The 56667-nt window shown below is 44.4% G+C and carries 60 protein-coding genes and 3 tRNA genes (2 of these 63 running past the window's edge); 33 read left to right on the top strand and 30 right to left on the bottom strand.

Annotation, left to right across the window (positions count from 1 at the left end):
• The 4 genes in view from moaC to HDC91_RS19815 are tightly spaced (each overlapping or abutting the next) and all read left to right on the top strand, a layout consistent with a single transcriptional unit that may run on beyond the window.
• Positions 1–278 carry the 3' portion of a cyclic pyranopterin monophosphate synthase MoaC gene (gene moaC / locus HDC91_RS03020; protein ID WP_183548328.1) on the top strand. The gene continues 193 nt to the left of window position 1, outside the view, so the window shows 278 of its 471 coding nt (coding positions 194–471); the start codon falls outside the window, past its left edge; its stop codon occupies positions 276–278.
• Complete coding sequence (locus HDC91_RS03015) at positions 259–1440, top strand: NTP transferase domain-containing protein (protein WP_221262092.1); 1182 nt, start codon at positions 259–261, stop codon at positions 1438–1440. The genes moaC and HDC91_RS03015 overlap by 20 nt, the downstream gene beginning before the upstream one ends.
• Positions 1430–2104: a HesA/MoeB/ThiF family protein gene (locus HDC91_RS19820; protein ID WP_221262091.1), complete on the top strand. Its 675-nt coding sequence runs from the start codon at positions 1430–1432 to the stop codon at positions 2102–2104. Before HDC91_RS03015 ends, HDC91_RS19820 begins: the two co-directional genes overlap by 11 nt.
• Positions 2101–2475 carry a rhodanese-like domain-containing protein gene (locus HDC91_RS19815; RefSeq protein WP_221262090.1) on the top strand — a complete coding sequence of 125 codons (375 nt, stop codon included), beginning with the start codon at positions 2101–2103 and terminating at the stop codon, positions 2473–2475. The genes HDC91_RS19820 and HDC91_RS19815 overlap by 4 nt, the downstream gene beginning before the upstream one ends.
• 118 nt (positions 2476–2593) lie before the next feature.
• Here HDC91_RS19815 and HDC91_RS03005 read toward each other — a convergent pair whose 3' ends face one another.
• On the bottom strand, positions 2594–3013 hold the full coding sequence (locus HDC91_RS03005; RefSeq protein WP_183548326.1) for a molybdenum cofactor biosynthesis protein MoaE: 420 nt from the start codon (positions 3011–3013) through the stop codon (positions 2594–2596).
• A gap of 83 nt (positions 3014–3096) precedes the next feature.
• A complete protein-coding gene (locus tag HDC91_RS03000; protein ID WP_183548324.1) occupies positions 3097–3336 on the bottom strand; it encodes a MoaD/ThiS family protein in 240 nt (79 codons plus the stop codon).
• Between the two features lie 97 nt (positions 3337–3433).
• Here HDC91_RS03000 and fdhD point away from each other — a divergent pair, with 97 nt between their 5' ends.
• The 6 genes from fdhD (at position 3434) to HDC91_RS02975 (ending at position 8608) form a co-directional block, all read left to right on the top strand.
• Positions 3434–4309, top strand: a complete 876-nt coding sequence (fdhD, locus tag HDC91_RS02995; RefSeq protein WP_183548322.1) for a formate dehydrogenase accessory sulfurtransferase FdhD — start codon at positions 3434–3436, stop codon at positions 4307–4309.
• On the top strand, positions 4287–4643 hold the full coding sequence (locus HDC91_RS02990; protein ID WP_183548320.1) for a hypothetical protein: 357 nt from the start codon (positions 4287–4289) through the stop codon (positions 4641–4643). The genes fdhD and HDC91_RS02990 overlap by 23 nt, the downstream gene beginning before the upstream one ends.
• Entirely contained in the window at positions 4640–6952 is a 2313-nt protein-coding gene (locus tag HDC91_RS02985; RefSeq protein WP_183548318.1) for an FdhF/YdeP family oxidoreductase, read from the top strand. Before HDC91_RS02990 ends, HDC91_RS02985 begins: the two co-directional genes overlap by 4 nt.
• A 94-nt stretch (positions 6953–7046) precedes the next feature.
• Positions 7047–7514, top strand: a complete 468-nt coding sequence (locus HDC91_RS19920) for a hypothetical protein (protein WP_255476647.1) — start codon at positions 7047–7049, stop codon at positions 7512–7514.
• Positions 7514–7798 carry a DUF481 domain-containing protein gene (locus HDC91_RS19915; RefSeq protein ID WP_255476646.1) on the top strand — a complete coding sequence of 95 codons (285 nt, stop codon included), beginning with the start codon at positions 7514–7516 and terminating at the stop codon, positions 7796–7798. The genes HDC91_RS19920 and HDC91_RS19915 overlap by 1 nt, the downstream gene beginning before the upstream one ends.
• Before the next feature lie 30 nt (positions 7799–7828).
• Complete coding sequence (locus tag HDC91_RS02975) at positions 7829–8608, top strand: phosphatase PAP2 family protein (protein WP_221262089.1); 780 nt, start codon at positions 7829–7831, stop codon at positions 8606–8608.
• Between the two features lie 338 nt (positions 8609–8946).
• On the opposite strand, the gene HDC91_RS02970 is transcribed toward HDC91_RS02975, so the two are convergent.
• The 3 genes from HDC91_RS02970 to hscB all read right to left on the bottom strand — a co-directional run bounded on the left by HDC91_RS02970 (position 8947) and on the right by hscB (position 10128).
• Positions 8947–9026 (bottom strand) — tRNA-Leu (locus HDC91_RS02970).
• Between the two features lie 139 nt (positions 9027–9165).
• Positions 9166–9447, bottom strand: coding sequence for a GIY-YIG nuclease family protein (locus HDC91_RS20130; RefSeq protein ID WP_183548316.1), 282 nt, complete (start codon positions 9445–9447; stop codon positions 9166–9168).
• A 156-nt stretch (positions 9448–9603) separates the two neighbouring features.
• The gene (hscB, locus tag HDC91_RS02960) at positions 9604–10128 is read right to left on the bottom strand and encodes a Fe-S protein assembly co-chaperone HscB (RefSeq protein ID WP_183548314.1); all 525 of its coding nucleotides are present in this window, start codon (positions 10126–10128) and stop codon (positions 9604–9606) included.
• Between the two features lie 72 nt (positions 10129–10200).
• Between hscB and HDC91_RS02955 the strand changes: the two genes are divergently transcribed.
• The 3 genes from HDC91_RS02955 to katG all read left to right on the top strand — a co-directional run bounded on the left by HDC91_RS02955 (position 10201) and on the right by katG (position 13633).
• On the top strand, positions 10201–10989 hold the full coding sequence (locus tag HDC91_RS02955) for a helical backbone metal receptor (RefSeq protein WP_183548312.1): 789 nt from the start codon (positions 10201–10203) through the stop codon (positions 10987–10989).
• A gap of 82 nt (positions 10990–11071) precedes the next feature.
• Positions 11072–11153 (top strand) — tRNA-Leu (locus HDC91_RS02950).
• 203 nt (positions 11154–11356) lie between these two features.
• A complete protein-coding gene (gene katG / locus HDC91_RS02945; protein WP_183548309.1) occupies positions 11357–13633 on the top strand; it encodes a catalase/peroxidase HPI in 2277 nt (758 codons plus the stop codon).
• Between the two features lie 73 nt (positions 13634–13706).
• Here the strand turns inward: katG and HDC91_RS02940 are convergent, their stop codons facing one another.
• The 3 genes from HDC91_RS02940 to HDC91_RS02930 are packed head-to-tail and all read right to left on the bottom strand — an operon-like array spanning position 13707 to position 19287.
• Positions 13707–14621 (bottom strand): DUF4397 domain-containing protein, encoded by a 915-nt coding sequence (locus HDC91_RS02940; protein ID WP_183548308.1) that lies wholly within the window; start codon positions 14619–14621, stop codon positions 13707–13709.
• Positions 14622–14633: 12 nt separating this feature from the next.
• Entirely contained in the window at positions 14634–16208 is a 1575-nt protein-coding gene (locus HDC91_RS02935) for a SusD/RagB family nutrient-binding outer membrane lipoprotein (protein ID WP_183548306.1), read from the bottom strand.
• Between the two features lie 10 nt (positions 16209–16218).
• On the bottom strand, positions 16219–19287 hold the full coding sequence (locus tag HDC91_RS02930) for a SusC/RagA family TonB-linked outer membrane protein (RefSeq protein ID WP_221262088.1): 3069 nt from the start codon (positions 19285–19287) through the stop codon (positions 16219–16221).
• A 359-nt stretch (positions 19288–19646) separates the two neighbouring features.
• Here HDC91_RS02930 and HDC91_RS02925 point away from each other — a divergent pair, with 359 nt between their 5' ends.
• Positions 19647–20378, top strand: coding sequence for an AAA family ATPase (locus HDC91_RS02925; RefSeq protein ID WP_183548302.1), 732 nt, complete (start codon positions 19647–19649; stop codon positions 20376–20378).
• Between the two features lie 145 nt (positions 20379–20523).
• Here the strand turns inward: HDC91_RS02925 and HDC91_RS02920 are convergent, their stop codons facing one another.
• The 5 genes from HDC91_RS02920 to pbpC form a co-directional block, all read right to left on the bottom strand.
• A complete protein-coding gene (locus tag HDC91_RS02920) occupies positions 20524–20886 on the bottom strand; it encodes a VOC family protein (protein ID WP_183548300.1) in 363 nt (120 codons plus the stop codon).
• A gap of 8 nt (positions 20887–20894) precedes the next feature.
• On the bottom strand, positions 20895–21374 hold the full coding sequence (locus HDC91_RS02915; protein ID WP_183548299.1) for a nucleotidyltransferase: 480 nt from the start codon (positions 21372–21374) through the stop codon (positions 20895–20897).
• A 3-nt stretch (positions 21375–21377) separates the two neighbouring features.
• Positions 21378–21548: a hypothetical protein gene (locus HDC91_RS02910; RefSeq protein ID WP_183548298.1), complete on the bottom strand. Its 171-nt coding sequence runs from the start codon at positions 21546–21548 to the stop codon at positions 21378–21380.
• A 91-nt stretch (positions 21549–21639) separates the two neighbouring features.
• Complete coding sequence (locus HDC91_RS02905; RefSeq protein ID WP_183548297.1) at positions 21640–22350, bottom strand: 3'-5' exonuclease; 711 nt, start codon at positions 22348–22350, stop codon at positions 21640–21642.
• Between the two features lie 9 nt (positions 22351–22359).
• Positions 22360–24744 carry a penicillin-binding protein 1C gene (pbpC, locus tag HDC91_RS02900; RefSeq protein ID WP_183548296.1) on the bottom strand — a complete coding sequence of 795 codons (2385 nt, stop codon included), beginning with the start codon at positions 24742–24744 and terminating at the stop codon, positions 22360–22362.
• Between the two features lie 21 nt (positions 24745–24765).
• Between pbpC and HDC91_RS02895 the strand changes: the two genes are divergently transcribed.
• The 4 genes from HDC91_RS02895 to fbp all read left to right on the top strand — a co-directional run bounded on the left by HDC91_RS02895 (position 24766) and on the right by fbp (position 27853).
• A complete protein-coding gene (locus HDC91_RS02895) occupies positions 24766–25491 on the top strand; it encodes a glycosyltransferase family 2 protein (protein WP_255476644.1) in 726 nt (241 codons plus the stop codon).
• Positions 25492–25494: 3 nt separating this feature from the next.
• Entirely contained in the window at positions 25495–26196 is a 702-nt protein-coding gene (locus tag HDC91_RS02890; RefSeq protein ID WP_183548295.1) for a tRNA1(Val) (adenine(37)-N6)-methyltransferase, read from the top strand.
• Positions 26197–26288: 92 nt separating this feature from the next.
• The gene (locus HDC91_RS02885) at positions 26289–26780 is read left to right on the top strand and encodes a metallophosphoesterase (protein ID WP_183548294.1); all 492 of its coding nucleotides are present in this window, start codon (positions 26289–26291) and stop codon (positions 26778–26780) included.
• Positions 26781–26803: 23 nt separating this feature from the next.
• Positions 26804–27853 carry a class 1 fructose-bisphosphatase gene (gene fbp, locus HDC91_RS02880; RefSeq protein ID WP_183548293.1) on the top strand — a complete coding sequence of 350 codons (1050 nt, stop codon included), beginning with the start codon at positions 26804–26806 and terminating at the stop codon, positions 27851–27853.
• Between the two features lie 214 nt (positions 27854–28067).
• Here the strand turns inward: fbp and rnhA are convergent, their stop codons facing one another.
• Both rnhA and HDC91_RS02870 read right to left on the bottom strand, forming a co-directional pair.
• The gene (gene rnhA / locus HDC91_RS02875; protein ID WP_183548292.1) at positions 28068–28538 is read right to left on the bottom strand and encodes a ribonuclease HI; all 471 of its coding nucleotides are present in this window, start codon (positions 28536–28538) and stop codon (positions 28068–28070) included.
• Positions 28539–28629: 91 nt separating this feature from the next.
• Positions 28630–30732, bottom strand: coding sequence for a cation-translocating P-type ATPase (locus tag HDC91_RS02870; protein ID WP_183548290.1), 2103 nt, complete (start codon positions 30730–30732; stop codon positions 28630–28632).
• Between the two features lie 108 nt (positions 30733–30840).
• On the opposite strand from HDC91_RS02870, the gene HDC91_RS02865 reads away from it, so the two are divergent.
• Both HDC91_RS02865 and HDC91_RS02860 read left to right on the top strand, forming a co-directional pair.
• A tRNA-His gene (locus HDC91_RS02865) sits at positions 30841–30914 on the top strand.
• Between the two features lie 150 nt (positions 30915–31064).
• Positions 31065–32291: an MFS transporter gene (locus tag HDC91_RS02860; protein ID WP_183548288.1), complete on the top strand. Its 1227-nt coding sequence runs from the start codon at positions 31065–31067 to the stop codon at positions 32289–32291.
• An 11-nt stretch (positions 32292–32302) separates the two neighbouring features.
• On the opposite strand, the gene HDC91_RS02855 is transcribed toward HDC91_RS02860, so the two are convergent.
• The 5 genes from HDC91_RS02855 to HDC91_RS02835 form a co-directional block, all read right to left on the bottom strand.
• Positions 32303–32674, bottom strand: coding sequence for a DUF2200 domain-containing protein (locus tag HDC91_RS02855; protein WP_183548286.1), 372 nt, complete (start codon positions 32672–32674; stop codon positions 32303–32305).
• A 76-nt stretch (positions 32675–32750) separates the two neighbouring features.
• The gene (locus HDC91_RS02850; RefSeq protein WP_183548284.1) at positions 32751–33137 is read right to left on the bottom strand and encodes a hypothetical protein; all 387 of its coding nucleotides are present in this window, start codon (positions 33135–33137) and stop codon (positions 32751–32753) included.
• Positions 33138–33185: 48 nt separating this feature from the next.
• Complete coding sequence (locus HDC91_RS02845) at positions 33186–33803, bottom strand: hypothetical protein (RefSeq protein WP_183548282.1); 618 nt, start codon at positions 33801–33803, stop codon at positions 33186–33188.
• A gap of 27 nt (positions 33804–33830) precedes the next feature.
• Complete coding sequence (locus tag HDC91_RS02840; RefSeq protein ID WP_183548280.1) at positions 33831–34682, bottom strand: methylated-DNA--[protein]-cysteine S-methyltransferase; 852 nt, start codon at positions 34680–34682, stop codon at positions 33831–33833.
• A gap of 118 nt (positions 34683–34800) precedes the next feature.
• Positions 34801–35193 (bottom strand): VOC family protein, encoded by a 393-nt coding sequence (locus HDC91_RS02835; RefSeq protein WP_183548278.1) that lies wholly within the window; start codon positions 35191–35193, stop codon positions 34801–34803.
• 318 nt (positions 35194–35511) lie between these two features.
• On the opposite strand from HDC91_RS02835, the gene HDC91_RS02830 reads away from it, so the two are divergent.
• Together HDC91_RS02830 and HDC91_RS02825 are read left to right on the top strand one after the other, a co-directional pair.
• Positions 35512–36501 (top strand): SH3 domain-containing protein, encoded by a 990-nt coding sequence (locus HDC91_RS02830; RefSeq protein WP_183548276.1) that lies wholly within the window; start codon positions 35512–35514, stop codon positions 36499–36501.
• Positions 36502–36511: 10 nt separating this feature from the next.
• Entirely contained in the window at positions 36512–37558 is a 1047-nt protein-coding gene (locus HDC91_RS02825) for a DUF2235 domain-containing protein (protein WP_183548274.1), read from the top strand.
• On the opposite strand, the gene HDC91_RS02820 is transcribed toward HDC91_RS02825, so the two are convergent.
• Positions 37555–38028 (bottom strand): DUF4112 domain-containing protein, encoded by a 474-nt coding sequence (locus HDC91_RS02820; protein ID WP_183548272.1) that lies wholly within the window; start codon positions 38026–38028, stop codon positions 37555–37557. The genes HDC91_RS02825 and HDC91_RS02820 overlap by 4 nt on opposite strands.
• A gap of 179 nt (positions 38029–38207) precedes the next feature.
• Between HDC91_RS02820 and HDC91_RS02815 the strand changes: the two genes are divergently transcribed.
• Positions 38208–38384, top strand: a complete 177-nt coding sequence (locus tag HDC91_RS02815; RefSeq protein WP_183548270.1) for a hypothetical protein — start codon at positions 38208–38210, stop codon at positions 38382–38384.
• 50 nt (positions 38385–38434) lie between these two features.
• Here HDC91_RS02815 and HDC91_RS02810 read toward each other — a convergent pair whose 3' ends face one another.
• Positions 38435–39034, bottom strand: coding sequence for a 2'-5' RNA ligase family protein (locus tag HDC91_RS02810; RefSeq protein WP_183548268.1), 600 nt, complete (start codon positions 39032–39034; stop codon positions 38435–38437).
• Between the two features lie 70 nt (positions 39035–39104).
• On the opposite strand from HDC91_RS02810, the gene dinB reads away from it, so the two are divergent.
• Positions 39105–40289: a DNA polymerase IV gene (gene dinB, locus HDC91_RS02805; RefSeq protein ID WP_183548265.1), complete on the top strand. Its 1185-nt coding sequence runs from the start codon at positions 39105–39107 to the stop codon at positions 40287–40289.
• A gap of 78 nt (positions 40290–40367) precedes the next feature.
• Here the strand turns inward: dinB and HDC91_RS02800 are convergent, their stop codons facing one another.
• From HDC91_RS02800 to HDC91_RS02785, 4 genes are read right to left on the bottom strand one after another with little or no spacing between them, the layout of a single operon-like run.
• Complete coding sequence (locus HDC91_RS02800) at positions 40368–40889, bottom strand: GNAT family N-acetyltransferase (RefSeq protein ID WP_183548263.1); 522 nt, start codon at positions 40887–40889, stop codon at positions 40368–40370.
• Between the two features lie 2 nt (positions 40890–40891).
• Positions 40892–41482 (bottom strand): hypothetical protein, encoded by a 591-nt coding sequence (locus HDC91_RS02795; protein ID WP_183548261.1) that lies wholly within the window; start codon positions 41480–41482, stop codon positions 40892–40894.
• Positions 41469–41966: an RNA polymerase sigma factor gene (locus HDC91_RS02790; protein WP_183548259.1), complete on the bottom strand. Its 498-nt coding sequence runs from the start codon at positions 41964–41966 to the stop codon at positions 41469–41471. The genes HDC91_RS02795 and HDC91_RS02790 overlap by 14 nt, the downstream gene beginning before the upstream one ends.
• 41 nt (positions 41967–42007) lie before the next feature.
• Positions 42008–42535 (bottom strand): hypothetical protein, encoded by a 528-nt coding sequence (locus HDC91_RS02785; RefSeq protein ID WP_183548257.1) that lies wholly within the window; start codon positions 42533–42535, stop codon positions 42008–42010.
• 138 nt (positions 42536–42673) lie between these two features.
• Here HDC91_RS02785 and HDC91_RS02780 point away from each other — a divergent pair, with 138 nt between their 5' ends.
• The 4 genes from HDC91_RS02780 (at position 42674) to rpmA (ending at position 45532) form a co-directional block, all read left to right on the top strand.
• Positions 42674–44053: a dicarboxylate/amino acid:cation symporter gene (locus tag HDC91_RS02780; RefSeq protein ID WP_183548256.1), complete on the top strand. Its 1380-nt coding sequence runs from the start codon at positions 42674–42676 to the stop codon at positions 44051–44053.
• A 113-nt stretch (positions 44054–44166) separates the two neighbouring features.
• Positions 44167–44670 carry a hypothetical protein gene (locus HDC91_RS02775; protein ID WP_183548254.1) on the top strand — a complete coding sequence of 168 codons (504 nt, stop codon included), beginning with the start codon at positions 44167–44169 and terminating at the stop codon, positions 44668–44670.
• A gap of 68 nt (positions 44671–44738) precedes the next feature.
• Positions 44739–45047, top strand: coding sequence for a 50S ribosomal protein L21 (gene rplU / locus HDC91_RS02770; RefSeq protein ID WP_183548253.1), 309 nt, complete (start codon positions 44739–44741; stop codon positions 45045–45047).
• Positions 45048–45097: 50 nt separating this feature from the next.
• Positions 45098–45532 carry a 50S ribosomal protein L27 gene (gene rpmA, locus HDC91_RS02765; protein WP_183548252.1) on the top strand — a complete coding sequence of 145 codons (435 nt, stop codon included), beginning with the start codon at positions 45098–45100 and terminating at the stop codon, positions 45530–45532.
• A 245-nt stretch (positions 45533–45777) separates the two neighbouring features.
• Here the strand turns inward: rpmA and HDC91_RS02760 are convergent, their stop codons facing one another.
• A complete protein-coding gene (locus tag HDC91_RS02760; RefSeq protein WP_183548251.1) occupies positions 45778–47376 on the bottom strand; it encodes a M1 family metallopeptidase in 1599 nt (532 codons plus the stop codon).
• A 313-nt stretch (positions 47377–47689) separates the two neighbouring features.
• Here HDC91_RS02760 and HDC91_RS02755 point away from each other — a divergent pair, with 313 nt between their 5' ends.
• Positions 47690–49189 carry a reverse transcriptase domain-containing protein gene (locus HDC91_RS02755; RefSeq protein ID WP_183548250.1) on the top strand — a complete coding sequence of 500 codons (1500 nt, stop codon included), beginning with the start codon at positions 47690–47692 and terminating at the stop codon, positions 49187–49189.
• A gap of 20 nt (positions 49190–49209) precedes the next feature.
• Here the strand turns inward: HDC91_RS02755 and HDC91_RS02750 are convergent, their stop codons facing one another.
• Both HDC91_RS02750 and rnr read right to left on the bottom strand, forming a co-directional pair.
• Positions 49210–50184: a polyprenyl synthetase family protein gene (locus HDC91_RS02750; RefSeq protein ID WP_183548249.1), complete on the bottom strand. Its 975-nt coding sequence runs from the start codon at positions 50182–50184 to the stop codon at positions 49210–49212.
• 80 nt (positions 50185–50264) lie between these two features.
• Positions 50265–52403 (bottom strand): ribonuclease R, encoded by a 2139-nt coding sequence (gene rnr, locus HDC91_RS02745; protein ID WP_183548247.1) that lies wholly within the window; start codon positions 52401–52403, stop codon positions 50265–50267.
• Positions 52404–52829: 426 nt separating this feature from the next.
• On the opposite strand from rnr, the gene HDC91_RS02740 reads away from it, so the two are divergent.
• The 4 genes from HDC91_RS02740 (at position 52830) to HDC91_RS02725 (ending at position 55748) form a co-directional block, all read left to right on the top strand.
• The gene (locus tag HDC91_RS02740) at positions 52830–54137 is read left to right on the top strand and encodes an MFS transporter (protein WP_183548245.1); all 1308 of its coding nucleotides are present in this window, start codon (positions 52830–52832) and stop codon (positions 54135–54137) included.
• 28 nt (positions 54138–54165) lie between these two features.
• Positions 54166–54894 carry a (Fe-S)-binding protein gene (locus HDC91_RS02735; protein ID WP_162432333.1) on the top strand — a complete coding sequence of 243 codons (729 nt, stop codon included), beginning with the start codon at positions 54166–54168 and terminating at the stop codon, positions 54892–54894.
• Between the two features lie 6 nt (positions 54895–54900).
• The gene (locus HDC91_RS02730) at positions 54901–55326 is read left to right on the top strand and encodes a hypothetical protein (protein WP_183548243.1); all 426 of its coding nucleotides are present in this window, start codon (positions 54901–54903) and stop codon (positions 55324–55326) included.
• 110 nt (positions 55327–55436) lie between these two features.
• Positions 55437–55748 carry a hypothetical protein gene (locus tag HDC91_RS02725; protein ID WP_162432334.1) on the top strand — a complete coding sequence of 104 codons (312 nt, stop codon included), beginning with the start codon at positions 55437–55439 and terminating at the stop codon, positions 55746–55748.
• Between the two features lie 7 nt (positions 55749–55755).
• Here the strand turns inward: HDC91_RS02725 and HDC91_RS02720 are convergent, their stop codons facing one another.
• Positions 55756–56667 carry the 3' portion of an MBL fold metallo-hydrolase gene (locus HDC91_RS02720; protein WP_183548241.1) on the bottom strand. It continues 489 nt past the right edge of the window, so the window shows 912 of its 1401 coding nt (coding positions 490–1401); the start codon falls outside the window, past its right edge; the stop codon is at positions 55756–55758.

Here is a 56667-nt window from a genome sequence, read left to right as displayed (position 1 = left end):
CCGCCAAAAAAACCGGCGAACTGATACCGCTTTGTCATCCGTTGGGTATGGATAATTGCAAGATAACGATTGAGTTATCTGAAAACAACGAAGTGTTAATTGAATGCACAGCAACCATTACCGCTAAAACCGGTATTGAGATGGAAGCGCTGGTTGGTGCCTCAATAGCGGCGCTCACGGTATATGATATGTGCAAAGCCATGAGCCATGATATCGCCATTAAAGAAACAAAACTGATAGAAAAAACGGGAGGGAAACGTGACTTTAAACGACCGTAAAAAGCATACTGCCTTAATACGCCCGGTTATGGGTAATTTCGCCCGTAACGAGTGGGCCATATTGGGCGGCCCATGCACGGTAATTAAATTCCTGGCCGATCAGGTAATTAGCGCATTGTCGCCTGATTACCAATGCGCTTATGCCGATACCTCACATAACGATGATATCATCGGTTTGCCCGGCAAACTGGCAAGCGGCGCTGCGCTTGAATATATCGATCAGCTTAACCATAGTCAGTTAAATTATAAGGCTGCCTTAACGCCGTTTACACAGCGCGAGTTGTTTTTGGCTATGGATCTGGTGCTGGTAAACGGTAATCACCAGCAGGCGAGGGCCCAGATAGTGATTATCGATATCAACAAAAGGGCCTCACTGCAAAGGCGTTTAGATCAATTAAGCAATGTAGAGCTGTTCTTATTTGCCGATAACGCAAGCGAGGTGCCCGACTTTATACAGGAAGCCTTACCTAACTGGCAGAAGATACCGACACTAAAATTAAATAATGATACCCCGCAGATCATCAATTTCTTCAAAAATAAATTGCAACAAGCCAGGCCAGTGTTAAACGGCCTTGTTCTGGCCGGCGGCAAAAGCGCCCGCATGGGTTACGATAAAGGCGCGGTTAACTGGTATGGTAAAGAGCAGCGCTACCACATGGCCGATCTGTTGAAAAAATATTGTGATGAGGTTTTTATCTCCTGCCGGGATGCCGAACAGCAACAGCAAATTGATAACAGTTATTTAAGTCTGCCGGATACGTTTACTAATCTCGGGCCGTATGGCGGCATCCTTTCGGCCTTTCGGGAGCATCCCGATAGGGCATGGTTAGTTGTAGCCTGCGACCTGCCTTTGATAGACGAGGATGTATTACAGCATCTGATCGCTAACCGCAATACAGCGACCATAGCCACGGCTTATAAAAGCGACCACAATGATTTCCCCGAACCGTTGATAACTATTTATGAGCCAAAAAGTTATCCAACTTTACTTCAATTTTTAGCACAGGGATATTCCTGCCCGCGTAAAGTACTTATCAATAGTGATATTACGCTGCTGCAACCAGCTCGACCTGATGCCCTGGCCAATGTGAATACACCTGAAGAAATGGATAGAATAAAACGGATCATTGACCAAAAAATAGCCAACACTAATGCATCCTGACCTCTCCCGATATAGTTGCCAGGTGGCATTGCCGGGTTTCGGCGAGGCCGCCCAGCAGTTATTGAAACAGGCAAAAATACTTGTGGTAGGCGCTGGGGGTTTAGGCTGCCCCGCAGCCCAGTACCTGGCTTCAAGCGGTGTGGGTACCTTAGGCATTGCCGATTTTGATGTGGTTTCTATAAGCAACCTGCACAGGCAGGTTTTATATGATCCGGCTGATGTAGGGTTGTTAAAAACTCAAGTAGTATGCGAACGTTTGCAAAAGCAAAACCCACAGGTTAAATTGATACCACATATCGATAAAATAACTTCAAACAACGTAATGCAGGTTATTGACGGTTACGATGTTATAGTAGATGGTACTGATAACTTTGAGACGAGATATTTACTAAATGATGCTTCGGTGATTGCGGGGAAACCGGTAGTTTATGGGGCGATTTACCAGTATGAAGGACAGGTTGCCGTTTGGAATATGTCTAATCCTGACGGCACCCGCTCACCCAATTATCGCGACCTGTTTCCGCAGGTAGATCCCACACAGGTGCCTAATTGTGCCGTCGGCGGGGTTATCCCTACGCTCGCAGGGATAATTGGTTGTATGCAGGCTAACGAGGTGATAAAGTACCTAACCAACACTGGCGAACTGCTTACAGGCAAATATTGATTTTCGATGCCCAAACCATGCAAAGCCGCATCATTAAGATAGGCGCATCAACCAAAACTAATATTACTGCTTTGCAGCAAACCGCGATTATCCCAACAATCACTACAGCCGAAGCCAAAGCGGGTGTTGATAATAACATAGTCGAATTGGTTGATATCCGCACCGACCAGGAGCGGGATGAATACAACATCGGGGGCCTGCATTTTGAACTGGATGAATTAGAAGATAACCTGGATGAATTTAAGCCGGGGAAGACCTATGTATTCTATTGTTCTTCAGGCAAAAGGAGCGGAGAAGCTGTAAAACTACTTCAACAGCAATTGCCGGGTATTAAGGCTTATTCGCTTGAGGGTGGTTTGGGCAGTTGGTAAAAGAGTGTCATTGCGAGCGATAGCGTGGCAATCTTCGACATGCTTGTTGCCGACTTTTCTGTCGAAGATTGCCACGTCTCTACTCTCCTCGCGATGACGCGTGATGTAAAAATCCCGGTCACGGATGCGCTGCTACCCAAACTTCACCATCCTCAAAAAACTCTTTTTTCCAAATAGGTACGGTTTGTTTAAGGGTATCGATGATATAGCGGCAGGCTTCAAATGCAGCGTCGCGGTGCGCGGCAGATACGGCTATAATTACCGGCACCTCCCCAACCTGTAATGTGCCGGTACGGTGATGCACAAGTACTTTTTGTACCGGCCATTTTTCAGATGCCTGTTTAATTATCTTCCTTATTTCATTGATAGCCATATTGTTATAGGCTTCAAATTCAAGTTTTAATACCCTGTTATCTTTTGTGGCATTCCTTACTGTTCCAATAAAAACATCTATCCCGCCAGTATCGGGGGACATCACCCAGTCAATGCACGATTGGATATGTAAGGGCGTAGAAAGTATTTGTATATCGGTTTGCATTTAGTTTTCTTGAATTTGAGTGAACCGCTACGCTTCGAAAAGAGGGTTTAAGTTCTCTTCTTCAAAGAGTATTCCTAGAAGTATTATCCGCCGCTCACCGGCGGTATTATCGCTACTTCATCGCGTTCGGTGATGATCAACCCGTCCTGTGCATACTCATTGTTGACTGCGACCATATAACTGGCAAGCTGTTTTAACTTCGGGTATTCTTTCTCCAGGGATGCTTTGAGGCCGGCAGTTGTACCGTCCTCTGATTTAACCCTCACCGTTGAAGCCCCGAATATATCTTTGGCAATGCCGAATGCAAGCACAGTTATCTCCATAACGCAAATATGCAACAATCTTGTTCATATCATCAATAACCCATTTAGTTGTATCAAAATAAAGAACAATGCTTTACGCTAAATTGTATATTTGAATATGGCTGCCAATGCTGTTTCACAAATACCGGTCACCAGGTTTACCTATGGCGAAAGCGAAACCCTTAATGACGCTGTTGCTATTGAAGAGCCTTTAGAGATTCGCCTGGAATACGGCCCTGTCGCCGACCGCAAAGTGCAGAATATTTCGGTTACCATGCGCACGCCCGGCAATGATGCCGAACTGGCCAAGGGTTTTTTATTTACCGAAGGCATCATCAAAAACGCTTCGGATATAAAGAAGGTGCCGCATTGCTTTATAGCTTGCGCTGAAAATCGCGAAAATGTGATACAAGTTAGCCTTGCCGAAAACATTGTTCCGCACCTGCAAAATACCGAACGCAACTTTTACACTACATCAAGCTGTGGTGTTTGCGGTAAAGGATCTATAAACGCTATCCGCACCGTGAGCAGCTATAATAACGATATAACAGATGCCAACGCAATTGATGCAACCTTGTTGACAATGCTACCTAATACGCTCCGCGAACATCAAAAGGTATTTGCCGATACAGGCGGTTTACACGCCTCGGCGCTGTTTAGTACAGCCGGTGAACTGCTAATCGTTAGGGAGGACGTAGGCAGGCACAACGCGCTTGATAAGCTTATCGGCGCAGCGCTCGATCAAAATACATTGCCGTTAAACAACTCGGTTTTGCTGTTGAGCGGGCGGGCCAGTTTCGAATTGGTGCAAAAGGCTGCAATGGCCGGCATCAATATTATTGCCGCGGTTGGCGCGCCGTCGAGTTTGGCGGTACACCTGGCGCAGGAGTTTAACATTACCCTGGCCGGCTTTTTACGCGGGGAACGATTTAACATTTATACAGCCCCGCAACGCATTTTAAAACCTACTTATGAAGATACGTATAAAAAATAACGGACTACGATACAGGCTTACGCGCAGTGAGGTAGCAGCATTTGCGCGCGAGGGTATTTTTCAAGAGAAAGTACACATAGGTGATGATGCGCTCACCTACGTTCTGCAACGTACTCCCGGAAGCCTGCTATCGGCATCCTTCAAAAATAATATAATTACCGTGCTGGTTCCTGAAACGGTAGCCAACGAGTGGACAGGCACCGATCAGGTGGGTTTCGAACACAAAACCGACGCCTTGCATTTATTGGTTGAAAAAGATTTTACCTGCCTTGATAATGTTGACGAAGACCAAAGTGATAATTATCCTAACCCTTTAGCTGCTGCAAGGTCATGAAAAATGAAAACGAACAACCAGCGGCATTGAATCCCGAAGAACTGCGCCATTTGACGGTTACCGAACCCAAAAAGTGGGCGGCAGGAATGCCGGCTGTAGCTGCGGCGTTAAAAGATATTTTTGAAGAAACAGGCGTTACGCGCGGGGCCGCGGCATTATTTACCATGAACCAAAAAGGCGGATTTGATTGCCCCAGCTGCGCATGGCCCGATCCTGATGACGACCGCTCCCCCTTGGCCGAGTATTGCGAGAATGGTGCAAAAGCCCTGGCCGAAGAGGCCACTACAAAAAAGCTGACGCCCGAATTTTTTGCGCAGAACTCTATAACTGACCTGGCCAGGCTGGATGATATGGAGATAGGCAAAAAGGGCCGTATAGCGCAGCCTATGTACCTGCCAAAAGGTGGTACACATTATCTGCCAATTACCTGGCACGATGCTTTCCGTAAAATTGGAGATAAGCTGAATGCACTTGCCTCGCCGAACGAAGCGGCGTTTTACACATCGGGTCGTACCAGCAACGAGGCTTCGTTTATTTACCAGTTGTTTGTGCGCGAGTATGGCACGAATAATTTGCCTGATTGCTCAAACATGTGCCACGAATCGAGCAGCGTGGCTTTAGGCGAAACCATTGGCATTGGCAAGGGTACAGTAACCCTTAACGATTTTTACTCTGCAGATGTGATCATAATTATGGGGCAAAATCCCGGCACCAATCACCCACGGATGCTAACCGCTTTAGAGAAAGCCAAAAAGAACGGGTCAAAAATAATAGCGATTAACCCGCTGCACGAGGCCGGGTTAATGGCATTTAAAAATCCGCAAACGGTTAAAGGCGTAATGGGATTTAGTACCCAACTGGCCGATTTATACTTACAGGTGCAGATCAATGGCGACATGGCGCTGCTTAAAGCCTTAGAAAAGTTTTTGTATGACGCTGAGCAACAGGAACCGGGCAAAGTTTTCGACCGGGAGTTTATTGATAACACCACAGTTGGATATGACGAGTTTATTGACCGCGTAAAAAACTTTAACCTGGACGCTTTATGTGCCGCGGCCGGCGTACCGGTTGAACAGGTTAGGCAGGCGGCAGAAATGATAAACCATAAAAGCAAGATCATCATTTGTTGGGCTATGGGCATTACCCAGCATAAAAACGGCGTAGAAACCATTAAGGAAATACTAAACCTGGTGCTGCTTAAAGGCAGCATTGGCAAAGCCGGGGCGGGCTTATGCCCCGTGCGCGGGCATAGTAATGTACAGGGTAACCGCACCATGTTAATATGGGATAAGCCCAAAAAGAAACAGTTGGACAGGTTGAAAGAGGTGTTTGGCTTCGCCCCCCCGTACGAGGCCGGTTATGATGTAGTGGAGGCTATAAAGGCCATGCATGAGGGCAAACTGAAGGTGTTTTTTGCTATGGGGGGCAATTTTCTTTCGGCTACACCCGATACTGCATTTACTGCCCAGGCCATGCGCAAACTTGAAATGAACGTGCAGGTTTCTACCAAACTTAACCGCAGCCATTTGGTGCACGGCCTTGAATCGCTCATTTTGCCTACGCTCTCGCGCAGCGACAAAGATATTGTTAATGGCGAAGACCAATTTATCAGCTGCGAAAACTCGATGGGGGTGGTGCAGTCGTCAAAAGGGATATTGGAGCCTATATCAAAAGACCTGCTAAACGAAACACAAATTATCTGTGAGTTGGCAAAAGCCACTTTAAGTAACCGCACCGTTATTGACTGGGACAAATATGCCAATAGTTATGATGCTGTACGCGATGTAATAGCGCAGGTGATACCCGGCTTTGAGAATTACAACCAGCGTATACGCCTTCCCGGCGGGTTTTATCTGCCGAATGGGCCACGCGAGGGAAAATATGAATCCGCGAAGTTCAAGGACAAGGTGCCTTTCAGCATTACGCAACTACCGGTTAAGCAAATAGCCGATAATGAATATATGATGACCACGATACGAAGCCATGACCAGTTTAACACTACTATTTATGGGCTGCATGACCGTTACCGCGGCATCCATAACGAGCGAAGGGTTATATTTATGAATACCCAAGATATAACAGAAGCGGGTTTTGCTGCAGGAGATCAAGTTGACCTGTTTAACCACTATGATGGTATTGAACGTGTTGCCCGCCTGTTTATCATCGTGCCGTACGATATTCCGAAACGTAACACCGCTACCTATTATCCCGAAGGGAATGTTTTAGTGCCTATAAACAGCGTAGACGATAAAAGCAACTGCCCAACCAGTAAACTTGTGTTTATCAAAATAAGAAAGCATCAGGGATAAAATACGTAAGCAATGAATTTCCGCTTATATCATCACTTGCACTCTTTAGTAAATATTAACCAGTTGAGCCCGGGCTTGTTGCCATTTTAACATCATGACCAAAATTGCAATCTGCATTAAACTTTTAATATTAACGGCCGCAATCACCTGTGTTTTTGAAAGTACCTACGCGCAATTTAACGACAGCACGCATTATCATACTGCTTTCCAGTCGTCCGGCTCTATCAATAAAACTAACGATGGTACGGCATATCTGCTTAACAACACGTTTAGATTTAACATTAAAAAGAAGGATATATCATTAAATTTCAGCAACAACTGGATATATGGCAAGCAAAACGGAAACCTTAGCAACAATGATTTTTCAACCGCGTTGGATTTCAATCTTTATAAAGGCATCCCTCATTTTTTTTACTGGGGCCTGGTTAATTACAACACCAGCTATTCTTTAAAAATAAATAATCAGTTACTTGCAGGGGCCGGTATAGCCTATAGTTTGTTCGATAGCGCCAATACTTATCTCAATATAAGCGATGGTGTATTATTGATTCCAGCGACCTGATGCTGGCAAATAATAAGCGCGACGTGTATCAAACCTACCGCAACTCGTTGCGTTTGCAGTTTAGGTTTAATATTAGCGATAGGGTGGTAATAGACGGCTCTAACTTTTTGCAAAACTCAATGCAGCAGCAAAGCGATTATATTATACGATCTACTACAAGTCTTTCGTTTAAATTGCAAAAATGGCTCAGCCTTACCACATCACTTAACTATAATCGCTTAAATCGTACAAACAGCGAAAACCTGCTGTTCACGTATGGCGTTACCGCCGAAAAATGGTTTTAAATTTATAACTGATATTATATCAAACACTCATTGAAAAAAATAATCGTCCTGTTGTTAAGCATTACCTGGTTTAATGTCAACGGCCAAACATCCGATACCACAAAGATAGACTCAGCCAAATTATTAGCTTTACCTGACACTGTAAGGCACCTGGAGAGCAAGGCGGCTTCATATATCGCGCCAGCCGTGTTTGTCACTTACGGTGCGCTATCGTTATTTGTAAAGCCGATAAGAGATGTGGATATACATGTTTATAACGATATGCAGGAAGATCACCCGAACTTTCATAACCATATCGAGAATTATCTCCAATATGCACCCGCAGCAATGGTTTACGGTTTAAACCTGGCAGGTATACAAGGTAAAAATACTTTCGTAGACAGAACGATATTGTACGGCATGTCGGTAGGTATAATGTCATTTACTACTTTTACTTTGAAGAAGGTGACTCACCGGCTTCGTCCTGATGGGTCTAATAGTTATTCGTTCCCCTCCGGCCATACCGCTAACGCGTTTGCGGCAGCCGAGTTTATGGCACAGGAATATTCCGAAAAGTCGCCATGGTATGGCATAGCGGGTTATTCATTTGCTACCGCAACAGCCATATTGCGTGTTTACAACCGCGACCATTGGTTCAGCGATATTGTTGCAGGGGCGGGAGTCGGTATACTCTCTACTAAGGCTGCATATCTGATCTATCCTTTATTCAGAAATAAATTATTCCACGATAAAAATTCAAATAAAAACAGCCTTATCATGCCAACATATACAAATGGGGTTGCAGGGTTTGCTTTTGTAAAGCAGCTATAAGCCTCGATAACCCGTGTACGGGCAACCATGTCAAATCACCCTTACCATTCATCGTTCTTTTTGCAGCCTGTTGCTTTCGTGGATAGCAAAACCCACACGGCACACTCCGGTTAGTTTACTTTTACCTAACCTGGATCAGTAATCATAAAGGTATACCAATTTTGCCGGTGTGGCCTCACGCGTTACTTATCTTAATAACGCCATCGCATCGGCTTATGCCGCCTTAAAGTGGTATGACGAGCCGGTGAGGAAGTGGTTGAGGAAGAAGCTGGGGTAGAAGAAGGAAAAACGCTTTCCGTCATAAACAACAAAGCCCTGATATTTCTATCAAGGCTTTGTACCCAGCGCCGGAGTCGAACCGGCACGGTTTCCCACAGGTGTTTGAGACCAGCGCGTCTACCAATTCCGCCAGCTGGGCATACTTATTTAAGCAAGTCTTTTGCTTAGAAGCGGGCTGCAAATGTATCTAAACTCTCTTTAATTCGCAATAGATATTTTTGCTTTTGATAATTATTTTTATTGTATAAACTATGCTTTTGTAGTGCTTAAATATATAGTTATAAGTATTTAAGATTTAACCGTTCAATTACCTCAGGATAGTTTTTAAGGTTTTCTATATAATTTTTACTTTTCATTCGTTTATACGATTCTATTAAACGTGCTTGCTGATATTCAAGGTTGTCAATTGAAAGAGAAAACACCCAATCATTACACTTTGCCGTAAAGCTGTTTACGAAATCTTTGTTGGTGTGTTGCTTCATTCGATCGGGGAGATCCTTACAGCTACCGATATAATAACGGTTTAATTCTTTGGAAAAAAGGATATATACGGAGGCCATAACCAAAAATAAAAAAAGCCTTGATATTTCTATCAAGGCTTTGTACCCAGCGCCGGTCCCGATAGCTATCGGGACGAACCGGCACGGTTTCCCACAGGTGTTTGAGACCAGCGCGTCTACCACCCCGATAGCTATCGGGGCCGCCAGTGGGTATTGTTACAACCGTGTGCTTATTGTATCTAAACTCTCTTTAATTCGCAACAGATATTTTTGCCTGTAGTAAACATTTGCAATATCATTTAGCCTGTCTTCCCTGGCGGTATCGTTCAGGGTTTCGTAGTCGTTTGTAAGCGCGCTGAGTTCCTCGGTTATATCGCCCTCAATGGCAGCGACTTCCGCGCTGATGTCGCCAAATTGCTGGGCGTTCTCAATTTCCATCAGGCGTTCGTTGATATCCATCATCTCCATTAAAAAATCTGCCGGTAGCTGTGGTTTAGCGCCCTCGCTTACCAGGTCGTGCAGCCTCAATATATATTCTAACACCTTGTTCGGGTCGCTAAGTGTTTGGTAGGCCTTATTGTTCAGGGTTGATAGCTCCAGTATTTCCTGCTGTTTGTTATCGTCCTCGTTCGCGAAAAAGTCGGGGTGGTACTGCTTGCTTAAAGCATAAAACTGCTTTTTAAGCTGTGCTGCATCGGGCTTAAATGTTTCGGGCAGGCCGTAAAATTCGAAATAATTCATCAATGCAAAACTACAAATTTTTGGTGGCTGAAATTTAAATTACCTTAGCGTATATAACATAGCTAATCTATTATGCCTGTTTTTTACGACCAGATGAACAACGCCATTGATTTGCCGGCAGCGCCGCGGCGAATCATTTCCATCGTGCCATCGCAAACGGAACTGCTGTTCTATCTGGGTTTAGGCGAACGGGTTGTTGGCGTAACCAAATTCTGTATCCATCCGGCAGATAAAGTTAAACAGGTGGCCAAAATTGGGGGCACCAAGCAATTAAATATCGAAGCGATACATCAACTGCAGCCCGACCTGATCGTTGCTAATAAAGAAGAAAATGAGCAAAGCCAGGTAGAAAAACTGATGAAGCACTATCCGGTTTGGATAAGCGATATAACTGACCTGGACGGTGCGCTTGACATGATAACCAAAGTAGGAGAGGTGACCGGGAAACTAACTGAAGCGTTAAGCCTATCCAATAAAATTTCGCTCCAATTTCACACTTTAAAGACTGGTGGTGTAAAAACGCGGGTTGCCTACTTGATATGGCGTAAACCTTATATGGTTGCGGGTAGCGGAACGTTTATAAACAGCATGCTGCAATTATGCGGATTTGAAAACGCGGTTAACGCAACAAGGTATCCCGAACTTACCATTGAGGGTATAAAAGAGGTGAACCCACAGGTTATACTGTTGTCATCGGAGCCTTATCCATTCGCTAAAAAACATATTGATGAATTTAAAAAGCTGTTACCCGATGCAAAGGTGATGCTGGTTGATGGCGAAATGTTTTCGTGGTATGGTAGCCGTTTGTTACATGCGCCGGCATACTTTAAAGGCCTTATTGACAAATTAACACCAATGTAATGAGGCAGATAACGAAAAAAGTAAAATTCCGTTTTAAAGTATAGCTTTTTAAGCTATCTTTGCCAACTCTAAAAAACCAAACGCGGAAGTGGCGTAATTGGTAGCCGCACCAGACTTAGGATCTGGCGCCGCGAGGCGTGGGGGTTCGAGTCCCTTCTTCCGCACATTTTTTTGAAGCCGTTAACTGAGCAAGTTAGCGGCTTTTTTTATGCCTCAAACACTTTAAAGCACTTAGCGAGCCGATTATAAGTTTTAACTATCCTTTCATAGAGATTATTGATTATGATTATAAATATCAATCTCCTATTTTTATAAAGCGTCCCGATACAACGATTATAAACAAGATACCAATACCAAACTCTAAGAAATGGAAAACGATTCAAACGACATCAGTAAATGCCCTTTTCACAATGGCAGTATGAAACATAATGTTGGCGGCGGCGGTACCCGCAACCGCGACTGGTGGCCCAACCAGTTAAAACTAAATATCCTCCGCCAAAATTCATCCTTATCGAATCCGATGGGTGAGGGCTTCAATTATGCGGAGGAATTTAAAAGCCTCGACCTGCAAGCTGTTAAAACCGATCTGTATGCTCTCATGACAGACTCTCAGGATTGGTGGCCGGCAGATTTTGGACACTACGGCGGGTTATTTATACGTATGGCATGGCATAGCGCGGGTACTTACCGGGTAACCGATGGCCGCGGTGGTGGTGGTGCAGGGTTACAGCGGTTTGCGCCGCTTAACAGCTGGCCCGACAATGTTAGCCTGGATAAAGCACGCAGATTACTATGGCCCATAAAACAAAAATATGGCCGCAAGCTTTCCTGGGCCGATTTGATGATACTTGCCGGTAATATTGCGCTGGAATCGATGGGTTTTAAAACGTTTGGATTTGCGGGCGGCAGACAGGATGTTTGGGAAGCTGACGAATCGGTATACTGGGGCTCTGAAACCACGTGGCTGGGTAACGATAAGCGTTATCCTGACGGTTCGCCGGGTGTAAAGGGGCATGGTGTTTTAGTATCTGATGAAGATGCGGATGGAGATACGCACTCGCGCAACCTTGAAAAACCGCTTGCGGCCGCCCACATGGGCTTAATTTACGTTAACCCCGAAGGTCCGGATGGCAACCCTGATCCCATTGCGGCTGCAAAGGATATTCGCGAAACGTTCGGTCGTATGGCCATGAATGACGAGGAAACCGTTGCGCTTATTGCGGGGGGGCATAGCTTTGGAAAAACCCACGGCGCTGCCTCGTCAGACCATGTGGGCAAAGAGCCTGAAGCTGCCGATCTGGAATTACAAGGCTTCGGCTGGGCTAACCAATACGGCTCTGGCAAAGGCCCTGACACCATAACCAGCGGGCTTGAAGTAACCTGGTCTAAAACGCCTACCCAATGGAGCAACAGCTTTTTCGAGAACCTGTTCGGTTTTGAATGGGAACTTACCAAAAGCCCGGGTGGCGCGCATCAATGGGTAGCTAAAAATGCAGACGACATTATACCCGATGCTTACGATGCCACCAGGAAACATAAGCCTACCATGCTTACCACCGATCTGTCCTTACGGTTCGACCCAGTGTACGAAAAAATATCGAGGCGTTTCCTGGAAAACCCTGACGCGTTTGCAGATGCTTTTGCGCGGGCATGGTTTAAATTAACACACCGTGATATGGGCCCCCGCGACAGATACCTGGGACCGGACGTGCCCCAGGAAGTATTACTCTGGCAAGACCCCATACCAGCGGTTGATCACCAATTAATTGATGAAACTGATATTGCCGTGTTAAAGGTAAAGATATTGGCGTCAGGTCTGTCGGTTTCAGAGTTGGTTACAGTAGCCTGGGCATCGGCATCTACCTTTCGCGGGTCTGACAAACGCGGGGGTGCCAACGGTGCGCGTATCCGTTTAGCGCCGCAAAAATACTGGCAGGTAAATAACCTGCCGCAGCTGCAAAAAGTGTTGACGGTATTAGAAAATATTCAAAATGAATATAACAGTACGCAGCAAGGCGGCAAAAAAGTTTCCCTTGCCGACCTGATCGTACTGGCTGGCTGCGCGGGTGTTGAAAAAGCTGCACGGGATGCAGGAGAGAACATCAGTGTTCCGTTCATACCGGGCCGTATGGATGCATCTCAGGAGCAAACTGATATTGAATCGTTTGGTTACCTTGAACCCGCCGCCGATGGTTTCCGCAATTATCGCAAATCAAAAATGCCGGTATCTACCGAGGAATTACTGATTGATAAAGCACAACTACTTACACTTACTATACCGGAACTTACAGTGCTGATAGGCGGTATGCGGGTATTAGAAACAAACTTTGACGGATCAAAACATGGCGTATTTACTTCAACTCCAGGCCGGTTAACAAACGACTTTTTTGTAAACCTGCTTGATATGAGCACTGCGTGGAAAGCGGTATCAGAAAGCAAAGAAGTTTATGAAGGACGTGACCGTACTACCGGGGCTGTTAAATGGACGGCGACACGTGCGGACCTGGTATTTGGTTCTAATTCCGAGTTGAGAGCTGTTGCTGAGGTTTATGCAAGCGCAGATGCCCACGATAAATTTGTAAGAGAGTTTGTAGCCGCCTGGAGTAAAGTAATGAACCTGGACAGGTTTGATATTCATAGGTAGTAAGATTTGTACAAATTTGTAATATAAAAACGCCACCCAATGGGTGGCGTTTTTAATTAACCCTGAATCGATGTTATTTATTAGTATAGTAAGTAATACCGGGCGCATTAAAGTAGATCTCAGGCGCACGGGTTATAGGGTCGGTGGTTGGCAGTTTTGGCCTGGCAGATGCCCTTAGAAGAATAGAAGTGCCCGGCACCGCGTAATCGCTTGCAAGGCCTCTGCCTATTATGGTATAGTATCTGCCCGGTGCCAGCGGTATATCGGCGGTTATAGTACCAAAGTTGGTGGCAGCGCTGCTCAAAGCCATCTGGAACTTATAGTTTGTTGTACTTGTAGGATTAACATCTACCGGTACAAAATCGGTTACCGTGCCATAGCTTGTATTGGGTATTACGGTTTGCGTAGTTACAGTTCCGCCGGCCAGGGTATAGGTGGCGTTCAGGTCTAAAACCTCGCCGTTGGGTACCATATGAGCAAAGCGCACAAACGCTTTATTAGCTATCGGGGCCGGGAATTTATCCTCAACCACCTTAACCTTTAAACCATTGGCCGATCCGCCCGGCAAGCCCATTAAGAATGCCGAGTAGGCAGACCCATCTTTAGTGGCCTGGGTAACCTCGCCGATAACGGTTTGGGGTGCAACAGTTTGCGGGCTCTTTAACACCGGATCTGAAGTTGCAGCTGTGAATTTAATAACAGTACTGCCGGGCGACACGGATAGGTAATTTAAACCGGGGAAAACCGATAAATAACTAAAGCCTGTGGTTATGGATGTTACTATTTCCTGATCAGTTACGGGATAAATGGTTGTCGCCGATACCTTTTTATCATTAACGAAGCCGTCTACTGCAGGTACACCCGACGCCGCGTGTATCAACTTTATTTGCGCGCCGGTAGCCATTTCGCCCTGTTGGGTTATTTTTGTTTTGGTACAACCTGCCATAACTAAAAGCAGGCTGCACGCTATGTATATTGTTTTGTTCATGTCTGTTATTGTTTATGGTAATACAAACCACGGTTTTTTAGTGTGGTAATCAGGATCGAGCGCACCTATGAGCTTAAGCGCAGGAATATTCCATATGTATTCAGAATTGTACCGTGGCCTTAAAAGGTACACCTGTTTACCTGCGTTGGCAGGGTAAATGGTAGTAGGCTTTACATACCCCTGGAAAATGTTCTGATCATATTCGTACCTGCGCATATCAGCCCATGCTTCGGGTGCGCCCCACACAAACAGCGAAATATACTTTTGCTGTATTATATCGCTCAATTGTAACGAGGCTGGGTCCTGGCGTACGCTCGCGCTGGTTAAATAGGCGGTTTTGGCAGGCTCGGAAATATAATTTTGAGTACCTGTTAAAGAACTGCCGATAGGAGGGTTGCTTACAAAGTCAAGTGCGCCCTTAATACCATTTATGTAGGCCGCATAAGCACCGGGCTTATCACCCTTTTTAAATAACGCTTCGGCCGCGAAAAACTGCACCTCGGCGTAAGTCATCAAAACACCCCGGGAATTATCATTAAATATATACTTTGCTGACGGTGTACCCGAGTTGGCTGTAGTAGCCCCGGCCATTGCCGGTATGGCGGTATTTGCATCAGCGGTATTAGGGTCGCCGAGGGGAGCTACAACACCGCGATAAACACCATCCTTACTTGCCGCAAGCAATAGGGGCAAACGAGGGTCCATGGTTTTATCTTGTGCTGGCAATCCCGCCAATATGCGGCCGTCAAGTAACCTGACGATATAATCCGACTGCCGAAAGCTCGGAATGTTTCCGCGGGTGGGGCCCCAGAAATTTGAATCGCCCGATTGCGAGCCGGTGCACTGTACGCTTGCATTATCGGCGTTGCTTACAAATGAGCTGTCGGCATACTTCTTTACAAGATCGGCATTAAAGGTGGCCTTATTGCTTTGGTGAAGCATATTTTGGGCGAGTATCGCATACACAAATTTCACCCATTTTGTCCTGTCGCCGTAATACATGTAATCGCCCTTTGCCAGGTCGGCAGATGTGTTACCATCTGTTTTTATAGCAAGGTTAAGATAATCAAGGGCTTTTTGGCAATCTTTAACTACCTCAGCGTACACATAATCGGGGCTATCATAATTAAAGGTAAGCTTTGTAGGGTCAAAGGCTTCTTTTACAATCATGTTATTATATTCATCGCCGCCGTTTTGCCATCCCCAGGCGCGCAATGCCCAACCAACGCCAATGTAATCGTATTTCTTTTTGGCCATGGCATCTTCCCACATCAGGTTTACATTTTGCCCAAGGCTAAAATAAACCGTACGCCACATCTCGCCGCCCGAATCGCTGCCGGGCACATAACCTTCCTGATCCCAAACATTATTTGCGCTTGGCGAGCCCCATATTTGTGCATACTGGCCTATGTAGCGGCTATCGTACCAGTTACCCCGGGCCATACCTGCCAGCATTGGCGGTAATAATGTACTTGCGTCAACATTGGTTGGTGCATTGGGATTATTATTAATATCGGTGAATTTTTTACAACTGCTTGCAATGCTTATCGCAAGTAAAGCAGTAAACGTGTATATAATTTTTTTCATGGTTATCTGCTTATAATTTTACTCTTAAACCTAACGAAATAGTGCGCGGGGTTGCCACTGTTCCGTAATCAAAACCGGCCGAACCCGAGCCCCTTGTTGACGAATTGTTACCATTAACATCTGGGTCTGCACCCGAGTAATTGGTGAGCATGAACACATCTGTAGCCGTAACAAATATGCTCGCGCTTTTAAACACTTTTGATGGTGCAAGCACGCTTTGTGGTATGGCGTAATTCAGCGTTATGTCTCTCAAACGCAGCCAGTTGATGTCGTGTTCCACAAAATCTGATTCCATGGCGGCCGAGTAATAGGTGTTTTGGTAATACGGTGTAACCTGTATCGTGTTCACGGTCGGGTTGGCCGAATTTTCGTTGCCATCCTTTAATACACCGGGAATAATGCGCGGCTGCATCCTGTCGAGCGTACGGGCGCTCAAACCATAACGGGTAAGGAACAGTTCGTTGGCGTTAAAAACATCGCCGCCCTTGCGTATATCAAACAGGAAAGAAAGATTCAACGATTTGTAAGTAAACGAGTTGCCAAACCCAACAGTGAAATCGGGCTGCCTGTCGCCTACGGTTACAAAGGTGTTGTTTGATATAGGCAACCCGCTCGATGGATCGACCAATATCTGGCCTTTATCATTACGGGCATAAGTATAGGCCGCAATATTGGTTAAGCTGCTGCCGGGGAATATACTGGCACGTGCGTTGGCATATACCCAGGTATCTGAGTTATAGTACTCGGGCAAATCGCCAAGGTTTATCACCTTGCCTCGGTTAAGGGTAAAGTTTACAAACGTATTCCATGTAAAGTTTGGAGTTTTAACAGGGATGCCTGTAAGCTGGGCCTCTATACCACGATTCTTTATTTCGCCGCCGTTCACAAATTCAAGGATATAACCCGATCCGTAGCTTATGCGCGGGTCAAATATCTGGTCGGTCGCCCGATATTGGTAAAAGCTGATATCTGCGCCTAAACGGCCTTCAAAAAACTGCAGTTCTGCGCCAAAGTCAAGCTGGTAATCCTTTTCGGGCCGCAGGTTTGGGTTGTTACCTGTAACGTCGTAAGCAAAACCGCCACCGGTGGTAGCCTGCTGTACAACACTTGATTTGATTTTGTAAGGCGCAAAAGGATCCTTACCCACACCGGCATATGAAAACCTCAATTTACCATAGGATAACACCTTGTTGTCTTTTAAGGCAGGGAGCTCGGTAAAGATAAAGCCTGCACCAAACGACGGGTAAAAATAGCTGGATTTTTGTGTACCTGCTAAACGCGACGAGTAATCCTGCCGGCCTGTAGCATTAATAGTTAGCATCTCCTTATACACAATACCTAACCGTGCGATTTCCCCTATGCGGCGCGTCTCAAAAAAGTTGCTCGAGTTGCGCTGTGTAGTAGGCGTGGTGTTATTGATGGTATTAAAATCGGGCTGCAAAAACTTCTCGCCATAAAAGCCATTGATCTGGTCGCGGTTATCGTATACCTCAGCACCTACGGCAAGCGTGGTTCTGAAATCGCCAAAGGTCTTTTTAAACGTGGCAAATAACGACCCATTGGTGAGCAGGTTGTTGTCATTATAATTATCGATAATACCACCAGTGGATATACCGTTAGTAGCCGCGAAACTATTTAACGGCGAGTTTTGGTACGATGAACTGTACTGACTTAACAGGTTATTGCCGTTTGTAGTATAAAAATCGATACCTACCAGTGCCCGTAAGTTTAACCAGCTTGCCGCATCAAAAGACAGGTCCACGTTGCCAAGCATACGGTTTGTTTTGTCGCGGCTGATGTTTTTATGGGCATCCCACAAAGGGTTATCGAAATCAACCGAAGCATCGGTTGTTACGTTTTTTATACTGGGCGGCAATAAGGTACGCCTGCTGCCATCAGGGTTTAGATAGTTGCGTACATCATCGTTTGTAGGCCAGGCCAGCGCATTAATGTATGTACCGGAGTTACCCTTATTTAACTTACGGTTATCTATATTGAAATAGTTGAAGCTTGCACTACTGGATAATTTTGAGCTTAATTTAGCTGAACCAGCAAGGCGCAGCGATATCTTATCATTATAAGCTACTGGCAACACACCGCCGGTATGCCTGTATTCGGTAGATATGCGGTAGGTAGCTGTTTCGTTACCACCCTCAAGCGCCAGGTCGTGCTGTTGGGTAAAACCCGTTTGGAAGATATTCCTGACGTTATCATAAGTTTGTGTGCCCGGCGCGTAGGCAGGGCCAAAGGCTGTCCTTACCAACGGGTCGAGGTTACCTGATGAACCCGGGCCAAAGGTATTTTGGACCTCCGGGAAACGGTAAGCCTTAGCAAAGCTAAAGTTGTTGTCGTAAGTAAGCGCGCCATTGCCGCTCCGGCCTTTTTTAGTGGTGATGATAATGGCGCCGCCAGCCGCGTCAGAGCCATAAACGGCGGCCGCATCGGCACCTTTAAGTACGGTAATGTTCTCGATATCGTCGGAGTTGATATCGGCTATACGGTTGGTGAAATCCTGTCGGCGGTTGTCGCCGTTTGATGCCAGCGAGCTTTGGCTCAGTGCGTCGTTATTAACGCGAATACCATCAACTACAAACAAAGGCTGGTTGCTGGCGCCTATAGAAGTTATCCCCCGCAGCACAATTGAAGCCGAAGCGCCCGGTTGCCCGCTGGTACTGGTGATATTAGCCCCCGCCACACGCCCCTGTAACGCCGTTACAAAGTTTTCGCGCTGAGTAGCCTGCACCGCCGAGCCTTTTATTACCTGTACAGAGGATGTAAGGTCACGCTTTTCCTGCCTTACACCAAAGCCGGTGGTGATGGTAACTTCCTGCAGACTTTTTAAATCGGGCTGTAATACTACGTTAATAACACTTTCGGCACCCACGGTACGTTCGGCCGGACTGTTGCCTATAAAAGAATAAACCAGTACCTGACCAGGTGCAGCGTTAATAGAATAACGGCCGTTAACATCGGTGCTTACCGCTGTGGTGGTGCCTTTGATCTTTACTGTTACACCCGGCATTGAGAGGTTGTCTGCGCTTGAGGTGACTGTTCCGGTTATTGTTTTGCTTTGTGCCATTACCTGCAAAGCACAACAATTAACCAACAGAAGAAAGAGGAGTAGATGTTTCTTCATAAAGGAGTTTTTAAAGGGTAAGTAGATAAAAAAATGAATGTCAGGAAATATTTATTAATTATCAAATAAAAATCGGGCGATTATATTTAACCATGCAAGATTAAGCCTCCCTTTAAATTAAATGTATTTACTTTGTTACTTTATAGTAAAAAGATAGACTTTATGGGGAAATTGAATAGTAAAGGTCTTTTCGGGTTAACTGAATGGGGCCGACCTTTGTAAGCAAAGCGACATAATTATATACAGTCCCGTATGCAAAACCGATAAGAGTAGTAAGTTTGCTATGGTTAAATAATACAGCAATGCCTTTTTTATCACGCGTATCACTTCCCCCGCTTAATGAGGGTTTTTTGCAGCACATTGCGAGTCTTAATAATGGTTTGCAACTTGAACTAAAAAACAACGTAACATTTTTTGTAGGCGAGAATGGTTCGGGCAAGTCTACATTACTTGAAGGGATAGCAGAGCAATGCGGATTTAGCCTTAGAGGGGGTAACCGGAACCATAACTTGAACACCGGACACCGGTTTGAAGGTTATGAATCGGCATTAGCTTCCAGTCTGCAATTGTCATGGACACCACGCCGGATAACAGAGGGCTTTTTTATGAGGGCCGAAAGCTTTTTTAATTTTGCTTCATACATCGATGAGTTGGCCCGAAGCGACCGCAGGATATTGAATGCTTACGGCGGCCGGTCGTTGCATGAACAGTCGCACGGCGAATCATTTTTAGCCTTATTTAATAACCAGTTCGAATCAGGTATCTATATCCTTGATGAGCCCGAAGCGGCACTTTCACCCGCCAGGATACTTGCCTTTATATCTGTTATAAACCAGCTTGATAAAAGCGGCAGGGCCCAATTTCTGATAGCAACCCATTCGCCGATGCTTATTTGCTATCCTGGGGCCACCATTTACCAGTTCGACGAAAGCGGCGTGCGCGAAACTACTTACCAGGACACCGAACATTTTTACCTTACCAAATCATTTTTAGATAACCCGGCAACATACCTTCGCCATTTGACGGGTGAGTAGGTGTACTTTTTAAACGATCGTCTTATGCAGTTGCTCGGTTTATGCCGAGTGACGTTTATTATAAGCTCTCCGGCCGCATGGTTTTAAATTACGGCGGCAAGATGCCGCTCCTGCAGATCTTCTTTTTGTTGCCATCGGAGAGGTATTATTTCTTAAACTCCCCGAAGTGCCAAAGAACACCTGAGGGGTCGTGCACAAAGCATTCTTTGCCCCAGGGCTCGGTTCTCACGGGGGTAAGGCGTACGTTGTATTTCTGTGTAAGATCAAGCGCTACCAGTTCCTGCCAAAACCGGTTCACATCATCCACCTCCATAAAAAGCATAGTGTTATCTATCCAGTCTTTAACGTACGCATCCTGCAGGTAAAAGCTTAAGGCGCCGCTTTTAAATACGCACATATCGGGCGATAATACGGTTTCTTCAAAGCCAAGGTCGCGGTAAAATCTACGCGATACGTCGTAGTCTTTAGCGCCTATAAACGGGCGGAGGGATATGCCTTTGTCTTCCATGTTATTTTTCACTCACCGTGTCGCAGTCTTTTAATTTTTTCAAGCTCTAAAACATCAACCTGGTCTTTAGGGCGATTCACAGCTTTTTTATTGATTATTAATTGATTTATATGAAGGAAAGGGACAATTATGCCATCCAGGTCGGCAACGGATGCTAAATTGAGGCATTCATTAAAGCTAAAGTTTTCCAGTCCCTTCATGTCAGTCATAATGTCCAATTCTATCGTTTGCCCTATATAAAAGCTTGTCCATCCGGCTACAAATCGCATTGTTTCAACTGTTGGGAAATCACCGTAACCTAATTCAACAAAACTTTTGCGCAAATTTTTCCGGTTGGTGGCTGTATCCTCAAGCCACAGATCTATATCATCGGTATTGCGGTTAAAGCCATGAAAACGGGTTGCAAAGCCACCTACCATTATATATCTTACATCGTTATAGTTAAGAGTGCGCCAAAAATTCAGCAACTCATCATCCAAAATATCCATAAATTACTTATGACGGATAACAGCTTTTTTTAATATCAAATTTGTACGGAGCATTTTAGTGAAAAGCTGTAATTTTTCCATATCGGGTCGGTTCATATCTCTCCTTAACCTTTCAGTTTCATTAACAGATATCAGATCATCAGGTTCCTGTAAACCTTTTTTTTCGTTTTTCATGAATACTAATATACATATATAAAGTGCCATAGTTCAATAATTACCATGAATGCGGGTAGCGGTTTGGTGCATTGATCTGCTTTTGTGCATCTTACACTATTGTCACACATTCATCCTCTATTAAAGCCTCGCCCCGATAACGCCTGATGAGTTGCGCGGTTGCTACTACATCTTTTTGGCAGTAGGTGCAAATGCGTTCTAAAGCATTTTCAACCCAGTAAACATAGCCAACCTGGCTGCCATCGATATCATCCTTAGGGGTGGGGATGTTAAATATAGCGGTAAGCAGGCTTAACGAGGTATAGTTCTTATAATCGCCGAACTTCCATAGCTCCATAGTATCCAGGTGGGGAATTTCCCATGGCTTTCTGCCCTGTATCTGTAAATGCGGCGGAAAAGTTACACCATTGATCAACATGCGGCGGCAAATGTAAGGAAGGTCGAACTCCTTGCCGTTATGCGCGCAAAGGATCAGGCTCAAGGGCTGGCTGCACAGCATCTTGCTAAAATCTGCCAGCAGTTCCCTTTCATCGTGCCCCGCAAATGATTTTACCCGCAGGCCCGGGCGGTTGCCGCCGCTGTTGGTAAATATCCCCACTGATATACAAACGATCTTGCCAAACTCGGCCCAGATACCCGCGCGGTCGTAAAATTCTTTCGGTGTGTCGTCTTTGCGCTGGTATTGTGTTTTATGCGCCCAATGCTCCTGCAACGCATCAGGCATATCGTCGTAATTACTGTATTGAGGTACGGTCTCAATATCCAGTACCATCAGGTTGCTCAGGTCGTATTGTTCAAGCATGGTACTAAGTTATTTATTCTTATCCAGCACCTCAAAATTTATTTGCAGAGTGTTGCCACCGGCATCAACCAGCGTCAGTTTATGTTTCCCGGGCGATGGGTTTAGCGCCATTTGGTGATAGGTGCCGCTTTCGCCAATGTATTTGTCATCCAGGTGCCAGTAGATCTTCGTACCACTTTGCCTGTGTGCGGCATTACAGATCAGCCTGCCGCGCTTGCCGTCGGCTTCCAGCGGTACGTAAACTTTGGCGCCATCTTTTGGATAGATGAGCTCCATCGGGTTGGTTTCGGCCTGTTCGCAGCCCGGCGCAAATGGCGGCAGCGCGTGGTACTGGTAATTCTTGGTTTTGTAATAATACTCCATTGATGGGGGCAGCACAAACCAGCTTTTGTTAATGATATCATCTGGCAGAGTGCAATTGCCCGTTACCTGGTACTTTTGGTCAACAGAAAGGTGCACCAGCCGGTGCCACGGACAAACAGGTGCCTTTAGCCCACTTTTGGGTACCCGTTGCTCAATTACATCATTACAGTATTGCCCGGCGCGGTACCCGCTTTCGCGACATACGTTTATCTTAACCATTTCGCCGGTTGGCTCTTCAAACCAATCGCGTGCTGCAGGCAGAAGCCTAAAGATGTCGAACAATACAGGCGCGGCGGTATGTATGCCGGTTAAGCCCGGCCTGCCTTCGCCGTCGGTATTGCCTACCCAAACGCCCACCACATATTTGGGCGTAATGCCAATGGCCCATCCATCCCTGAAACCAAAACTGGTACCCGTTTTCCACGCGATGCGTTGGGTAGAACTGAACTGCTGCCAAAGCATTTCTTCCCCGGGACGCATTACATCTTCCATGGCCTGCAGGGTATAGTAAATAGAGGCTGCATCAAGCAATCCGCTTTTCTCAAACACCGGTTTCTGGCGGGGCGATAACGAATATACCGGGGCGTGGTAATCAGCCGGATCATACTTGCCGCCATTGTTATTGTAATGGTTAAGTACCCTAGCCATATCGGCGTAAGCGCCTGTAAGTTCCCAAAGGGTATTTTCGCCGCCACCCAATATCAGCGAGAGGCCGTAATGATCGGCAGGTTGGTTTAAAGTGGTAAAGCCTATTTTTTTTAGCTTATCGTAAAAACGCTCGTACTTATATTGCTGAAGCATTTTAACCGCCGGGATATTCAACGATCGTGACAGGGCATTTGAGGCAGGCACAGCGCCATCGTACCCCAAATCAAAGTTTTCGGGGTGATAGCCGGCTATTTGCGTAGGTACGTCAGCTATCAGACTGTTGGGCAGTATCAGCCCATCGTGCAGCATACTGGCGTAAAGCAGGGGCTTTAGTGTGCTGCCCGGGCTTCGTGGCGCATTTACCACGTCAACATCGCTTTCCATTTCGGGGTCTTCGCGGTGGGTTATATTGCCAACATACGCCAGGGCGGCGCCGCTTTCTACGTCTAAAACAACTGCTGCAATATTGTTAATATCGTTGGCCTTCAAAACCTGATGATGTTTTTCGACTATATCGCTAACCTGATCTTGCAACGTAGTTTTTAAGGTGGTTTGTAAGCGGGTAAAAGTTTGTCTGTTGTTTTTAAAATCTCCTTTAAAGCGTTGCAGCAGGTGTGGGGCAACCTGCGGCAGCGACACGGGTTTATCGGGTACAGGTTCCAGTTTTGCAAGTACCGTTGTGGTACCGTCTATTACGCCTTGTTTATTCAGTTTTTCCAGCAATAAATTCCGTTTTTTTAATAAAATTTCACGGTTTTTTCCGGGATGCACCAACGATGGCGAGTTGGGCAGCACGGCCAGCGCAGCCATTTCGCCCCACGATAATTTATTGGGTTCGCGGCCAAAGTAGCGCCAGGCCGCGGCATCTAAACCAATAACATTACTGCCAAATGGGGCGTTGCTGGCATACAGGGCCATTATTTGGTTTTTACTGTAGCCCAGTTCCAGCCGCAGCGCCATAAATATTTCGCCTATTTTATTCAATACGGTACGGTTGTGACGGGTGGCGAGGCGTATAACCTGCATAGTGATGGTACTGCCGCCGCTGGTTACCCGTTTGGCCTTAATATTTTGCCTTATGGCCCGGCCAAACGCCAGCGGATCGAAACCCCAGTGGCTTTCAAAACGTTTATCTTCAAAAGCTATGATACATTTTTTAAACTTTTCGGGCACCTCAGCATTATGAGGAAAACGCCATTGTCCGTCGGCCGCGATAGATGCACCCAATAACCTGCCTGCATCGTCATCGATAACAAAAGATGTGGGGTTGCCAAATAAAGGCCTGGGTAAACAAAGAGCAAACCACAACCCTAAAGCAAACAATATAGCCAGTAATATCACTACTTTTGGCTTTTTCAGGTTTTGCTTTATCCAGGATAGCATTAATTTGGCATTTTATAATCCATGATGAAAATAGGTAAATTATCAATAATTATCCCGGCTTTTAACGAGGGCGATACCATACACCTCATTCTGAATAAGATAAAAGCCGTTACGTTGATGGATAATATTCAAAAGGAAATTATAATTATTGACGATTGCTCTACCGATGATACCGAAAAAACCGTTGCTGATTATCAGGCCGCCAACCCCGAACTTGACATTAAATACTTTAGGCACATTAGGAATGGTGGCAAAGGAGCATCGCTGCACACAGGTATTGCACAAGCTACAGGCGAATATCTTATAATCCAGGATGCCGACCTGGAATACGACCCGGCCGAATACAACGACCTGCTAAAACCCGTTTGCAACGGCTTCGCCGATGTGGTTTACGGCTCGCGGTTTATGGGCAGCAATCCGCACCGGATATTGTTTTTTTGGCACACCATTGGCAATCGCTGGCTAACTTTTCTTAGTAATATGATCAGCAACCTTAACCTTACAGATATGGAAACTTGTTATAAGTTGTTTGACACCAAGCTTTTGCAATCCATCAAATTAAAGGAAAAACGCTTTGGATTTGAGCCTGAAGTAACAATGAAAATTGCGCGTATCCCACTTATCCGCATTTACGAAGTAGGGATCTCTTATTATGGCCGCACTTATGAGGACGGTAAAAAAATAGGCTGGAAGGATGGCGTACGCGCGATATATTGTATATTAAAGTATGGCTTGTTTAGCCGATAAGCCATGAGCGTATTCAAATTTAAACAGTTTGATGTTGACCAAACGGGCTGCGCCATGAAGGTGAATACGGACGGCGTACTGCTTGGTGCTTTGGCTGCGGCAAACAATCCGCAAAGCATTTTGGATATTGGCACGGGCACCGGGGCTATTGCGTTAATGCTGGCGCAGCGCTTTGCCGAGGCAAATATTACCGCCATTGAAATTGATGAGCACGCGGCAGAAACCGCTGCACGAAATTTTGAAGATTCAGCTTTTGCAGACAGACTGAATATCATAAAAGGCGATTTTATAGAAGTTGGGCATCCTGAAAAATATGATCTCATCGTATCCAATCCGCCGTTCTTCCTGGATTCGCTTACCTCTGCAAATCAAAAGAAGAACCTGGCGAGGCATACGGATAGCTTATTTTTTGATCGATTGGTGAAGTATGCTGCCGAACATCTAACAGATACAGGCACCTGCCAGTTGATCATACCTTTACCGACAGCTGCTGTTATTATGGACCTGTTGCCAAAATACCAGCTGTACCTGCAAAAAGTTATAGCTGTAAAATCATTTGCTGATAGCGAACCCCACCGGGTTATATTAACTTTTGGCAAAGAGCAGAAGGGAATAACCGAAGAACAATTTGTGATTTATGATGTGCCCAAAGTTTACTCAGTGGAGTACCAGTTGGCCCTTGGAGACTTTTTAACGATATTTTGAGAAATTCTAAATTTAAAGCTCTAAATCCTGAAATTAAAAAGACGAAAACACAAAGGAACATCTAAAATCGTAAATCTAAATTCTAAAATTGTATGGTTCGTATAGGCCTGATATCAGATACCCATGGTTTTTTGGACGACGCCGTTTTTAAGCATTTCGAAAATTGCGACGAGATATGGCATGCCGGTGATTTTGGAAATATTGAGCTGGCCGACAAGTTAGCCGCCTTTAAACCACTAAAAGGAGTATACGGCAATATTGACGGTGCCGATGTACGAAAAGTTTACCCTGAACACCTGCGTTTTATGTGCGAAAAGGTGGATGTTTGGATGACGCACATCGGCGGCTATCCGGACAGGTACGCGCCAAACGTGAAGCGTGAAATATACACTAAGCCTCCTGGTTTATTTATAAGTGGCCACTCGCATATTTTGAAAGTTATTTACGATAAAAAAATAAATTGTTTGCATTTAAACCCCGGAGCAGCCGGTAAACAGGGCTGGCACAAGGTGCGAACTTTGATAAGGTTTTCTATTACTGACGAAAAAATTCATACCTTAGACGTTATTGAACTGCATAAATAATATGTAGTTTTTACACTAAGCCTATGAAAGCAGTAAAAACATTAGGACAATTTATTATAGAAAAACAAGCCGATTTTCCATATGCCAAAGGGGAGCTGTCGCGCCTTTTAAGGGATATAGGCATCGCGGCTAAAATTGTAAACCGGGAGGTGAACAAAGCCGGCCTCGCTGATATTTTGGGCGATAACGGCACTACAAACATACAGGGCGAAGGTCAGAAGAAGCTGGATGTATATGCTAACGAGCAGTTTATCTCGGCGCTGCAATATGGAGGTGAGTGTTGTATGGTGGCATCCGAAGAAAATGACGAATGTATCCATATCGAATCGGAGATCTCGAAGAACGCTAAATACGTGGTGGCTATCGACCCATTGGACGGTTCATCAAATATTGATGTGAACGTTGGTGTGGGTACCATCTTTTCTATATACCGCCGGATATCTACCAACGGCAAGGCCGAATTATCTGACGTTTTGCAGCGCGGTACCGAACAGGTTGCCGCAGGTTATGTAATTTACGGCTCATCAACCATGCTGGTTTATACCACAGGCAAAGGTGTTAATGGCTTTACGCTGGACCCATCTATAGGCGAGTTTTGCTTATCGCACCCCAATATGCGTATCCCGGATGATGGGGTTATTTATTCCATCAATGAAGGTTATTATTCGCATTTTCCGGATGGGGTGAAAAAATACATCAAATATTGCCAGGTAGAAGACGATAAAACCAAACGGCCTTATACATCGCGCTATATAGGCTCGATGGTGGCTGACCTGCATCGTAACATGATCAAAGGGGGTATATTTATTTACCCGTTAACGGCGGCCGCCCCTAATGGTAAACTGCGCCTGGTTTACGAGTGTAACCCTATGGCATTTATTATAGAACAGGCAGGAGGGAAGGCCAGTAACGGCTATAACCGCATACTGGAACTGGATGTAACCGAATTGCACCAGCGATCGGCTATATTTATCGGCTCCAAAAACATGGTTGGTAAGGCCGAAGAAATGATGGCCTGCTTTTCGCCGCAGCTGATAAAACGGAATTTCGAGGGTGAAGTGTGTTTGCAGTAGATAGTTAATAGTTGACAGATCACGGTAACTGAAACGAGTCACTACTAAGAATAGAAATACACCCTAAGTGTTCACGTTCACACCACATGAACACCGTGAACACTATGAACATGTTGATAATCAGTTATTTCAATTTTTGTGTACTGACACGATAGTGCCACCAAAAGTTTAGCGGAAATTTGTAACCATGTACAATTTTTAAGCGTAGGGCAGCTTACAATAAACCCGCTTTAGCCGATTCCATTTCGAAAACAGAGTCTATCAGAAGATCCTTTTGTTTGCCGGCAGCTACCGCAAGCTGGTCGCAGCGCTCATTTTCGGGATGCCCGTTATGGCCGCGTACCCAAACAAATTTAATGTTATGTATTTTGGCAATAGTAAGATATCGCAGCCAAAGGTCCTTGTTCTTCTTATCTTTAAAGCCCTTGGCAACCCAGCCATGTACCCAGCGTTTTTCAATCGCATCGATAACATATTTGGAGTCGGAGTAAATGGTGACGTTTTGGTTAGGCGCTTTGATGGCTTCCAATCCGGTGATAACGGCCAGCAATTCCATACGGTTATTGGTAGTTTTACGATATCCTGCCGAAAGCTCTTTATAGTGCTGTCCCGAACGCAATATTACTCCATAACCGCCCGGCCCCGGGTTTCCGCTTGATGCACCGTCTGTATAAATTTCTATCATAAGCCCTTTAACCCCCTAAAGGGGAACAAAAGTAAAATAAATAGTTATAATCTAAACGTAATATACCGTAGGCGTTTCAAAAAGCTTACCTTCAGGAGCCCGGGTGGCTCACCTTTTTTACCTTCAACCTTAAGGAGTTTCCAATCACAATTACATCCGAGAACGCCATGGCAAGGGCGCCTATTATCGGGTTCAGAAAACCCAGCGCAGCTACGGGTATAGCTATGATATTATAGGCAAAAGCCCAAAACAGGTTTTGTTTGATGGTAAGCAGGGTGTGCCTGCTTATTTGCAGAAAGGTTACTACCGATTGCAGATCGGTGTTAAGCAATATCACCTTAGCCGATTGCATGGCAATTTGGCTGGCATCGTTCATAGATACGCCCACATCTGCCTGGGTAAGGGCAGGGGCATCGTTTATACCGTCGCCTATCATTATGGTTTTGCCCTTTTTGCGGTACATATCAACCACTTTCAGCTTATCATCAGGCAGCATCTCGGCATGTACCTCTTTAATACCCAAGGTTGCCGCAAGTATTGAACAGCGCAACGTTTTATCACCACTTACCAGCACAGGGGTAATACCCGACTTCTTTAATTGGGATATCAAATTTATTGCATTAGGCTTTATGGTATCATCAACGGCTATTTGCGCCATCCGTACCTGGTTGCGGTACAGGGTGAGGTTAAAATGATCGGGGGTTTTATGTTTGGCCGTACCTAAAAAATAGTTATTGCCATCTATATCTTCGGCGCGCATGCCCAGGCCTTTTTCTTCGGTCGCGCTGCGCAATATTATTTTTTGCTGAGGCTGCGCCTGCAAGCCGCTCACCAGCGATTTGGCGATAGGGTGGTTAGAGCGTTCTTCAATGGCGGTTATCACGCCGCGTATCTGTTCCATGGTAAAACCTTCTTCGGGCTTTATTTCGGTGATGCTGAATTTACCGGTAGTTAACGTACCGGTTTTGTCAAACAATACATATTTAGTGTTGGCAACTGCTTCAATCGTATCGCCGCCTTTTATCAGTATCCCATTTTTAGCGGCCCTACCCAAGCCAACCATTACGGCGGTAGGCGTAGCCAAACCCATTGCACACGGGCACGAGATCACCATAACGGCAATAGCATTCATAATAGAATTTTGCACGCCTGCATCTGTTGCAAAGTAAGTGATCAGAAATGTAAGCAGGGCTATTACAATTACCACCGGCACAAATATCGCCGCCACCTTATCGCCCAGCTTTTGAACCGGGGGCTTGGCGGCCTGGGCTTTCTTCATCAGATCGATGATCTGCGAAAGCGTACTGTTTGAACCAACTTTTGTTGCCATTATACGGATATTGCCCTGCTGCACAATAGTGCCTCCAATAACCTTATCATACTTTCCTTTACTTACCGGGATGCTTTCGCCGGTTATCATGGCTTCGTTCACCAGCGCATCGCCCGATAGTATTTCGCCGTCCACGGGCACCTGGTCGCCTTCGTTAACCAAAAGGGTATCGCCGGATAACACCTCTTTGGCGCCAATCACTTCAATGCTGCCGTTAACAACGCGGTTAGCCATTACCTGCTGAAACTTCATCAGGTCCTTTACCGCCGAAGTAGTTTGGTTTACCGACCGCTTTTCAAGCACGTTACCAAGTAATACCAGGGTAATGATGGTTGCGCAGGTTTCGTAAAAAAGGTAATGCCCGCCCAGATTTTGGATACTACCTACCAGACTATATATAAAGGCTGATGTTGAACCGATAAATATCAGTACATCCATATTAGGAACACCGTTTTTTAACGAGCTATAGGCACTTTTACCAAAATGCAGGCAACCCACAATAAAAACGGGCAGGCATAGTATTAATTGTACAATATGGTTATGCAGAAAGTGCCATGGCAAAACCATGTGTAGCAATAAGGGGGCGGTAAATATTGCGCTGAAGATGAATTTATTCTCCACCTTGTCATAAAATGGTGTTGGCTGTGCATTTTCTTCGTCAACAACCTTAAATCCGAGGCCTTCGATATCTTTGATGATCTGGGGCAGAATAGACTGGTCGGGAGTGCTGAATTTCACTTCTTCGGAGGCGAAGCTAACCAACACATTGTGCAAGCCTTTCTTCTCCAATAACTTATGGATACTCATTGCACAGTTGTTGCAATGCATCCCGGTAACATTCAACTCCACTAATTGCTCTGCCATAATTACAAAATTAACCGGTAGGCCGTTTAAACGGGTAAGCTTAGTGTAATTTTAAAAAATGCTTTGCAAATTGGCGTAAGATTTCTATTTTTGCAACCTCCAAACACGGTAGATGTAGCTCAGTTGGTTAGAGCATCGGTTTGTGGTACCGAGGGTCGTGGGTTCGAGCCCCATCATTTACCCGCAACGCCTCTCATGCAAAATGAGGGGCGTTTTTTGTTTATATATCTCTACGGCGTTTAATAATTGTTGGCGCTTTGTCAAAATCTTCGACACTTAAATAATTAACCGCCCGGTCGGCTAACTTTGCCCGCCATCGAAAAGAGACTTTCATGACTACAAACAACGGGTTACCCGCAAATACTGTATCCCACACACAAATTAACGATGGCAACCGTAGGCGGGCAACCTTACTGGCGTTCGCGCTGGTACCGCTATCGGGCTTGGCAACAGACGTTTACATCCCTTCATTCCCGGGTATGGCCAGCGCTTTTCATACCAACTCGGCAGGGATACAATATACCATCATCTGTTTTTTGTTAAGCTATGGCATTTCGCAATTATTTGTTGGCTCTATTGTAGACAGCTTTGGCCGTTATCGTATAAACCTGGCTGCCCTGCTTGTATTTGCCTTAAGCAATGCAGTTATTATATTCACTACCAATATTCACCTGGTGTATTTGATGCGCGTGCTGCAGGGCACAGCAACTGCTTTTATCATAGTAGGCAAAAGGGCTTTTTTTGTTGATGTGTACACGGGCGAAAAGCAACGGCACTACACCAGCATGTTATCTATCATTTGGGCTACGGCGCCTATACTGGCACCTTTTTTTGGCGGCTACATTCAAAAAAGTTTTGGCTGGCAATACAATTTTGTGGTATTGGGGGTGTATGGCCTGGTGATGTTTTTATTGGAGTTCTTTTTTAGTGGCGAATCGATAAAAATAAAACAGCCTTTTCATCTGCGGTCGATATTTAAGGTTTATCGCAACCTTGTATCGTCGGTGGATTTTAGTTTGGGCATAATAATACTGGGTATCTGTTTCGCTATGGTTTTAATATTTACCATGTCGGCGCCTTTTATTGTCGAGCATAAGTTTCACCTGTCGTCGGTTACCACGGGTTATTGCGCGCTGCTTTCGGGCCTGTCGCTGTTTGTTGGTGGTATTGCAGGTAAAACTATCAAAAGCGGCAACTTGTTTACAAGGCTTATGTGGGCAAACTTGTGCCAATTGGTTGTAATAACACTGATGTACATTTTCGCTGCCGAACAAAACGGGCTATTATTGCTGCTGCTGTTTGTAATTCCGACAACCGTTATTGGCGGCTGTATTTACAATATCTTCTTTACCTATTGTTTAACGCGTTTTCCGCTTAATGCCGGGGTAGCAAGCGGGTTAACCAGCGGAGGTGCATACCTGGTAACTTCTGTAACGGTATCGGGCTTGTTAAGCTTCATAACTATTACGGATCAATCGTCGCTGGCCGTAGGGTATATTGTTTTAGGTTTAATAATAACAGGTCTTTTAGTTTTGATCAGGAAAAAACTGGCGTACTAACAGGAAGTCGGCTATGCTTCTTCCTTCCGTAATATCTTCTCCATTTTTTTGCCTTTTGCCAACTCGTCTACCAGTTTATCCAGGTATCTAACCTGCTTTGTTAACGGGTTTTCAATATCTTCTATTCGATATCCGCAAATCAAACCGGTAATGAGGCCTGCGTTTGGATTTAGCGTCGCCATTTGAAAAAATTGATGGAAGGTTACCTTTTTGTCGATCAATTCCTGTAACTTTGTATTATCGAAACCGGTCAGCCAGGTAATGACCTGCTGCAATTCTTCTTCGGTCCGGCCTTTCGCCTCCACCTTTTTTACGTACATTGGATATACTGAAGAAAAGGTCATGTTAGCGATTCTATCGTTGTGTTTATCGGTGGTGTTCATTTTATTTTAGGCGAAGGTTTCAAATACCCAAAGTAAATAAAATATCTTAAAACCGGTGGTTAAATAGGGATATTGGTCAGGCAATAGGGTAGCTGCCCCTTAATCTTTTATCATCGGTAACAATACGCTCTATCATTTGGCTGTGCGACGGGCTATCATCTGAAGCGTTCACATCTATCGCACCATAATTATTTAGGGCGTCAGCGGCTTCCTGGGCTTCGCGGGCCGAAACCGCGTGAACAGTTACGATAGAGCCACGGCGGCCCAGCGATGCAAAATGCTCCGCTTGTTTTTCGTCATCTATCAGGTGGTTGAAAAAGCCACCCACGCGATCATGGTCGTCGGGCTGGTCGCCGTGCGTATGTACATCAACCGTTTCATTTGTAAATCCGTTTCCTAAAAGATATAAGCTTACCTCTTCGGCAAGGTTCGCATCATCAAATATGCCTATTACTGTTATCATGTTACAATAATGAATTACCGGATAAATTGTTTTATAACAGATATATTGCTATTGAACGACAGCCATCTGCGGCACATACCCAGCGGTAAACATGTTTACAAAAGATCGCGGCGTTAATACCGATACCTCACCTGCATCGGGGCAGGGTATAGGCAGGTCATATCCTCCCGGCGACCATAAGTACAGTTGTTTGTTATTTACCAGGTAGGCATTACCTTGCAAAGATACAAACGTACCATTTGGTAATGTGTGCAAGTTGTTGCTATAGGTAATTTTCGACTTGTCGGTAGCTATACGTTCTGCATGGATAATATCATCTATTTGTTTCAGGGGTGTTTTCATATCAAAACCGTATTGCGGGTTCCCTTTGAGCCAATAATTTTTAAAACGCCGATTGTCGGGGTAACGGCATTCGGCGCAGGGGCGGTGGCCGGCCGAGAAGGCGGTGGCTTCGTCAAGAAAAAAAAGTTCCGTCCACCGGTCAGGCTGCATTATCTGGCGGTGGCGGCCTTTAAAGTTAAGTGCGCAGGTGATCCAGGCCTTTAGCTTGTAAGGCCGCACAATTTGCTGCCGCGCATTGTGAATAACGCCACGGTTGCCCAGCCAGGCGCCACGCGCCGGAGTTTTAATGATCGAGCCAAACGGATCAACCCGGTTTTGTAACATGGTTTTTGTTCTTTATACTGCAATATTTCAGGCCGCGCTTTCCTTTAAAGCGGCTTCCCAGCCAATAATGGCATTTTTTCGCGTCGCCCCCCAATGATACTGTCCAATTTCGCCTGTGGACCGGATCACCCGGTGACAGGGTATTAAAAAAGCCACCGGGTTGCTTGCCACTGCCGACCCAACCGCCCTTGAAGCATTTATACTGCCCGATTTAACGGCCAGCGCAGCATAGGTAGTAAGCCCGCCTGCCGGAACTTTAAGTAAGGCCTCCCACACTTTGATCTGGAAATCGGTACCTTTCAGATGTAATTTGATCTCGTCAAGATGCTGCCAGTCCTGATTAAAAATATACAAAGCGTTTTGCTGTGTCATATCAACCAATTGGCTGTACTGCGCATTAGGAAAATTTCTTTTCAAAAGGTTAAAGGCGCTTTCTTCGCCATCATCGGTAAAAGCCATATGGCAGATACCTTTATGGGTCGACGCGACGATAACCTTACCAAATGGCGTATCGGCAAACGAGTAATTGATGTTTAAGGCGGCACCACCGTTCTTATACTCTCCGGGAGTCATACCCTCTACCTTCACAAAAAGATCGTAAAGCCTGCCGGTACCCGATAGGCCGGTGTGGTAAGCGGTATCAAGCAGGTTAGCACCGGTATTTTTTAATATTTGCTTGGCGTGCTCTATACTCAGGTACTGCAGAAACTGTTTCGGGGTTACGCCCGCCCAGTCTTTAAACATGCGCTGAAAATGAAAGGGACTGAGATGAACGTGCCCGGCAACTTCTTCTAAACCGGGTTGTTTTTTATAGTTCTCTTTAAAATAGCTTATGGCCCGGGCTATACGGTTGTAATCTAATTCCTGTTGTGTTTTCATAAAATTCTGACTTTTATACAACAAAATTACCCCGGCAGCCATGGCCCGGCAACCCGTTTATTGCTCAGTTTTCGCTTTAAAACCACACCGGCAGAAGGCGCCGATGCTTGAATTACGATTAGCCGGCCGCTTCATCGTCTTTTGGTTCCCAAAGTTCGATGATGTTCCCTTCAGGATCAAGCACATGTACAAATTTGCCGTAATCATATTCAGCGATCTCGTCAACAATGGTCACATTTTCCTTTTTGAGTTCCTCTACCAGGGCCGCCAGATCCTCGACACGGTAATTGATCATAAACGGCTTTGCCGACGGGTTAAAGTATTCGGTATTCTGCGGAAAGGTACACCAGGAAGTAGACCCGCTTTTTGAGGGATCGTCGGCATGGCGCCATTCAAAAGTGGTTCCATAGTCGCTGGTAGCCAATCCAAGGTTTTTTGAATACCATTCGTTCATGCCTTTCGGGTCATCGCATTTAAAAAAAACGCCGCCAAGGCCGGTTACTTTTTTCATAATTTCAGGAGATTGTGATAGTAATCAAGTGTGATATAATTGTCTGCCTGCCGCTCTGTTACGGTAGGTTTAATACTAAATATTTATATACAATACTACCTGCAATTTCCGGCAATTTTCACACATAAGCAAATCCTATATCCGGTATATAAGTAAAATATTTTACCAGAAAACACCGCCTGTAATTATCAAATATCCTTTAAAATAAAAAATAACAACATGATATAATACTTCCCAAAGTTGTCGATATTAGTATATCAAACTAATAATCATGCAGTTAACTGCAAAAGAAGCTTACATCACCTAAAACACATTATCATGACAACAAAATTCGGTTTTACATTAATGAGCATCCAGGAATTTGAAACCTGGATAGATGCCCGGCAACTGGCGCGCACTGTTTTAACCATACAGGAACACCACACTTATAGCCCTGCCTACACCCAATTCAACGGTAGCAATCACTTCGCATTGCAACAGGGCATGAAAAATTACCACGTAAATGCAAATGGCTGGAGCGATATCGGGCAGCACTTTACTACGTTCCCCGATGGCACTATCATGACCGGCCGTTCGCTTGAAAAGTCACCGGCGTGTATAGTCGGTCAGAACGCTAACGCCATTTGCATAGAAAACCTTGGGAATTTCGATTCGGGTAAAGATGCGATGGCCCCGGCTCACCGCGATACTATCATTCGTATTACAGCAAAGCTTTGCAAACGTTTCCGCCTGCCCGTAAATACCAACAGCATTGTGTATCATCACTGGTTCGACCTCAGTACCGGCGAACGCAACAACGGCACAAAAAACAACAAAACATGCCCGGGAACCAGCTTTTTTGGTGGCAATAAGGTAGCCGACTGCATCGCGAACTTTTTGCCCCTGGTGACACAAGCCGGTGCGCCGGCCGCACCCGTTAATTCGGCCAACGCCGTGTTAAAGTATGTAAGCGTAACAGCATCGTCATTAAATATACGTACCAAACCCGATGCTTCAAGCCCCAAAGCTACAGACAGGGATGCAGCGGCATTGGGCGCTATATTACGGGTTTACAAAGAAACTAACGGCTGGTATAAAATATCGGGTAGCCAGGAGCATTGGGTACTGGGCAAATACACTACCGATGTAAAAAGGGCGACAGTAAAAGCCGACACGCTTAATGCGCGGAGCGGCCCGGGCACGACGTTCCAGAAACTGGGTTCGTACACAAAAGGCCAGGAGCTGTTTATTGTAAAGGAACAGGATGGCTGGTGTAAGGTTAACATGGACGACCGGTGGGTAAGTAAGGATTATTTGGTATTTGCTTAACAAAAAAGCCATGAAAAGAATTATAGTTTGCAGCGATGGCACCTGGAACAAACCCGGCGATATTTGCGAAGGTGAAATTGTGCGCACAAACGTGCAAAAGATTTTTGAAGCTATTTGCAATGAGGATGAAAATCACATTAAACAAATAAAGTTTTACGATCAGGGCGTCGGATCAAGCGGCACAAAGCTTAGCCGGATGATTGACGGCGCCACCGGCCGTGGTTTAGACGATAATATACTTGACGCTTATAAGTTCATCATTTGGAATTATGAGATCGGGGACGAGATATTCCTGTTTGGGTTTAGCAGGGGGGCGTATACGGTGCGCAGCCTTGCCGGGCTTATCAGAACGGCCGGCCTGGTTAAAAATAACAATCTGCGGCTGATACAGCAGGCTTACGATATGTACCGCGACCGCGGGGACAAGGCCAAACATCCCGATGGCGACATTGCGCGGGAATTCAGGGAAAAACATAGCCAGCCTGAAGTGCGCATTAAGTTTATTGGCGTATGGGATACCGTGGGTGCCCTGGGCGTACCAGTGAAGCTATTTTATAACAGAAAGAGGTACGAGTTTCATGACACTACCTTAAGCAGTTATGTAGACTATGCGTATCATGCGCTGGCCATTGATGAGCGTCGTAAAAATTTCATACCTACTTTATGGCAGCAAAGCAAAAGTGTGCAGGACAATGGCATCAAACAGGTGTTTGAGCAGCGCTGGTTTACAGGTGTGCACTCTAACATTGGCGGTGGTTATCCGGACGAAGGGTTAAGTGATATCGCTTTGCATTGGATGATTGCAAAAGCAAAAGGCGCGGGCTTGAGTTTTGAGGAGGGATATGTAGATGACGAAGTGCGGCCAAATAACAAGGGGCGTTTGTACAACTCAAACACGTTGCCTTTTTCAATATTAGGGCAGTTTGTGCGTAAGCTGCTCAGTACGCCCCGCGCGGCCGAAAGTGTACATCCTTCGGTATTTGAGCGTGTTGATGCCAATATTGGATACATCCCGGTGAACCTTAAGAATGATATGCGTAATAGCGCGGCAACTTAAAACTGCGTGAATAACCACCTCAGCGATATATAACTTACATATAACACTGCGCTTAAAACGATTAATAACACAATAATGATGATGACGATAACGCCATTACCGCTGCCGGTGTGTTTACCTTCCTGGTAATGCTCTTTCAACAATTGTATGTTACGGGTATTTGCCTTGATATAAAAATCAGAGATCTGCCCTAAAAGGGGGATAGCGCCCACTGCTGCGTCAATACTGATGTTTATCGCCATAAGAATGAGGACTTTGCGGCTTACGCCGTTTTTGGACATAACATATAATAGTGCCGCCGATACCACAAAACCCGATATGTCTCCCGCGAAGGGTATAAGGTTAAGAACAGGATCGAGCCCAAAGCGAAAGTTTGTACCCGGCACCCTGAATTTATCGTCCATTACCGACGCTATGCGCTCTACCCACTTTAGCTGCCCGGTTAACATAACCTGTTTCGATCTGTCCATGATAGTAAGGAATGAACAAGCCCGATTTTTGTTTTATATTCCCGTTATTAAAACAAGGATCAAGGTTGGGGCCGCAATTTCTTTTACCGTAAACTATATAAAAGTACTTTACAGGCACAGTTGTTGCATAGGTATACTAAAGGCTGTTAAGCCCATTGTTTAACCAAAATACATCTGTTATGAAAACCCAAGATTCAAAGAATAATGTAACCGGACAAGGTTCGTCTACCGCCGACCGCGCGTTTACGGATGCCAGGGAAGCACAAAAGCAAAAAGGTATCAGCAACGGGGGCGCGCAACGCTCAGATCAAACGTCCAGCCGGGACGGTGCACATAAACCGCAGCAAAAAAAATAATATCAATGTTGGTTAATGCCCTTAAAAATAATAAGGGCATTTTTTTGCCGTTAAAATAACTTTACTTGCGTTCTGCTTGTAAGGTCGTCCTTAGGCAACAGCAGGTTAGCCCCTTTAAATTGCACCGTTTTAAATGGTTGCCATCCGGCCATACCACCAAAAGTTTCGCGCGTTACAATCTTCAATTCGTCTATCCAGAACGGCTCTACCACACGTTTATGTCTAAAATGAGGCCATAAGGTGTTAAAATCACTCGCCGGTATGTTCCGTACTACCGTTATGTGAGGTATCAAACCCTTCTTTATTTCCAGATGTTTCTTTATCAAGGCAAACCACGCATCAACCGCCGGGGTAATTCGGATATGCGCATAAATAGTGTATTGATCGTGCACATGCGTGAAATACTTAAAACCGTCTATATGGAGTAATACCGGAGGCATACTGTTGAGGCGGGCTTCAACCTTTGCAATCGTAGTGGAGGCGTAAAAGGGCTTTTGCCGCTCGGCATGCATAATAGAAATATGCGCCGGAGACCCCATGCTTTTATAACTGCCGATATGCTTTACCGAAGCCATTTTATATTTGCCAATTAGTTCCTTGATGGTTTGAGGCGGCGAAAGCAGGAAAAGGTAATCGATGTAACTGTTCATATCGGTGAAAATCGGTCTACAAATTTTGCTAATAATTTTAGTAATTCAAATTATATTTTCATATTTGTGTATGGATGCTCAGCGGCATATTGTACATATCGACCTCGATTCGTTTTTCGTGTCAGTAGAGCGGAAATTCAACCCCTCGCTTATCGGCAAGGCTGTTATTATAGGCGGCTCTGCGGATAGGGGCGTAGTGGCCTCGTGCAGTTATGAAGCGCGTAAATTTGGTGTACATTCGGCTATGCCTACACGGCAAGCGCTTAAGCTTTGTCCGCATGCTATTGTAATACACGGCACCCATGGGCGCTATTCCGAAGCGTCGCGCGAGGTTACGCAGATCATTCATGACATGGTGCCGTTGTATCAAAAATCATCAGTAGACGAATTTTATATCGACCTGAGCGGTATGGAGCGATATCATGACCCGTACAGGCTGGCTACCGAACTTCGCCAAAAGGTGATCGCAGAAACGGGGCTCCCTATTTCTTTCGGGATGGCATCCGGCAAAACAGTAGCCAAGATGGCTACAAACCAGGCAAAACCCAATGGGCAACTTTGGATACAACCCGGTAAAGAGAAAGAGTTTTTAGCTCCGCTCAACATCAGCAAGATACCCGGACTTGGCGAAAGTACCTGCCAAAAGCTATATAGGTATGGCATTGAAAAGATAGGCGACCTGCAGCGGGTGAACCTAAAGTTTTTAGAGGCGGTTTTCGGTAAGATGGGTTTATATATTTATAACAAGGCAAACGGTATTGACGACAGCGAGATCATCCCGCACAGCGATCGTAAATCTATTTCAACCGAACACACCTTCCATAATGATGTCAAAGACCTGCGCACACTTGAAAACATTTTGGTAAGCATGACCGAAGAACTGGCAGGCAAACTGCGGCGCGAGAACAAGGTGGCGTCGTGCCTGGCTATTAAGATACGTTACGCCAATTTTGAAACCCACACACAGCAGCAAAAAATTGCACTAACGGCCGCCGAACATATACTGATACCGGGCATAAAAAACCTGTTGAAAAGCGCCTGGAACCAGCACCGGCCAATCCGCCTGATAGGCGTAAGGCTAAGCAACCTGTGTACGGGCAGTTACCAGATAAACCTTTTTGAGGATAACGAGGAACGCATAAAGCTGTACCAGGCTATGGATAACATTAACTTTAGGTTTGGCGATAAAACTATTTGCCGCGCTGCAGGCATGGAGATTGGCGCGCGCTCCTTTAACCCGTTTTTGAGAGGGTAGGGAGTGGATATGCAGACGTGCAGATCACTGACGTGTTTGCGTGCATTTACACATTTACAGATCCTCGCACCTGCACATTTACACTTTCTTTTTCATCAAAATATCCGTCTGTTCGTCATTACCTAACCTAAATGGGTGGCTGCCGAACTGTGTAAAGCCGTTGTTATGGTAAAAGCTTATCGCCTTGGCATTATGCTCCCAAACACCAAGCCATATATAGCTAAGCCCGTTGTTGATAGCCTTTTCTGCGGCGAAATCGAGCAGATGCTTTCCTATTTGCCTGCCCTGGTATTGCTGTAAAATGTATATACGCTCCACTTCCAGCGCATTGTTATCTTGCAGGTCGGTTTGCGCGGCGTTAAAATTCAGTTTTATGTAACCTGCTAAAGCGTTATCGGCAATAGCGAAATAAAATTCCGAATGAGGGTTGATAAGTTCTTCCTGAAAACGGGTTACGGTAAAAGCGGTGGATGCATAGGCCTCCATATCAGCGGGGTTGTTGCGGTGCAAAAAAGCGTCAAAAAATGTTTTGCGGCTAAGGGTAAGCAAAGCCTCAATATCATCTATGGTTACTCTTTTTATTTCAACAGCAACAGGCATTATCAATCAAATTGGTCCTGAAGGCGCACCAGGCGATCTATCATCAGGTTCAGTTTCTCCTCCTCGTTCTTAAACATCCGGGGTTTGAGATAAAAAGTAGTGAACAGGAACCATATAATGATTGATGCGTATGTTACGCCCTTAAAAATCGTCGACGCGTTTTGCAACACCTCAACAAAATATAACGCAAGGCCCGCACTGATAAGCAGGGTGTAAATATAATAGAACCACCCGATAACCTTAGTGCGGTTTTTTTGGTACGCTTTAAGACTATCTAAATATTCTGATGGGTTAAGAGTGGCATCGCGCTTGCTTAATATATGGTAATGCCTCACAATAAGGCCCAGGTACATCAGCATAGTTACCAATACTATTAAAATACCTACGGTCGTAATCCACGAGCTAAATGCGCCGAACAGCATAATTATAAAAGCGAACGCTATAATTACTATCATGGCCACAATGCTCCAATATATGCGGCTTGTTAATCCGCGTATCCCTTTCTTCACCTGCTTAAGCACTTCATCCACTGAAAGCTTTTCCTGCTTTGGCTGCCCCTGCCAAACCGACATTAAATGATCAAAGTCTTTCATATTGATTGTATAACTCTGTCAATTTTTGTTTAATGCGATATATTTTCACCCGCAAATTCCCCTCTGATATACCCGATACTTCTGCAATTTCGGGGTAAGGCACTTCGTCAAGTACCATTGTTATGATAATTCTTTCTGACTCTTCCAGTTTTGATATGCATTTATACAGCAAAGCAACCTGCTCGTTCTTTTCTGAAAACTCCTCGCGTTTATTCTCAGCGATTGCCGGGGTAAGTTCGTCTTTGGCCTGTCGTTTTTCCGATCGTAAATAGGTTAGGCAGGTGTTTACCGCTATGCGATATATCCAGGTGGAAATAAGCGCCTGGTTACGAAACTTATGCAGGTTTTGCCAAACTTTTAAAAAAGTTTCCTGCAACAGGTCGTTGGCGGCGTCATCATCGCCGGTATAACCATAGCACAAATGGTAAATTTTCTTTGAATTGGCTTCGTAAATTTTGCGGAAAGCGTCTTCTCTGTCTGCCACCTAATAGTTATTTATAATTTGACAAATTAACGCCTTTAATGTTACAACGGGTAACTTTTTTTATTAAACCAGGGCAGTTTGCTATCCGCATCGTCCAGCAGGTTGTTATACTCCTGACTGTAATCAAATTGCAGATCTTCGTGCAGTTTGCCTATTGAGGCCCGCACTTTCTCTACCTGCCTTATCAATATAAGCCGTATGGGCTTATGTGATGTTTGCTTTATCACATATTGCAGGTAATTTTGACAAAAGTTTAAAAGCAGCTCTATCTCAGCGGTTTTATTGCCAACAAATTTGGTGTATTTGGTAAGCATCTTTAATATTTTACGCAAACCCTTGGCCGTAAAATAGCTTTGCGAGGGCAACTGGCTAAACATAAATCCGGCTTCGGCTTTTACGCTTTCAATAAAATCCTGCTCGTTGTCCGATTCAAACATCAGGTAGGCCAATAACTCTTTATTCTCTTTTTTATATCGCACAAGCCTAAGGCATAATTCAGCCAGCTGCTCCGACGGCAAATGCTGTAATTCCTTTTTTATTTGCTGTAGGCTATAGGTAGTAATACTCATTGTTGTATAAATAGTTTATATAGGCTCTTCAAAATCTGCCATTGTAAGGGCAAATATTTTAAGCCTTTTCTGGCCCAAAAGGGTGGGGTAAGACTAATAGTTATAAAAATTTGTAGTTTTGCGGCACCAATTAAACACATGCAGAAGAGCAAACTTACCCTTTACATTTTTTTAGCGTTAATATTAGGCGTAATAGCCGGTTATATTTACAATGCTACGGTTATTAACGACATTAATACCAAAATTAACACCGCCGATGTAAATATAAAAACAATAGATGAGCAATTGTTTGCAAGTAAAGATACTACTACCGCAAGTTACAAAGCATTAAAAGCAGAGCGTAACGACATGGTAACCATCCGTAAGGCAAGCAGTACCACACGCGAGGATAAACTGGTTGGCTTTACTATACTCAGCGATATTTTTTTGAAACTGATAAAAATGATAGTGGCCCCGCTGGTATTTACCACACTTGTGGTAGGGGTTGCCAAGGTAGGGGATATAAAAGCGGTTGGGCGCATAGGCGGTAAAACACTGCTTTGGTTTTTAAGCGCCACACTTGTATCGTTACTATTGGGTATGGTGCTGGTTAATTTTTTTAAACCGGGCGAAGCCATGCATTTACCACTGCCAGACAGCCATCTTTCTACCGGCATACAAAAAACTGCCCTATCGCTACGCGATTTTATAGGCCACGTTTTCCCTACAAGCTTTATCGAGGCCATGGCCACTAACGAAATATTGCAGATAGTTGTATTCTCGTTGTTTTTTGGTGTAGGCACGGCCGCAATTGGCGAAAAAGGCCATATTGTTATAAAAGCTATGGATGCCTTTGCCCATGTAATATTAAAAATAACCGGGTACGTAATGCAGCTTGCGCCTTTGGCGGTATTTGGCGCTATTACCGCGGTGGTTGCCAAACAAGGCCTTGGCATATTATCAACCTATGCCATATTTATCGGCGAGTTTTATTTTTCGCTGGTGATACTGTGGCTGGTTATTATCCTGGCTGGCGCCGTAGTTATTAAAGGCCGTGCCTTTAAGCTGGTTGGCCGCATTAAAGATGCCATGCTGATAGCTTTCGGCACTTCTACAAGCGAGGCAGCCTATCCTAAGGTGCTGCTGGAGCTTGAGCGTTTTGGCTGCAACAATAAGATAGTGAGCTTTGTGCTGCCGCTGGGGTATTCATTCAACCTGGACGGCTCTATGATGTATATGACCTTCGCATCGCTGTTTTTGGCGCAATCATATAATATCCATCTTTCGTTTGAGCATCAATTATCCATGCTGCTTATTCTGATGCTTACCAGTAAGGGTATTGCAGGTGTACCCCGTGCATCGCTGGTAGTAATCGCCGGTACCATAGCCATGTTCAACATTCCTGAAGCCGGTTTGGCCTTGCTGATTGGTATCGATCCGTTGCTGGATATGGGCCGCTCGGCAACTAACGTTTTGGGCAATGCCATGGCTACCGCAGTAGTTAGCAAATGGGAGGGAGAACTTGAACCGGGGGAATAGTTATTGATTTCGAGAAGTGATAACTGGTGATTACTTTTGCAATCCAAAATTTGAATGTGTAACGGTAACACTACCATCTTATTCTTTAATTCATTAAATCACAATAATCATACATGACTACGCAATCAAAAAAAATATTCCTGTTCGCAAGCATCATAGTACCGTTTCTGTTGTATTGTATTTACTATTACGGGATGATACTTAAAAATGCTCCATATAAGTTTTCGGAGTTCGAATCAATGCAGTTTCAGTATGGTTATGGCGATACACTGCTGAATAAGTACGACTCTAAAACTGGTGATTACCAATATGTTAACAAGCGCGATTCGGTTATTAAAATGAAGCTAAGGCTCAGCAAGAACGAGTTGCTGTACCTGCACCGCAAGGCTGCCGACCTGGGTTTTTGGGATTTCCCGGCTAAAGAGCTCAACCCTTCGGTAAAAGGCAGGGTGCCACGTTTTGTTACCCAGTTCAACTATCAGCATAAAAGCAAAAAGGTTGTGTACGACGCCTCGTACGATGGCCCCGAAAAATTAGTTGACGCTAACCAGCGCCTGCTTAAAGAAATCCAGAAGGTGTTGAACGAAGCCGAAGCGCGCCAAAGAAATAACAAATAGCCAATTGGATATTAATTTATTAATCCATATATTTGCACCTCAAAATTTAAAACAATAATTAATTAACAATGTACGCAATAGTAAGTATAGCCGGACAGCAATTTAAAGTTGCAAAAGACCAGCAGATCTTTGTACACCGTTTACAGGGAGATGAAGGCGCTAGTATTGAATTTGACAATGTGTTGTTAGCAGAAAACGAAGGTAAATTTAAATTAGGTTCTGATTTAAAAAGCGCTAAGGTATCGGCTAAGATCGTGTCTCATTTAAAAGGTGATAAAGTAATTATCTTCAAAAAGAAACGCAGAAAAGGTTACCAGAAAAGAAATGGTCACCGTCAGCAATTTACCAAGATCGAGATCACCGGTATAACATTATAATTAAATTTTAACCGACTCGATTTCATCAGGGTCACAAAAGAAATTAAAAAATGGCACACAAAAAAGGGGCCGGTAGTTCAAGAAACGGCCGCGAATCACATAGCAAACGTTTAGGTATCAAAATTTTCGGTGGTCAGCCAGCTATTGCAGGTAACATCATTGTTCGCCAGCGTGGTACCAAACATAACCCGGGCCTTAACGTAGGTATCGGTAAAGATCATACCTTATTTGCATTAGCTGCAGGCCAGGTTATATTCAAAAAGAAAGCAGATAACCGTTCATACGTTTCGGTTATCCCGTTTGAAACCGCACCGGTTGCAGAAGATGCAGCACCAAAAGCAGCTGTTAAAGCCGAAGCTAAAGCGGTTGAAGCACCTGTTGCAGCGGCAGAAGTAGCTGAAGAAGCTCCTAAAGCTAAAAAAGCGGCAGCGCCAAAAGCAAAGAAAGAAGCAGCACCCGATGCTGAAGAAGCTCCTGCTGAATAATTAAGCGGTAAGCTCAAAATATAAAAGCCCTTATCAAATGATAAGGGCTTTTTTGTGCGTTGATTTTCCCTCCCCGCGTCACTGCGAGGAGCGATAGCGACGTGGCAATCCTCTACATGCATGTAGTCGACTTTTCAATTGAAGATTGCCACGCTCCGCTCGCAATGACGGTTGGCTGTATGTTTTAGTAATAAAAATATCGATGGATTTAAACCCATCGATATGAATAGTTATTATGCCGATATCTACTCCAATATCACCTTTTTGAAATACCAGCCATCGGCATCAATTACCGGGACGGTTTTACTTTCAATTGTGATTCCTTTTTTGGTTAAGGCCATCCGTTTAGTACCCGTATCAGTGGTTACATCTACCGGCAGGTCCATATCGATGTTTAGCAACATGATCAGGTATTTATCACGCGGCCTGGCCTTCACACTTATTTCCAGTTTATTGGTAGTACGTAAATACATATCAAACAATGGTTTAAGCGATCTCCCGTAAGCTTTACTGAAGTATTGCTCTACATCATCAGTAACATCCTGATGGTCGTAAGTATAATTAGCATCAGTCACAAAACCTTTAATGGTATGGAAGAAGAGCGTATCGCCCATAACATATTGCAGCGTATGCATAAAGAAGCCCCCTTTGGTGTAGATATCGTTGTTATAGGCCGATTCTTCGTCAATATCCTTACCCAACACCAGCGGTTGTTTGTTCTGAATACCAAATGCCGTTTGTTTAAAATGGTTTATGTAGGCTTGCCTGCCTTCAAGATCAAGGTAGGGCAGGGCATCCGAATAAGTATCGATGCCTTCATGTATCCAATAATCGGCCCAATCGCGCGCTGTAACCTTGTTGCCCCACCATTCGTGGCCAAACTCGTGGAACATCAGCCAGTCGAAGTCCTCGCCGCCAACTTTGGTGTACCTGAACTTATTACCATAAGCTACCATGCTTTGGTGTTCCATACCCAGGTGGGGTGTTTCTACCATGCCCAGCTTTTCTTTAGCCCAAGGGTATTCGCCAAAGTATTTTTCTTTAGCATGTGCTGCTTTTACTACCATATCAATAAAATGCGGTGCTTTATCGGCGTGGTATCTTAAAACATAAAACTGAACCGGAACCGTATTGCCCGCTACCGATTTATAGCTGCCTTTGGCAACGGTATAATCTCCGGCATTGAATACGATATTGTAATTATTGATACTGTATTTGGTTTGCCAGTGATATGTAGCGGTGTTACCTCTTTTGCTTACACCTTTCAGCAGCCCCGGGCCGGCAACAACAAGGTCTTTCGGAACTGTTATCAACATATCAGCGCCTTCATTAGGCTCGTCGCTGGGGTGGTCTTTACATGGGAAGAATATTTTGCCGCCTGTGCCCTCGGCGGTTACGGCCAGCCATTGATGGCCGGTTGAATCCTGTGTCCAGGTAAAGCCATCATCCCAGGGCGGATTTTTGGCAATGCGCGGCCGGCCGGAGTAAACAACTTTTATGCTTGCTTTACCGGCAGGCAGTTGTTTAGCCAGGTTAATGGTAATTAAGCCATCTTTATGGTCAAATATCTCCTTTTTGCCGTTTACAGTCACAGTGCTCACATGCAGGGAATCCATCAGGTCGAGCATCAGCACTTTGGTGGGCTGTGCCATGATGACATCAACGATAGTTGAACCGTCAACCGACTTTGTCGCGAAGTTGCAATTTAACGCGATGGTGTAATGGCGAACATCCATAATGGCCTGCTCCGGCTTCAGCTTACCGCCCGATGTTTGTGCATGGGCATTAAGCCAAAAACTGGCAAACATGATGGCTAGGGCTGGTATTTTTGATGTTATTTTCATCAGATAAGGAATGATTGTGTGCTTAAAGGTAAGGATGTGTATTTATATTGCGATGATAAGCTTTGTAAAATTTATATATGGGTACAAAACTTGTTGGTGACACTACCAACGAGGGCTAAGGTCTTTTTGTTTGATTTTTTTTTACATTTGTAAATGTCCTAAGGGGATGAACGGATAATCCAATCCTAAGCTGTTGTGGTTTAGGCTTTGGTAAAGTTCGACCCAATCGAATTTTAAACTGGAAACTTATTTTTTAATGGTTTATCCGTGGGAGGCCTTCGAAAGAAGGCCTTTTGTTATATCAATATAATATATGGAACGGTCGATAACATACTACATTAACAAGGAAGCACAAGTGCATGCTGAACGCTATCAAAACTATCACAACTATTTAAATTTAGAATATGAAAGAAATATAAAACGTTTGAAGAGGGTGCCAAGTAAAGAAGTGAAAGTGCCAGATGAGTGGACGATCAATAAAAAGTATAATCCTTTTTATGTTTTACGACATGTTTCTCAAATCGCTAAGTCAATATCAAAGAAAATAAAGGACGGTACTTATGCTCCTATGGCCCCGTACAAGAAGGCAATTCCCAAGGCTGGAGGGGGGGAGAGAGAGATATCAGTTTACCAATTGCCTGATAGTGCTGTTTCAGACAAATTTTATCATGATCTATTAAAAAAAAATAAACATCGTTTTAGTCATTTTTCTTACGCATATAGAAATGATAGAAACGTTCATTTTGCTATTCAAGATATTGCTAACGATATCAAGAACTCAGAAAGAATTTTTGTCGCTGAGTTTGATTTTAGTAATTTTTTTGGTTCCATCAAACACAGCTACATTTTTGAGCAAATGACCGAAAATTGCTTTTCTGTCAGTTCAACAGAACGGTCGGTAATAGAAGCCTTTTTGAAACATAGTTCTAAAGATGGTGTCGGAGTACCTCAGGGTTTATCCATCTCTTTATTTTTAGCAAATTTAGCGTGTTGGCGATTGGATCGATTACTTGAAGAAGAGGGATTAAGGTTTGCAAGATATGCAGACGATACTATTATTTGGACAAAGGATTATACTAAAATTTGTAAGGCGTTTGATATCATCAATCAATTCGCTCAATTAACAGGAATACAGATAAATTTCGCAAAATCAGACGGCATATCACTTTTGCAGAAAGAGGGTACTAGTTCTGAGTTTGCAAAGACCAAATATCATGTTGAGTTTTTAGGTTATAAAATTTCAACCGAAACGATTGGGATTAGAAATAAGTCAGTAATTAAAATTAAAAAACAGATATCATACCTTCTATATAAAAATTTGATTCAACCTATTAAATATTTCCCAATTAATGCAATAAATCTCCCTGGAAAAGACAGAGATCGTGACTTTTTAATCGCTATAATGCAAATCAGGCGATATTTGTATGGTAATTTATCGGAAAACACACTTGCAAGATATTTAAATGGTACTTACAATAGATTAAATTTCAAAGGTTTGATGAGCTTTTATCCTATTATAGATAATGAAGCTCAGATGATAGAATTAGATAAGTGGATGGTTTCAACTTTTTTAAATGTACTGAGAAAAAGAAAACAAATACTCATAAGCCATGGGCGCCCTAGTTTAGATCATTTCCCTTTCGATTTAACATCCGCTGAGTTGATAAAGCAGTGTCGCGCTCAAAAATTTGGCAAATCTAAAGGGTTATATCGTATACCTAGCTTTTTAAGGATATATAAAGCTATTCAAATAGGGGTAAATTCAATTGGTGTTGAAAAAGTAATGAACAAAAAGATTGGTTATTATGAGTAAATGCCTTAATCATCTAATAATCAATATTCCCTCATCAGTAACCCATCTGCAAAAGCGCGGAGGTATTGTTTACCTTCTTCGGGCAGGTTTATCTGTTCAAGCGCTTCAAACGCTTGTGTAGCATGTTCCTGCATTTCGTTTTCGGCATACTGGCGGATATTTACGTTATCATAGATAGCGGTTACAGCAGCCACTTTCTCTTCGGGGTTAAACTGTGTAAAAGTGATCCACCGGATTAATTCTTCCGCATCAGTACCTTCGGTCAGTTCGAGCGCCTTAATCAGCAGGTATGTTTTTTTATTGGAAATAATATCTCCGCCAACCTGCTTTCCAAACTTTTCGGGGTCGCCGTAAACGTCCAAAATATCATCCTGCAGCTGGAAGGCTATGCCCAGGTGCTCGCCAAAATTGCACAGCAGGTCGGCATCTTTAATATCAGCGTTGCCAATAAGCGCGCCTATTTTTAAGGCACCACCCAACACCACAGCAGTTTTAAGGCGAATCATGCGCAAATACTCCTCGATATTGATGTTATTACTGGTCTCAAAGGTCATATCCCACTGCTGGCCTTCGCATACGCCGGCTGCTGTTTCATTAAAAATATCCAGGATCGTACGGAGTTTATCATCAGGCACCTGCATCATCAGCTCGTAGCCTTTTATCAGCATTACATCGCCCGATAGTATAGCCACATTGTTGTTCCACTTTTCGTGAACGGTGGTTTTACCGCGTCTTTTTGGCGCGTTGTCCATAATATCATCGTGCATCAGCGTAAAGTTATGAAACACCTCTATCGCAAGCGCCGGGGGTATTGCAGCCTCCACATCCCCCCCAAACAAATCGCAGGCCATCAGCAGCAGGGCAGGGCGCATACGCTTACCGCCCAAAGCAAGTATATATTTAATAGGTTCGTATAATTCTGCCGGGTGTTCAGGAAATTTCAGTTCAGACAAGGAGCGTGCGATCAAGGACTGCAGATCTTCAAGTTTTCTCATGTTTGTGGGGACGAAGTATGTAGAGTAAGGAGCGAAGCGTTTAACCGCACCGCGCACCATACTCCCGGAACTCATAAGATTTAATTATTTACTAATGAAAAGTCTATCTGTTTTTTGGTCAGGTCAACGTTTTTTACCCTAATTTGTACCTCATCGCCAAGCTGGTAAACTTTCTTTTTACGCTGGCCGATAATGGCGTAATTTTTCTCGTCTAAAGTATAGAAATCATCGCTTATATCTCGCAGGCGTATCATACCTTCACATTTGTTATCAACTATTTCTACGTACATTCCCCATTCCGTAACACCCGAAATGATACCGGCAAATACATTGCCAACCTGGTCTTTAAGATATTCGGCTTGTTTATATTTAACTGACGACCGTTCTGCATCTGCTGCTTTTTTCTCCATCTGCGAGCTATGCTTACACAATTCTTCGTAATGCTCGGCATTGGCGCTTTGGCCGCCGGTAAGGTAATGTTGCAATAACCGGTGCACCATTACATCCGGGTAGCGGCGTATGGGCGACGTAAAGTGTGTGTAATGGTCGAACGCCAAACCGTAATGGCTGCTGCTTTTTGTAGTATAAATTGCTTTAGCCATTGAGCGTATTGCCAGTTGAGTAAGTACGTTCTGCTCTTTTTTGCCTTCTACATCTTCCATTAAAAAGTTAAGGGAGCGGGCGGTTTCCTTGTCAGATTTTGTATTTATCCGGTAGCCAAATCTTGCTGCAAACTGCGCGAAGTTTGCGAGGGCATCGGGCTTGGGGGTATCATGCACGCGGTAAACAAAGGTGTATTTATGCTTGCCTTTGCCCATTTTGCTTACATGCTCGGCAACTTTGCGGTTAGCCAGCAGCATAAAATCTTCAATCAGCTTATGCGCGTCTTTCCGTTCCTTTACATAAACACCAATAGGCTTGCCTGTTTCATCCAGCTTAAATTTAACCTCGGTAGTTTCAAAGCTAATGGCGCCCGCCTTAAACTTTCGTTCGCGCAGCTTGTAGGCAAGTGCGTTTAACTTTTCTATTTCTTCAATATAATCGCCGGTTTTGGTCTCAATAACCTCTTGCACTTCTTCATAAGTAAAGCGCCTGTCAGAATGGATAACCGTTTTGCCAAACCATTGGTCAATAACGTTGGCGTTATCATCCAATTCAAAAACCGCCGCAAAACAAAGCTTGTCTTCTTTTGGGCGAAGCGAGCAAAGACCATTGGATAATCTTTCGGGCAGCATGGGGATCACCCTGTCAACCAGGTAAACTGATGTACCGCGTTCATAAGCTTCCTTATCCAAAGCCGAATCGGGGATAATGTAGTGCGATACGTCGGCAATATGCACGCCAACCTCGTAATTGCCGTTATCCAGCTTTTTAAAGGATAGGGCATCATCAAAATCCTTGGCATCAAAAGGGTCGATGGTGAACGTCAGCACATCTCTGAAATCGCGGCGACCGGCAATTTCATCGGCAGTAATATCGCTTGATATCGCTTCGGCTTCGCGCTCAACCTCGGCAGGGAAGGAAAGGGGAAAGCCATACTCGGCCAATATGGCGTTCATTTCGGTATCGTTCTCGCCCTGTTCGCCCAGTACATATTTAATACGGCCAACCGGGTTTTTAGCCCCTGCCGGCCAATCGGTAATCTCAGCTACCGCCTTTATGCCGTTCTTCGCGCCGTTCAATTCGCTCAGCGGGATAAAAATATCATGCATCATCTTCCTGTCGTCTGCCAGGAAAAACGCGTAATGTTCTGATAAACGCACAACACCCGTAAATTCCATTTTATGGCGATGCAATATTTCTATTACCTCACCCTCTTTACGCTTACCACGGCTTTTGGCATACACGTAAACCTTTACACGATCGCCGTTTAAGGCGTTACGCAGTTTACGGGGGGCAACGTAAATATCACTTTCAAATTCATCGTCGGTAACAATAAATGCCGAACCGTCGTTTGTCAGGTCAACCTTACCCTCGATAAAGGTTTTCAGCTCAAGCAACTGAAATTTACCGGGAGATATTTCTTTAAGTACACCTTTAAAGGCTTCATCTTTCAAAATATCAAGAATAACGCCGCGGGCGTCAGGGTCACGTACGTTTAATTTGGCTGAAACTTGTTTATGGTTTAACGGCGTATTACCGTTTTGTTCAAATATATCGAGCACCATTTGCGTGAGCACCTGGTTTATAGAAGATTTATTTTTTTTATTTTTTGACATGTACAGATGTTTGTTGCTAAGGTACGAAATGGTACTTGTTTTATAGGAAAACCATTGTCAAACAATTTGATTACAGGTAAGGATAATGTAAAAACACCGACTTTGCCGTCCATTTTCCGGGCTAAAGAAACGTGACAGACAAATAACAACACTTCTTTCCGTATGAAAGCGTTAACATTTGCCAGGTTCCGCTTGGGTACCTGCCGCCGGTTATTACTGTTTTAAGACGGGCAATTCACCGGTTTAGGTGATACCGCATAATTTATTTTTGTTTCATCACCTTCATTATCGGACTACGGAGATTGGCATTACACAAGATTACTTAAAGCCATTAAAACCAACAGCAGGACAAAAAGCGAAGCACTTATTTGGCGCATTTGCTTAAAAATTTCTGAAACTACAAAAATTGCATACTTTTAATGTGCGATGCAAGAGAAAAACAACCCTAAAACCATCCGCGCCTGGGCCATGTTCGATTGGGCCAACTCGGCGTATAACCTGGTCATCACAACCACCGTTTTCCCTACATATTATGTAATTATAACCGAAAACGCAGCTAACGGCAACCGGGTAAACTTTTTTGGTCATAGTTTTATAAACACAGCGCTTACCAATTATGCCCTGGCTGCAGCCTATATGGTTATGGTGCTTTTACTACCCATACTAAGCTCGATAGCCGATTATCGTGGCAACAAAAAAGTATTTATGCAATTTTTTACGCTGCTGGGTTCTTTAGCTTGTTGTGGTTTGTTCTTTTTTAACGCGCAGCGTATAGAATGGGGGGTAATTTGTTTTGCGCTGGCTGCTATTGGCTACGCGGGCGGATTTGTATTTTATAACTCGTACCTCCCCGAAATTGCAACGCTTGATATGCAGGATAAAGTAAGCGCCAAAGGTTTTACTTACGGCTACATAGGCAGCGTGCTGTTGCAGCTTGTTTGCTTTGCCTTTGTATTAAGTCCCGGCACATTCGGTATAACAGATAAGGCGCTTCCGGCACAAATTTCCTTCCTTTTAGTAGGTTTATGGTGGATAGGGTTCGCTTCCATTCCTTTTTCGGTATTGCCAAAAGGAAGCCCTAATGCGCAAACCCATCAGCATAATATTATTAAAGGCGGTTTTATAGAGCTGGGAAAGGTGTGGGTGAAAATAAAGAGTATGCCTTTGTTAAAACGGTATTTGCCGTCGTTCTTTTTTTACTCGATGGGTGTGCAAACCATTATGCTGGTTGCCACGGCGTTTGCCGCTAAAGAGCTGCACATGAAAACGCCGGAATTGATCGCTATCATCCTCATTATTCAGATCGTCGCTATTGGTGGCGCTACACTAATGTCGCGCCTGTCAGACAAGTTTGGCAATGTAAGGGTATTAATATTTGTGGTATTTATGTGGATAGGCATTTGTATAGCAGCGTACTTTACCACTACATCAACCCAATTTTACATTATCGCGGTGATAGTAGGCCTGGTTATGGGTGGTATCCAGTCGCTTTCGCGGTCAACCTACTCAAAGTTTTTACCGCAGGATATCCCTGATACCGCCTCGTTCTTCAGCTTTTACGATGTTACCGAAAAACTGGCCATTGTGGGCGGTTTGTTCAGCTTTGGTTTTATCGAAGAGTTAACCGGCGATATGCGCAACTCTACTTTGGTTCTGGGCTTATTCTTTGTTATAGGGCTGCTATTGTTGTTTTCTTTATTAACAACAGAACGGAAAGTTCAAAAAAATTCATGACTTTAGCGCCGTTAATTTTAATGTACAGATGACAATTGAATTATTTGTCCCGTGTTTTATAGATCAGTTGTACCCCGATACCGCTTTTAATACTGTAAAAGTGCTTGAAAAAGCTGGCTGTACTGTTAATTATAACCCTGAGCAAACTTGTTGTGGCCAGCCGGCATTTAATGCCGGTTTCTGGGATGAAGCCAAAACCGTAGGCAGTAAATTCCTGAACGATTTTCATGAAGACAGCGTTATCGTATCGCCCTCGGCGTCGTGCACGGGTATGGTACGCAATTATTATAACGACCTGTTTACCAATACCACATCGCATAATAAATGCCGCAATATCCAAAGCAATATTTATGAACTGAGCGATTTTTTGGTAAACATATTACAGGTAGATTATTTCGGCGCCGAACTGGACGGCCGTGCGGTTTACCACGATAGCTGCGCCGGCCTGCGCGAATGCAAAATCAAAGACGAGCCCCGCCAACTGTTATCGAAAGTATTGGGCCTGGAAATGGTGGATTTGAAAGATAATGAAACCTGCTGCGGCTTTGGCGGCACATTTTCGGTTAAGTTTGATGCCATTGCCACAGCTATGGCGCAGCAAAAGGTTGATAACGCCCTGGCCGCTAAGGCTGACTATATTATCTCTACAGACGCGTCGTGCCTGCTGCATCTGCAAGGGTATATCGATAAAAACAACCTGCCCATTAAAACTATCCACATAGCCGATGTGCTGGCTCACGGATGGGGAAATGTGTAATCGGCGATGAATTGGACACTAAACTATTATATCGAGGTTAATAGCGAATTAGATTTAGATATTGCAAGGGATCGAATTGTTGCTGTTCTAAAGAAAGAAAAATATCAAGATATCAAGTCATTTTATAATTTCGTTTCCTTTGATAATGGTTTCTCTACTAAAAGATCAGTTTTTCACACTTCTGTAAAAGTGGCAAAAGGCACATTTTTCTTTAAACTTGAAAATGTTTTACTGAATGTAAAATTTGCTTATAAAATAGCGTATTTAGACTTAATATTTGTCCTGCTTGGCACTGTGCTATTTGGATATTTAATTAAAGATACGTTTTACTACTTTGCAATACTTGCTATGCTTGGCTGGATCTATCAATACGTTGCCATAAGGCTCGAAGCAGACGAATTAATTGGGGTTCTTCGCAAAAAACAATATTAAAATTAGTTTTGACGTGTAGCTTGTCGCAATTCCCCCGTTAACCTGTCCTCATTTGCCTCACAACGTAATGTTGCATTGGCTAAATTTGATCTGATAAATCAAAGCACTTTATGAAAGCATTACGGGTACACTACACCACCACCACGGCATTTGCGCCGATAAACCAGGCCAACATCGCCGGCATCGTAAAAGAATTAAAAGAGCTGAACCATCCCGGCATTAAGTACAGCACATGGCTGCTGCCCGATGGCAAAACGTTTATGCACTTTGACCAGTTTGAAAACGAGGAGGCGCATAACATATTAACGTCCTTACAATCCTTCAAAAAATTTGACGAGGAACTTTGGGCCAGCGGGCTGGAAGCGGAGCCTGTATTAGAGCACATTACATTGGTAGCTGCTACGGACGATTTTTATAAATAAAATAATATTACAACTCGTATGCTACGCCCTTCTCGGGGATAGTTACTTTATAACCGTCCTGTTCCAAGGCATCGGCCATGGCCTGCATACTGCTTGCCTCGCCGTGCACCAAATAGACGCCTTTTAGCTGGTGGGGGTCCTGGCCTTTAATGTTATTGATAAGGTCTTCATGATCGCCGTGGGCACTTAAAACGTCCGTTTGTTTAATGGTGGCGTAAACGGCCAGGTCCCGGTCTTTGATATGTACTATAGCGTCACCGCGAAGCAGGCGGTAACCCAGCGTGCCTTTTGCGCAATAGCCTATAAACAGAATAGTACAGTAGTAATTTTGGATATTGTAGAACAGGTGGTCCTGAATGCGTCCGCCTTCCAGCATCCCTGCTGATGAAATGATAATGCACGGCTCGTAATAATTTGATACCTGCCTGCTGTCTTTTAAGGTCTCCACATAGGTAAGGTTCTCAAAATCGAATTCGTCACCTTGTTTATTGTAAAATTCCTGCGCTTCGGGGTTTACCAGGCTGTGGTGTTTACGGTATAAACCGGTAGCGCGCGCAGCCATTGGGCTATCCACAAAAACGGGAATCCTGGGCAGTAAACCATTATTAAATATCTTATTTAACGCGAACACCAACGATTGTGTTCGGCCGATACTGAACGCCGGGATAATTAATCGCCCTTGCTCCGCAACACAAACCTTTTCGATGGTTTCAATCAGCGTTTCCTGTACCGATTTACCTTTGGTGTGCATCCTGCCGCCGTAGGTAGATTCCGACACGATATAATCTACCTGTGGCAGGGGGTCGGGGTCGTTTAGTACCGGGTAATTCTTACGGCCTATGTCACCGGTAAATGCAATGGATTTTTCTACCCCCTCATCGTTTATTTTTAAAACGGCGGCGGCAGCGCCAAGCAGGTG

This window comes from Mucilaginibacter sp. AK015 (assembly GCF_014200785.1).
Lineage (GTDB): Bacteria > Bacteroidota > Bacteroidia > Sphingobacteriales > Sphingobacteriaceae > Mucilaginibacter.
The sequence above is the reverse complement of the archived record's forward strand: the minus strand, read 5'-3'. Positions and strand labels throughout refer to the sequence as shown.

Bases quoted from the DNA above. Each gene is read 5' to 3' on its own strand.
- HDC91_RS19820 (WP_221262091.1), top strand. From the start codon at position 1,430: ATGCATCCTGACCTCTCCCGATATAGTTGCCAGGTGGCATTGCCGGGT.
- HDC91_RS03005 (WP_183548326.1), bottom strand. From the start codon at position 3,013: ATGCAAACCGATATACAAATACTTTCTACGCCCTTACATATCCAATCG.
- HDC91_RS03000 (WP_183548324.1), bottom strand. From the start codon at position 3,336: ATGGAGATAACTGTGCTTGCATTCGGCATTGCCAAAGATATATTCGGG.
- fdhD (WP_183548322.1), top strand. From the start codon at position 3,434: ATGGCTGCCAATGCTGTTTCACAAATACCGGTCACCAGGTTTACCTAT.
- HDC91_RS02990 (WP_183548320.1), top strand. From the start codon at position 4,287: ATGAAGATACGTATAAAAAATAACGGACTACGATACAGGCTTACGCGC.
- HDC91_RS02985 (WP_183548318.1), top strand. From the start codon at position 4,640: ATGAAAAATGAAAACGAACAACCAGCGGCATTGAATCCCGAAGAACTG.
- HDC91_RS19920 (WP_255476647.1), top strand. From the start codon at position 7,047: ATGACCAAAATTGCAATCTGCATTAAACTTTTAATATTAACGGCCGCA.
- HDC91_RS19915 (WP_255476646.1), top strand. From the start codon at position 7,514: ATGCTGGCAAATAATAAGCGCGACGTGTATCAAACCTACCGCAACTCG.
- HDC91_RS20130 (WP_183548316.1), bottom strand. From the start codon at position 9,447: ATGGCCTCCGTATATATCCTTTTTTCCAAAGAATTAAACCGTTATTAT.
- hscB (WP_183548314.1), bottom strand. From the start codon at position 10,128: ATGAATTATTTCGAATTTTACGGCCTGCCCGAAACATTTAAGCCCGAT.
- HDC91_RS02955 (WP_183548312.1), top strand. From the start codon at position 10,201: ATGCCTGTTTTTTACGACCAGATGAACAACGCCATTGATTTGCCGGCA.
- katG (WP_183548309.1), top strand. From the start codon at position 11,357: ATGGAAAACGATTCAAACGACATCAGTAAATGCCCTTTTCACAATGGC.
- HDC91_RS02940 (WP_183548308.1), bottom strand. From the start codon at position 14,621: ATGAACAAAACAATATACATAGCGTGCAGCCTGCTTTTAGTTATGGCA.
- HDC91_RS02935 (WP_183548306.1), bottom strand. From the start codon at position 16,208: ATGAAAAAAATTATATACACGTTTACTGCTTTACTTGCGATAAGCATT.
- HDC91_RS02930 (WP_221262088.1), bottom strand. From the start codon at position 19,287: ATGGCACAAAGCAAAACAATAACCGGAACAGTCACCTCAAGCGCAGAC.
- HDC91_RS02925 (WP_183548302.1), top strand. From the start codon at position 19,647: ATGCCTTTTTTATCACGCGTATCACTTCCCCCGCTTAATGAGGGTTTT.
- HDC91_RS02920 (WP_183548300.1), bottom strand. From the start codon at position 20,886: ATGGAAGACAAAGGCATATCCCTCCGCCCGTTTATAGGCGCTAAAGAC.
- HDC91_RS02915 (WP_183548299.1), bottom strand. From the start codon at position 21,374: ATGGATATTTTGGATGATGAGTTGCTGAATTTTTGGCGCACTCTTAAC.
- HDC91_RS02910 (WP_183548298.1), bottom strand. From the start codon at position 21,548: ATGAAAAACGAAAAAAAAGGTTTACAGGAACCTGATGATCTGATATCT.
- HDC91_RS02905 (WP_183548297.1), bottom strand. From the start codon at position 22,350: ATGCTTGAACAATACGACCTGAGCAACCTGATGGTACTGGATATTGAG.
- pbpC (WP_183548296.1), bottom strand. From the start codon at position 24,744: ATGCTATCCTGGATAAAGCAAAACCTGAAAAAGCCAAAAGTAGTGATA.
- HDC91_RS02895 (WP_255476644.1), top strand. From the start codon at position 24,766: ATGATGAAAATAGGTAAATTATCAATAATTATCCCGGCTTTTAACGAG.
- HDC91_RS02890 (WP_183548295.1), top strand. From the start codon at position 25,495: ATGAGCGTATTCAAATTTAAACAGTTTGATGTTGACCAAACGGGCTGC.
- HDC91_RS02885 (WP_183548294.1), top strand. From the start codon at position 26,289: ATGGTTCGTATAGGCCTGATATCAGATACCCATGGTTTTTTGGACGAC.
- fbp (WP_183548293.1), top strand. From the start codon at position 26,804: ATGAAAGCAGTAAAAACATTAGGACAATTTATTATAGAAAAACAAGCC.
- rnhA (WP_183548292.1), bottom strand. From the start codon at position 28,538: ATGATAGAAATTTATACAGACGGTGCATCAAGCGGAAACCCGGGGCCG.
- HDC91_RS02870 (WP_183548290.1), bottom strand. From the start codon at position 30,732: ATGGCAGAGCAATTAGTGGAGTTGAATGTTACCGGGATGCATTGCAAC.
- HDC91_RS02860 (WP_183548288.1), top strand. From the start codon at position 31,065: ATGACTACAAACAACGGGTTACCCGCAAATACTGTATCCCACACACAA.
- HDC91_RS02855 (WP_183548286.1), bottom strand. From the start codon at position 32,674: ATGAACACCACCGATAAACACAACGATAGAATCGCTAACATGACCTTT.
- HDC91_RS02850 (WP_183548284.1), bottom strand. From the start codon at position 33,137: ATGATAACAGTAATAGGCATATTTGATGATGCGAACCTTGCCGAAGAG.
- HDC91_RS02845 (WP_183548282.1), bottom strand. From the start codon at position 33,803: ATGTTACAAAACCGGGTTGATCCGTTTGGCTCGATCATTAAAACTCCG.
- HDC91_RS02840 (WP_183548280.1), bottom strand. From the start codon at position 34,682: ATGAAAACACAACAGGAATTAGATTACAACCGTATAGCCCGGGCCATA.
- HDC91_RS02835 (WP_183548278.1), bottom strand. From the start codon at position 35,193: ATGAAAAAAGTAACCGGCCTTGGCGGCGTTTTTTTTAAATGCGATGAC.
- HDC91_RS02830 (WP_183548276.1), top strand. From the start codon at position 35,512: ATGACAACAAAATTCGGTTTTACATTAATGAGCATCCAGGAATTTGAA.
- HDC91_RS02825 (WP_183548274.1), top strand. From the start codon at position 36,512: ATGAAAAGAATTATAGTTTGCAGCGATGGCACCTGGAACAAACCCGGC.
- HDC91_RS02820 (WP_183548272.1), bottom strand. From the start codon at position 38,028: ATGGACAGATCGAAACAGGTTATGTTAACCGGGCAGCTAAAGTGGGTA.
- HDC91_RS02815 (WP_183548270.1), top strand. From the start codon at position 38,208: ATGAAAACCCAAGATTCAAAGAATAATGTAACCGGACAAGGTTCGTCT.
- HDC91_RS02810 (WP_183548268.1), bottom strand. From the start codon at position 39,034: ATGAACAGTTACATCGATTACCTTTTCCTGCTTTCGCCGCCTCAAACC.
- dinB (WP_183548265.1), top strand. From the start codon at position 39,105: ATGGATGCTCAGCGGCATATTGTACATATCGACCTCGATTCGTTTTTC.
- HDC91_RS02800 (WP_183548263.1), bottom strand. From the start codon at position 40,889: ATGCCTGTTGCTGTTGAAATAAAAAGAGTAACCATAGATGATATTGAG.
- HDC91_RS02795 (WP_183548261.1), bottom strand. From the start codon at position 41,482: ATGAAAGACTTTGATCATTTAATGTCGGTTTGGCAGGGGCAGCCAAAG.
- HDC91_RS02785 (WP_183548257.1), bottom strand. From the start codon at position 42,535: ATGAGTATTACTACCTATAGCCTACAGCAAATAAAAAAGGAATTACAG.
- HDC91_RS02780 (WP_183548256.1), top strand. From the start codon at position 42,674: ATGCAGAAGAGCAAACTTACCCTTTACATTTTTTTAGCGTTAATATTA.
- HDC91_RS02775 (WP_183548254.1), top strand. From the start codon at position 44,167: ATGACTACGCAATCAAAAAAAATATTCCTGTTCGCAAGCATCATAGTA.
- rplU (WP_183548253.1), top strand. From the start codon at position 44,739: ATGTACGCAATAGTAAGTATAGCCGGACAGCAATTTAAAGTTGCAAAA.
- rpmA (WP_183548252.1), top strand. From the start codon at position 45,098: ATGGCACACAAAAAAGGGGCCGGTAGTTCAAGAAACGGCCGCGAATCA.
- HDC91_RS02760 (WP_183548251.1), bottom strand. From the start codon at position 47,376: ATGAAAATAACATCAAAAATACCAGCCCTAGCCATCATGTTTGCCAGT.
- HDC91_RS02755 (WP_183548250.1), top strand. From the start codon at position 47,690: ATGGAACGGTCGATAACATACTACATTAACAAGGAAGCACAAGTGCAT.
- HDC91_RS02750 (WP_183548249.1), bottom strand. From the start codon at position 50,184: ATGAGAAAACTTGAAGATCTGCAGTCCTTGATCGCACGCTCCTTGTCT.
- rnr (WP_183548247.1), bottom strand. From the start codon at position 52,403: ATGTCAAAAAATAAAAAAAATAAATCTTCTATAAACCAGGTGCTCACG.
- HDC91_RS02740 (WP_183548245.1), top strand. From the start codon at position 52,830: ATGCAAGAGAAAAACAACCCTAAAACCATCCGCGCCTGGGCCATGTTC.
- HDC91_RS02735 (WP_162432333.1), top strand. From the start codon at position 54,166: ATGACAATTGAATTATTTGTCCCGTGTTTTATAGATCAGTTGTACCCC.
- HDC91_RS02730 (WP_183548243.1), top strand. From the start codon at position 54,901: ATGAATTGGACACTAAACTATTATATCGAGGTTAATAGCGAATTAGAT.
- HDC91_RS02725 (WP_162432334.1), top strand. From the start codon at position 55,437: ATGAAAGCATTACGGGTACACTACACCACCACCACGGCATTTGCGCCG.